Source organism: Bacillus safensis FO-36b, from assembly GCF_000691165.1.
Lineage (GTDB): Bacteria > Bacillota > Bacilli > Bacillales > Bacillaceae > Bacillus > Bacillus safensis.
The window spans coordinates 115,344-173,014 of sequence record NZ_ASJD01000004.1 but is presented as its reverse complement, the minus strand read 5'-3'; the positions used below and the strand labels follow the sequence as shown (position 1 = coordinate 173,014).

The following is a 57,671-nucleotide window of genomic DNA, read 5'->3' as shown; positions in this document are numbered from 1 at the left end:
TACATTAGAGCTGTCTTGGAACAATCAAGAGGATAAACGCGTTGAATACCGCATTTATGAAAAGAGAAATGGAAGCGAGACGCTGATCGACACAGTGACAGGCGTGGGCAGCTATACAATGCCGTATGCCAATGTATTTTCAAATGCAGAGTATAAGGTTGTTCCATATAATACTCAAACGCAAGAAGAAGGCGAAGGCAGTCCATATGTCAAGCCAGAGGCTTTTGGACGTTAATATTCGGCGATTTTTTGAACATTGAGCCGCTTTAGTATACCGTGCCTTGAAAAAACGGTATAGTAAAAGCAGGTTTGAGCCTTGTACAAAAAGAGAGTATAAGGCGAAAGGTGGAATGAAAGGTAATGGGAAAAACGAAGGTTTTTAATGACACGTTCTTAAAGGCGTGTAAAGGGGAAAAAACAGACCATGTACCAGTTTGGTATATGAGACAGGCAGGACGCTCACAGCCTGAATATCGTGCCCTTAAAGAAAAATACGGGCTATTTGAAATTACGCATCAGCCAGAGCTATGTGCTTATGTAACGAGACTTCCTGTAGAACAATATGGTGTAGATGCCGCTATTTTATATAAAGATATTATGACCCCGCTTCCGGCTATTGGAGTGGACGTAGAAATTAAAAATGGAATTGGACCTGTGATTGATGCACCGATTCGATCTAAAGCAGATATCGAACGTCTTGGGGAACTTCATCCTGAAGAAGACCTGCCATATGTGCTTGATACCATTCAGCTTTTAACGAAGGAGCAGCTGAATGTTCCGCTTATCGGTTTTGCTGGCGCACCATTTACGATGGCAAGCTATATGATTGAAGGCGGCCCATCTAAAAATTATCATAAAACAAAGGCACTGATGTACAGTGATCCTGAGGCGTGGATGCTGCTCATGAACAAGTTAGCTGATATGACGATTACGTACATACGCGCGCAGGTAAAAGCCGGGGTCAGTGCATTTCAAATTTTCGACTCATGGGTTGGTGCTTTAAATGCAGCAGATTACCGGACATTCATTAAGCCTGTCATGCAGCGAATTTTCACAGAGCTGAAGTCTGAAAACGTCCCAATGATCATGTATGGAGTTGGTGCAAGCCATTTAGCGAAAGACTGGCATGACCTGCCGCTTGATGTGGTTGGACTGGATTGGCGTATGAGTGTAGACGAAGCAAGAAAAGAAGGGCTCACAAAAACGTTACAGGGGAACCTTGATCCAACCATTTTACTTGCTCCTTGGGAAGTCATTGAAGAGAGAGCAAAAGATATTTTAGATCAAGGAATGAAATCAGATCACTTTATCTTTAACTTAGGTCATGGGGTATTTCCAGATGTTTCACCAGATACGTTAAAGAAGCTGACAGATTTTATTCACGATTATTCAGCGAAACATAAAAAATCATCCATCTAAACTATTTCAAATGATCTGAAGGAGTGTTGGTTGTGGAGAAAAAGAAAATGGGACTTCTTGTCATGGCATATGGCACCCCATATAAAGAAGAAGATATTGAGCGTTATTATACACATATCCGCAGAGGCAGAAAGCCGGAGCCAGAGATGCTGCAAGATTTGAAGGATCGCTACAAGGCAATCGGCGGTATTTCTCCTTTATCAAAAATTACCGAACAGCAGGCAAATGGTTTGTGTGATCATTTGAACGACATCCAAGACGACATTGAATTTCATGTCTACATTGGCTTAAAGCATATTGAGCCGTTCATTGAGGATGCAGTTGCAGAGATGCACAAGGACGGCATCACAGAAGCAGTGAGTATTGTTCTTGCGCCGCATTTTTCAACCTTTAGCGTGAAATCGTATAACAAGCGTGCACAAGATGAGGCAGACAAGCTTGGCAATCTGAAGATTACGTCTGTGGAAAGCTGGTACGATGAGCCGAAGTTTGTGGACTATTGGGTGAAACAAGTGAAGGATACGTATGCATCGATGAGTGAAGAGGAAAGAGAATCAGCCGTACTCATTGTGTCTGCACACAGCCTTCCTGAAAAGATTATTGCAGCAGGAGATCCATATCCTGATCAGCTCGCACAATCTGCCAAAATGATTGCAGAAGGTGCAGGAATTGAACATTATGAAATTGGCTGGCAAAGTGAAGGCAACACGCCTGATCCATGGCTTGGACCAGACGTTCAAGACTTAACACGTGACCTATTCGAACAAAAAGGCTATAAAACGTTCGTATATGTGCCTGTTGGATTTGTCGCTGACCATCTTGAAGTGTTATACGACAACGATTATGAATGTAAAGTCGTGACAGATGAAATCGGTGCAGCCTACTATCGTCCAGAAATGCCAAATGCGAAACCAGCATTTATTGATGCTCTCGCAACTGTCGTATTAAAGAAGCTTGACGAAAGCAAGTAATTATATAAAAGAAGGCGATCCTATGCATGACAATCAAAAACACCTTGTCATCATTGGCGGTGGCATCACTGGTTTAGCCGCCGCCTTCTATTTGGAAAAGGAAGTCGAAGAAAAAGGTCTTCCCATTCAAATATCTCTTATTGAAGCGAGCCCTAGGCTAGGTGGAAAAATACAAACATTATATAAAGACGGCTACATCATTGAACGTGGACCTGATTCATTTTTAGAAAGAAAGGTCAGTGGACCGCAGCTGGCGAAGGATGTGGGTCTCGCAGATCAGCTCGTCAATAATGAAACAGGGCAGGCATATGTACTAGTCAATGAAACTCTTCACCCGATGCCAAAAGGCGCTGTCATGGGTATTCCAACTCAAATCAGCCCATTCATCACAACCGGTCTTTTTTCAGTTGCAGGAAAAGCGAGAGCCACAATGGATTTCGTCTTGCCAAAAAGCAAGCAAACAGAAGATCAGTCGCTCGGTGAATTTTTTAGAAGACGTGTCGGTGATGAAGTAGTTGAGAATTTAATCGAACCTCTTCTATCAGGCATTTATGCAGGTGACATTGACCGTCTCAGCTTAATGTCTACCTTCCCGCAGTTTTATCAAACAGAACAAAAGCATCGCAGTTTGATTCTTGGGATGAAAAAATCACAGCAGCATGCGAAAGCGCAGCAAGTGACAGCGAAAAGACAAGGGCAGTTCCAAACGATCAATCAAGGACTGCAAGCGCTTGTTGAAGCAGTAGAAAGCAAGCTCAAGCTGACAACGATTTATAAAGGGACAAAAGTGCAGCAGATTGAAAAAACAGATGGGGGCTACGGTGTGCAGTTAGACAGCGGTCAAACGCTTTTTGCTGATTCAGCCATTGTGACAACTCCGCATCAATCGATCTATTCCATGTTTCCAAAAGAAGCAGGGCTTGAGTACTTGCATGATATGACATCAACTTCTGTTGCAACGGTGGCACTCGGTTTTAAAGAAGAGGATGTTCATAATGAATATGACGGTACTGGTTTTGTCATCTCAAGAAACAGTGATTTCTCTATTACAGCCTGTACGTGGACGAACAAAAAATGGCCGCATACAGCTCCTAAAGGAAAAACGCTATTGCGTGCCTATGTAGGGAAAGCTGGCGACGAATCAATTGTCGAGCAGTCAGACCATCAAATCGTCAGCATCGTGCTGGAGGATTTGAAAAAAATCATGGATATTAAAGCAGATCCAGAACTGACGACAGTGACTCGCTGGAAGACGAGCATGCCGCAATATCACGTCGGTCATCAAAAAGCTATTTCGAACATGCGAGAAACGTTTAAGCAATCATATCCTGGTGTTTATATCACAGGTGCTGCTTTTGAAGGTGTCGGAATCCCTGATTGTATTGATCAAGGAAAAGCTGCTATTTCAGAAGCTTTATCTTACCTATTTTCATAAAAAAACAACTCCCTTTTCTGTCATGGAAAGGGAGTTTTTCATGTTCGAATCAATCGAAAAGAGTTGGGAATCATAAATGTGAACAAAGTTGTTGCATCCGGGGAAAAGGGTGTGGTATATTACTTTTTGTACTTAATGACCAAAACGTTCAAATAGTCATTTTGGGAGTGAGATCATGAGTGTTGATAGGAGACAAATGATTTTAGACGGGGCTACGAAGGCATTTACTCAATTCGGGTATAAAGCCACCACAATGGACCTTGTGGCGAAGCTTGCCAACGTCGGAAAAGGAACCATTTATACCTTTTTCAAAAACAAAGAAGAGCTGTTCGATGAAATTTTCACATCCCTTTTAATGGAGATGAGGAAAATTGCGGATGAAGCAATGGATGAGGAAAAAAGTTTCTCTGAAAACCTTCACTTAGCACTCTTTGCAATATTGGAATTTCGAAAAAACCACCAGCTCACAATCAAAATCTTTCAGGAAAGTGCGGAGCTTGGCACGTCAGCGGTCAAGGAAATGATTGAGAAGATGGAGCAAATGATCATTCGCTATATCAAAACGAAAGTAAAAGAAGCGATTGATAAAGGCGACATTAAGCCATGTGATCCTGAATTGACTGCATTTGTGATGGTGAAACTATATATTGCACTTATTTTTGATTGGGAAAAGCGATACGAGCCTTTAACAAAAGAAGAGGTGGCCGAGTCGCTAGAACTTTATGTACTCAAAGGACTTTTAGCAGCAACATAATTTTTTTTAAGTTCAAATGACCAAATTCTAAATTTAGTCATCATCTATGGGAGGAAAACAGCAATGAATTTAATTCGGAATCAATGGAAAGACATTGTGACGAGCAAAAAACTACTGATCCCGATTTTAGCTGTCTTATTTATTCCGCTGATTTACAGCGGTGTATTTTTAAAAGCGTACTGGGATCCATATGGTACAGTCGATCAGTTGCCTGTAGCGGTTGTCAACTTGGATGAAGGCAGTCATTATGACGGGAAGACACTGCATGTCGGCGATGATTTAGTGAAGGAATTAAAGAAAAACGATAATTTCAAATGGAACTTTGTCGATAGTGAAGAAAAGGCAGTGAAGGGATTAAATAATGAGGATTATTATCTCGTCGTGGAAATACCAAAGGATTTCTCGAAAAATGCAAGTACAGTCCTTGATAAACATCCAAAAAAATCGAATCTGAAATATTATACGAATCCAGGTGCCAACTATGCGGCGTCACAAATTGCGAATAATGCCATTATCAAATTAAAAGATTCGGTTTCAAAGGAAGTCACAAAAAATTATGCAGAGGTCATTTTTGATAACTTCAAAACGATTGCAAAAGGCTTAGATCAAGCAAGCGATGGTGCGAAGAAAATTGATGACGGAACAAAAAATGCAAAAGATGGCAGTAACAAGTTAAAGGACAATTTAGCAAAATTGGCTGAAGGAACGTTAACCTATAGCGAAGGTGTTCATCAATTTGCTGGTAAAATGGGTGAATTGAACACAGGGATACAATCTCTTGACAGCGGACTTGGCCAGCTCTTAACAGGCTATCAAACCATCGATCAGAAATTTGGAGAGCTTGGTACAGGAATTGATACATTGACTGAAGGGTTAAACACAAGCCGTGAAGGTCATCAGCAGCTCGCTTCTAAAATGCCGCAATTCACAGCGGGTATTGAGCAGCTAAACAACAAAGCACAATCTTTTTCAGAAAAAATTGAAGCAGTAGAAAAAGTCTTGTCGGCACCAGAATTAGCGAATCTTGAAAAGATGGCGCCTAAACTCGATCAGGTGAAAAAAGACGCAAAAACGTTTAGTACAAAACTTGCTTCATTAAAAGAAGCGCTATCGAATCGAGATGCTAAAGTAAAAAGCATCATCCAAAACAGCTCAATGACAGATGAAGAGAAAAAGGCGGCAATGGATCAGCTTGACAGTCTGCCTAAAATCGAACTGCCAGATCTGTCTGGACTTGAACAAAGCTTAGCGGCCTTGCAGGAACTGCCTGATGCAAGTGAGGTTCAATCTGCGGTTGCTTCTGCAAAAGCTCAGCTGCAGCAAGTCAAACAGCTGCCAAAGAAAACGGAACAGCTGTACACATCTACAGTCGCGATACAAAATGCGATTGATCAAATGACATCTGGAACGAATAAATTGTATCAAGGTGCACTTAAGCTCCAAACAGGTCAAGGCCAATTACAAGATGGTCTGCAAACAGCAAATGGAAAGCTGGATACAGCGAAAAGCGGTGCAGATAAGATTGCGAATGGTTCAAGCCAGCTGAGTGCAGCGTTAAATAAGCTGGAAAGTGGTTCAACGAATATCCAAAGCAACACATCTAAGCTTGCTGAAGGCTCAAAATCACTCGATAAAGGATTGGGAGATTTAAAGAGCGGTACAGGTAAGCTGTCCGATAAATTAAAAAGTGCCGCTGATGAAACAGGAGAAATTGATGCGGGTCAAGACAATTACAATATGATTGCGAGTCCCGTGAAAACAGAAAATGATACAGCGAAAAAGATCGATAATTATGGTACAGGGCTCACACCTTATATTTTATCGATGGGACTCTTTGTAGGGGCTCTCATGCTCACCGTTGTATTCCCAATGAAAGACCCTGCTGGACGCCCTAGAAACGCGTTTGAATGGTTTTTCAGCAAATATAGCGTACTCCTCTTTGTCGGTATCCTGCAAGCAGTCATTGCAAGCTCCATGCTCATCTTTGGGCTTGGTCTTGAGGTGGAAAGCCTCTGGCGCTTCTATCTCTTTGCGATTATCGTCAGTCTGACATTCTTAGCGATCATTCAGCTGCTGGCGACAACTATGGGGAACCCAGGACGCTTCATTGCCGTTATTATCTTGGTTCTTCAGCTCGCAGCAAGTGCTGGTACATTCCCGCTTGAACTTGTGCCGAAATTCTTCCAAGTCATTCATAGTCTGCTTCCAATGACGTATACAATCAACGGATTTAGAACGATCATTGCAAGCGGTGATGACAGCTATTTATGGCACCAAGCAGCGATCCTTGGAACAGTTGCGATCATCATGATGGCGGCAACAACAGCATACTTTGCTTGGAACGTAAGAAAAATGAAACAGGACGAAGCTTAATTCATGAATCCTTTCTCTTTATAGAGGAAGGATTTTTCATTTGAAATTAGACATCTCGAACCTGAAGCGATATATTTTAAGAAGAGATGCTGAAAAAGGCATACATGGAAGGAATTGCTTTCAGACAAAGGAGGAAATGCCGAATGACAACTGAAGTAAACGAAACCGTTCAGCTGATTCAAAAGCTCGTATCAATCCCAAGTCCATCAGGAAATACGGAAAAAGTGATCGGCTTTGTTGAACGTTTTTTACAAGATTTGAATATTGAGACAAAACGAAATCGAAAAGGCGGATTAATTGCCACAATCAAAGGAACAGATGACAAGGAACACCGCATGCTGACAGCGCATGTCGATACGCTCGGTGCGATGGTTAAGGAAATTAAATCAAATGGACGGCTTCGTCTTGCACTTATTGGAGGCTTTCAATATAACTCAATTGAAGGCGAATATTGTGAAATTGAAACAGCATCAGGCCATACATACACAGGGACCATTCTTATGCATCAAACATCCGTTCATGTTTATGCGGATGCTGGAAAAGCGAAACGAAACCAAGAAAATATGGAGATTCGTCTCGATGAAAAGGTGAAAAATGCAGACGATGTCAAAGCACTTGGCATTCAAGTAGGGGACTTTATTTCATTTGATCCGAGAGTGGAAGTGACGTCTTCAGGGTTTATTAAATCAAGACATCTTGATGATAAGGCAAGTGTTGCGCTGCTTTTGCGGCTCATCCACCGGATTCAAAAGGAAAACATCACATTGCCGCATACGACGCATTTTTTAATTTCCAATAATGAAGAGATTGGCTACGGCGGCAACTCGAATATTCCAGAAGAAACAGTGGAATATCTCGCTGTAGATATGGGTGCGATCGGTGACGGTCAATCGACAGATGAATACAGTGTATCGATTTGTGTAAAGGATTCGAGCGGCCCTTATCACTATGGATTTCGCAAGCATTTAGCTGCATTAGCAGAAGAGAACAACATTGATTACCGCCTTGATATCTACCCTTATTATGGCTCTGATGCATCAGCAGCCATTAGAGCAGGGCATGATATCATTCATGGACTGATTGGTCCTGGTATAGATTCCTCGCATGCTTTTGAAAGAACACATGAAGATTCACTTGTCCATACAGCGGATCTCCTTTACTACTATGTTCAATCACCATTAATCACAGCATAAAAAAAGAACCCCTGATAGATGGGGTTCTTTTTGGTTAGCTTGAAAGCTGTGTTGGCTCAGGTGCCTCTTGTCCAGTCATCACACGATGTCCTTTTTCAGGGTCATACTGCCCTTCCCATTTAGACATGACAACAGCTGCAAGTGCATTTCCTGTTAAGTTGACAACAGTCCGTGCCATATCCATGATACGGTCCACACCTGCAATAAATGCAAGACCTTCAGCAGGTACACCGATCGTTCCTAATGTCGCGAGTAATACAACAAATGAAGTACCAGGAACGGCAGCCATTCCTTTAGATGTTACCATCAGCACAAGAACTAGTGTAAGCTGCTGGACGATCGTGAGGTCAATGCCATATACCTGTGCAAGGAAAAGCGCAGCAATGGCTTGATACAAGACGGAGCCGTCCAGATTAAACGTATAACCGATTGGGATAACGAACGAAACAATTCCTTTTGGACATCCGATGCGCTCCATTTTATCCATGACTCTTGGTAAAACTGTTTCAGAGCTGGATGTACTAAAGGCAAGAAGCATTTCGTCTTTCATGTAAGCAAGAAATCTGAAAATATTGACGCCAATCATCTTTCCGATAATTCCGAATACAACGATAAGGAAGAGAGCGAGCGCAAAATAAACAAGACCTACAAGCTTACCTAATGAAATGAGAGATTCAAGACCAAATTTTGATACGGTCACACCAATGAGTGCAAATACACCAAATGGTGCAGCTTTCATCACAACATTGACGACATGGAACATGGCATGTGATACACCCTCGAAGAAGGCGAGCACTGGTTTACCGCGTTCGCCAATTGCTGAAACGCCAAGTGCAAATAGCACAGTGAAGAAAATAATCGCAAGCAAATCACCTTCCGCCAATGATTGGAAGAAGTTCGTTGGAACGATATGAAGGAACGTATCAGCAACTGATTTGCTGCTTTGCTCTTTTTCCGTTTCAACATACTGGCTAATATCTTGCTTTTCCGTATTTCCAAAGTCAACGCCTGCACCAGGCTGTACAAAGTTTGCAAGCACAAGACCAAGGACAATCGCAAATGTTGTGATAATTTCAAAATAAAGAATGGTTCTAAAACCTAGTTTCCCTACTTTTTTACCATCACCCGCACCTGCAACACCTAAAATTAAGCTGGATACGACAATTGGTATGACAATCATCTTTATGAGCCTTAAGAAGAAGTCTCCAATTGGTTTTAAGTATGTCTCGACACCTGGGTTACCGAAAAAGATTGCCCCAACAACAACACCGAGAATAAGACCGATTAGGATTTGAGTAGCCAATCCAAATTTTAATTTTTTCATAGATTTCCTCCCTAACATATTCATTAAAGGAATATTCCCACCATATTAAGTTTTAATATATGAATTAAAGTATAACTAAATTTAAAGAGGTTCGTCCACGATTAAATTATATTAAGAAAATACAAAATTATTAGAAAAAATAGACATTTAGAACCCCCTCCATTGTTTCGAGTCAATAAAAAGTGCCTTCAGAACTAAAAGTCATCATATGAAAATACTAAAAAACCCTTTTGTGACGAGGGTTTTACCTTTTTACCTATTTTTCAGAAAAAATAAAAAGCACCTTTGACTCCAACTGATGACGGAGGAAAAAAGTGCTTTTTTATTCAATTTATTCCCTTATTTAAGATAACTTACTTGTGAGCATTCCTCACATTCATTACCGTAACACTCGTGCTGTTCCATTAAATCATTTCCACATTTTGTGCATTTCTTTGAGGGCAAATTTCTAAAAAACTCTGTGATTTTTCCTAGCATTTGTCATCCTCCAATACGATTTGTTGCTATTATTGTATTATAACAGATTAATAATTGTCAATCTGTTTTGTAACAATAGGCAGGAAGAATGCTTTTTCCTTGAAAAATGGGTATATTGTAAGAAGGGGATTTTTAGAAAAGGAGGGAAAAATGACGTTGAACTTAACCGTGATTGGATGCTATGGAGGGTTTCCGGCAGCTGGTGAAGCGACATCAGGCTACCTTTTTGAATCAAATGGCTTTCGTCTTCTTGTAGACTGCGGAAGCGGTGTTCTTTCAAAGCTGCAGCAATACATTGATATAGAAGAACTAGATGCTGTTCTCCTTTCTCATTATCACCACGATCATATTGCTGATATCGGACCACTCCAATATGCAAAGCTAGTGGGATATCATTTAGGAAAAAGCAGCGGCCCGCTTCCGATCTATGGACATACTGGTGATCAAGAAGCATTTGGGCGGCTTTCTGATGATGTACATACAAAGGCAAAGCCTTACCAGCCAGAAGAAAGGATTGAACTCGGACCCTTTCAAATTGATTTTTTGAAAACGGTTCATCCGGCAGAATGCTATGCGATGAGAATTCAGGCAGAAGATGCTGTGGTCGTGTATACTGCAGACTCAAGCTATCAGGAGGCATTTATTCCATTTAGCAAGGGGGCAGATCTGCTCATTGCCGAAAGCAATTTTTACGTTGGACAAGATGGATCAGGTGCCGGACATATGAACAGTACGGAAGTAGGGAAAATTGCAAAGGAAGCAAATGTTGGGGAACTTATCATCACCCATCTGCCCCATTTTGGACGTCATAAAGACCTAGTCAATGAAGCACAGGCGTTATATACTGGCAGTATACAGCTTGCCCATTCAGGGCTTAGATGGAACAAGGAAGGAAGATAGAGATGCTGTTTATCGATAACGAACAACATTATGATCCAATGATTAATTTGGCAATTGAAGAATATTGCTTAAAATATTTAGATCCAGAAGAAACATATTTGCTGTTTTACATCAATCAGCCGTCGATCATTATTGGAAAGAACCAAAATACAATAGAAGAAATCAACACAAAGTATGTGGAAGACAATGGAATCAAAGTCGTGCGCCGCTTATCCGGCGGTGGTGCAGTTTACCATGACAAAGGGAACTTAAACTTCAGCTTTATCACAAAAGATGATGGAGACAGCTTTCATAACTTTAAAAAGTTCACAGAGCCAGTTATCAAAGCGCTTGAAAAGCTAGGCGTTAAAGCTGAATTGAGCGGCAGAAATGACATCATGGCAGATGGACGTAAAATTTCTGGAAATGCCCAGTTCGCAACAAGAGGACGTATTTTCAGCCACGGCACACTGCTATTTGATTCAGAAATTGAACATGTCGTTTCGGCTTTAAATGTGAAAAAAGAAAAGATTGAATCAAAAGGCATCAAATCAATTAGAAGCAGGGTTGCCAATATTAGTGAACTGATGGATCAAAAAATGACAACAGAAGAGTTTAGAAAAATTCTTTTAAGCTACATTTTTGATACAAATGGGGACGTGCCTCAATATCGTCTGACTGAAAAGGATTGGGAAAAGATTCACGAGATTTCCCGAGATCGCTATCAAAAATGGGAATGGAACTATGGCCGTTCACCGAAATTTAATTTGCAGCATTCTAAGAGATTCCCTGCAGGCTCCATTGATTTGCGATTAGAAGTGAAAAAAGGGATGATCCAGGATTGCAAAATCTTTGGTGATTTCTTTGGCGTAGGAGATATTGCCGATATTGAGAAGCGGCTCATTGGCCAGCAATATGATCGTAAAACGATCAGTGACGTCTTAGAAGATATGGACATGCGTCACTATTTCGGCAACGTATCAAAAGAGGATTTTCTTGATTTGATTTATTAATCGCGGGAAAGCACTGCTAGGCATAGCAGTGCTTTTTTGATTGAAGGAAATGAAAGCGATTTACATTTGATCTTGTGGATTTTTTCGATTGTCGATTATAATAGAAAGGAGGAATGTTCGGCCATAAAATGAATGGCCATTCATTCATTGATGACATGTAAGGGGTGGGAGAATGGATTTGATCAAAAATCTTCAGCAGACGGCGATGACGAAGGGAGAAAATATCGCATTGATCTTTGAAGGAAAGAAGTGGACCTATCGAGAGCTGATGACAAGTATCGAGCGTTTTGCAGATGGATTAGTGAGCGAAGGGTTTCAAGCCGGGGATCATATCGCGCTTATTTTAGGAAATTCACCGCATTTCGTCATTTCTTTTTTTGGCGCATTAAAGGCAGGGCTTGTCGTTGTGCCTATTAACCCAACATACACACCTAGTGAAATTGGATATATGCTCATCACAGGTGATGTTAAAGGTATTGTTGCGCCTGAACAGCTTCTGCCAGTGTACGAGCAGGTGTATGAGCAGCTTCCTTCCATTGAAAGAGTCATTATTTGTGCAGAAAATGAAGCGGCGTGCAGATCAAGCTTCAAGGAAGTATCTGATCGGCTTGTTTTCTTTGGAAAGCTTGTGACAGGTGCTGCGAATGAAAACGTACACCCTTCCATTCAGCCAGATGATACCGCTGTTATTTTATTTACATCTGGCACGACAGGAAAACCAAAAGGTGCCATGCTGACTCATTTCAACCTTTATTCAAATGCCAGAGATGTCGCTGAGTATTTATCGATTGATAAAAAGGACAAGGTCATTGCCGCTTTGCCAATGTTCCATGTATTTTGTTTAACAGTCTGTATGAATGCGCCGTTGATTCATGGTGCGACGATTTATGTCTTGCCGCATTTCAGCCCGTCAGAGCTTTTGCGCATGATGGAAAAAGAGAAGCCAACGCTATTTGTTGGTGTGCCCACCATGTATAACTATTTGTACCGACAGGAGGGGCATAATGAAGCGATGTCATCTGTGAGGATCTGTATATCAGGCGGTGCCTCAATGCCTGTTGCCTTACTGCATGGCTTTGAGAAAAAGTTCGGAGTTACGGTCCTTGAGGGCTATGGGTTATCAGAGGCATCTCCAGTGACTGCATTCAATCCTCTTGACGGAAAAAGAAAACCGGGTTCTGTCGGAACTGACATTATGAATGTGAAGAATAAAATTGTGAATGAACTTGGAGAAGAAGTCGGTCCTAATGAAGTCGGAGAGCTGATAGCAAAAGGGCCAAACATCATGAAAGGCTATTATCAAATGCCAGAAGATACGGAAGCTGCACTAAGAGACGGCTGGCTGTATACTGGCGATTTGGCGAGAAGAGATGAAGACGGATATATTTACATTGTCGATCGGAAAAAGGATATGATTCTTGTTGGCGGTTATAATGTTTATCCAAGAGAAGTAGAAGAAGTACTCTATCAACATGAAGGTGTAGCAGAAGCCGTTGTCATCGGTGTGCCAGACCCAAACACAGGAGAGGCAGTCGTCTGTTACATTTCCCCTAAGAAACATGCTCACATCAATCAAGAAGACATCATCACACATTGTTCACGCTATTTAGCAAAATATAAGCAGCCCCAAACGATCCATTTCATAGATGATATTCCTAAAAACACAACAGGTAAAATTTTAAGAAGAGCGCTAAGAGAAAAGTATCAAGCAGAAGAAAGTAAATAAAAAAAGGGAGTCTCTGATGAGGAGGCTCCCTTACAAATCCCCGCACTTCAAGGTTTTCTCTCAAAGACATTTTAGCTCTTTTGAATGGCTTCTTTTAACTGTCTCTGAAAAGAATTCGACTGTTTTTGATTCAGTTCATAAAACGTTCCATCAACTAAAAAAACGACCTGTGATCGGTTGGTCCAAAGCTGGAAGGTGGTGCCGTTTGTTCGTCCGAACATCACCTTGGCGATATAATCAGGCTTTTTTAAATTTTTCTTGAGATGATTGCTTGTTTGTTTGCCTTTATTTAATTCTTCAATTAAATCTTCTGCTGTGTCCTTATCATCTATTTCATAAGAGATTGATTCATTCGCAGGTGAGAGCAGCAATTTTTCTGCTCGATTCTCATCAAAGATTTCGCTCGTCCGGCTGAACACATAAAAGAAAGTGATTAATAAAAGTCCAAAAATCACAACTCCTGCAAGGATTTTCTTCATTTTGATCCTCCAACTTACTGTTTTACATGTAGCTTCTCCGATTTTTGAGCCGCATAATCATTTTTTTCGCGAAAGCTTTTTCAGATGGGGCATGCTATGATGGAGCCACATGAGACAGGTTCTAAACGAAAAAATGCGCGACTAGAATAGAGAGAGGGATGGAAAGGAGGCTGACCTGTGCGAGTACGTAAATGGATAGCTCTTGTAACGGTAGCATACATATTGTACGGTCTTTTTATTTATTCGTATTTGTTTCTAATGGGGGATTCATCGGTACCTGAAAGTATAAAAGAGACAAGTGCAGATCCGCATACTTTTATGACAAGCCATGAGCTTGTGATCAGTGAGAATTTCTCGAACATACGGAACCTGCTGTATTTCATAACCATCCCATTAGATTGGTATGTCTTTTTTCTTTTGCTCATTTCAGGGTTTTCACGGAAAATAGCAGACTGGAGCTTGGCAGCAGCCCGTTTCAAGTTTTTAAGCAAACTTGTGTATGTGTTTGTGCTGTCACTTTTAACAATGATCATTTCATTCCCAATTAAATGGATTGGCTATCAGCTGTCTTTACACTACGGAGTATCTTCACAAAGTACGGCAAGCTGGTTGAAAGATCAAACACTGGATTTTTGGATTCAATATCCGCTCCTTGCCCTTTGTGCTATTGTGTTCTTTTGGCTGATTCAAAAGAGAAGAAAGCGCTGGTGGCTGTATGCGTGGTGTTTGACAGTCCCAGTTACGCTGTTTCTCTTCTTTATACAGCCGGTCGTCATTGATCCGTTATATAACAATTTTTATCCACTAAAGGATCAAGCCCTAGAGAAGAAGATATTAACGCTGGCAGACAAAGCGCATATTCCGGCAGATCATGTATACGAGGTCAATATGTCTGAAAAAACGAATACGATGAACGCTTATGTCACAGGAATAGGTGAAAATAAGCGTATTGTTTTATGGGATACAACACTGCAAAAGCTGAAAGACCGCGAAATTTTATTTATCATGGCGCATGAAATGGGACATTACGTCATGAAACATGTCTATATTGGGTTAGCAGGATATTTAGTGCTGTCACTGGCCGGATTTTTTGTAATCGACCGTCTTTATTTTTATCTTTATCAAAAAGGAGCAGCCTCATTTCGACTCAAGGTGTCTAACGACATCGCCGCTCTTCCGCTTCTTTTAATCATCGTTTCCATGCTGTCATTTGCAGCTTCACCTTTTACAAATGCAGTGTCAAGGCATCAAGAACGGGCAGCCGACGAATATGCGGTGAACATGACAAAAGACGGGAATGCAGGCGTAACGTCTTTTCAAAAGCTTGCAAAATCAGGGCTCTCCCAGGTGAATCCACCATTTCTAGTGAAGATTTTCCGCTATGGACACCCGACCATGATGGAAAGAATTATGGATATGGAAAAAGCAGCGGAAAAAGAGAAAACGCCGAAAAAGCAGGAATAAATAAAATCCGGCTGGATCAGCCGGATTTTTATTATCACATTTGGATTAGTTAGAAGCCGCTTGAACGTTGATTAACCCTTTTCCGTAATAGAATGAGTCACCAAGCGGTGTTGCCGTGTTTTCTAAGCGCTGGCGAACCTGAGAAGTTGATAGATTCGGATACTTAGAAAGGATAAGCGCTGCTGCTCCTGCTACATGAGGAGACGCCATAGATGTTCCAGTATAAGAAGTGTATCCACTGCTTGGCACCGTACTTAAAATAGAAGTACCAGGTGCAGAAACATCTAATTCAGGACCTGCGCTAGAAGATGAGTTTCTGACATTGTTACTGTTTACATTGGCAACAGCAATTGTAGAATCGTATTTTGCTGGATAGCCAACGGTGCTAGTAGAGCCAAATGAACCTGAATTTCCTGCTGCGGCAACGACAACTACTCCGCGGTTATTCGCTGTGTCAACAGCATTTTTAAGCGCTGTGGAGCCGTTTGGTCCGCCTAAGCTCATATTGATGACATCCATGTTATTCGCTACAGCCCATTCAATACCGCTAATAATCCAGCTGTATTGTCCGTCGCCATTACGGTCTAATACTTTCACAGCATATAGGGAAGCGCTTGGAGCGACCCCAAGAACACCAATTGTGTTATCAAGGGCAGCAATGGTTCCTGCTACGTGAGTTCCATGTGATTGAAAGTCTTGGGTGGCATTTGGCTCTGAAGGGACGAAGCTCGCACCGCCTGCAACATTTAAGTCAGGGTGTGCAGCGTGGATTCCAGTATCAAGGACAGCTACTTTGACATTAGCACCTTTATAACCTTGAGCGTGTACAGCTGGAGCTTTGATTTGAGGGATTCCATAAGGGACGGTTTGTGCATATGCTTCTGCTTTATGGTCTTCTTCTACGTAAGCAATGCTAGGGTCATGTTCAAGTTTCTTGGCGGCTTGTTCGGACATTTTCACTTGTGCAGCATTAATGAGGCGGTATTGTTTTTCTAGTTTTCCACCATTTTGAATGACAGCTTGTTTCTTAGAGCTGTTTGTGGTGGCAGAGGCTTTAAAACCAACAATATAGCTTTTTTCACTATCTGTTTTGGAGACCGTTTCGGCATTTGCCATGGATCCTCCAAACCCTGCTGAAAACAGAAGAGGGACAGCCAATAAAACACTTGTCATCACATTTTTCTTTTTCACGCACATTCCACATCCCTTTTTTCTTATTTCAGAATAATCATCCGTAGTCTATAAGAATGAACCGTTTGATTATTCTGTATATTCAGTTTAAGGGAAGTAGGCAAATAAGAGTAGACCCGAATTTTTGTGAAAGTCCTAGCGAAAATTGGGGAATTAAGTCACTTGGAACTGGTGGTAAAATATGTTTATTCTATCATTTCAGCGATGTTCTATTAAAAAGGGAGTGTGCTTTTTTTCTCATGATCCATTTCCGGTTAAATATTCGATACCCGAAAAGCCATAAAATAGGTAGAATCGTCTAGCATCTATTTCGAATTTCGATATAAAAAAATATTATTTTATCATTGTTTTTGCCATAAAAAAGAACCTGCTAAGATAACAGGCTCTTTAAGAAGGGGCGGATTGAGTTAAATGGCTGACCACGTTGTAATCACGGACCTTCCATTTACCATCTGACCATTCCACATAATTTAAGCAAGCATTAACAAGTCTCGTGTTCTGTAGACCCATATGTTCATCTGCCAAAGTGGTGAGTAAAGCATGGATAGCAGCTCCGTGAGCCACGATCAGGACATGTTGATCTGGATAGGCGGCTCTGACTTTCTCAATACCTTCTAGCATTCGGTTTTGAATCGTCTCAATTGGTTCCATATTTGGATACTGTTTATCTGGAAACAGCTTCTGACGCTCCTCAAACGACATGCCTTCAGCGTCACCATAATCTCGTTCTATAAAATCATCCATGATGACAAGTGGAGCATGGACATGATTTAAAATCAAGTGTGCCGTTTCTTTTGCCCTTGTTAGTGGACTGGAAATGACAACATCCCAATGGACATCCTTTAAGTAAAGTCCAGTTTGTTCAGCCTGCCATTTACCTGTGTCGTTTAAAGGGATATCTGTTCGTCCTTGAATTCGTTTCGCTGCATTCCAATCTGTTTCCCCGTGTCTGACTAGGCAAATTGTTGTCAATCAAATCCCGCCTTTTCTATCTTTTCTTCTATTATACTAAAGCAGAAGAAAAAAGACTGTATTAGCGATTTGTCAGGCTTGTTAAGGATTCGACGGAGCTTGCGACTTGAGACACCGTTTGTTTGACTTCCTTCAATTCGTTAAGGAAAGTCTGAAGGTCAATTTCAATTTTTCCGTTTTGGTTTTTGCTTAAGTTCATGCTGCTGACGATATCATCGAAGAGTGAATTGATTTGTGTCATTTTTTCTTTACTGTCTGTCACAAGTAAATTCACGTCCGCAATGTGCTGAGAGACAATGGCGATTTGTGAATTGGTATTGTTGACAAGTTCAGATACAGTTGAAACCGTTTTCTTTGTGTCCTCTGATAATTTGCGCACCTCGTTTGCAACGACAGCAAAGCCTTTTCCATGTTCTCCTGCTCGTGCAGATTCGATTGAAGCATTTAAAGATAACAAGTTCGTCTGCTCTGCAATGCCTGTGACAATCCCAAAGATTTGTTCAATTTGTTTGGCGATTTCCTCAAGACGCTTAATTTCTGTTTCAATCTTCGTCATGCTGCCATCAATCTGATTCATTTGTGTTTGCTGAATTTCTAATTCTTTTTTACCGCCGATTGATTTTTCTTCGACCTGTGCTGAAATTTGTGTTCCAGCTTGTGACATGTCCGCCATCTCATCCGATTTTGAGACAAGCTTGTCGACCGCACTTGTTGTGTTTGAGAAGAGCGAAGCAAGCGAATTTGAAGTCTCTGTGATTTTTGTATGAAGCTCTTGCTGCTGCTCTTCTGCTTCATCACGAATTTTAGAATATTCATTTTGGAATGTATCTAGGACAAGCTGCTGCTCTAAATTTAAAATTTTCGTCGTCGCTTTGACCGCTGTCTGATATTCTTTGAAATCTTGGATATGGTTAGCGAATAAATCCATAATTGATAGCAGAAGGTCTTGGAATGCTGCCATGTACCATTTAGGCTGGAGTCCAATCCGTAAATGAACTTGCGCAATTTTAATGCGTTTTGCCACATAGGCTTCGTCAATCACGCCTGCAAACATTTCGCTAATATGAATGCGGAGTGTTTTTTTCAAACGATCGACAGAACTATTGTCTTGAATGATATGCATCAAGGAAGACTCGACTTCTAAATTTTTATAAAACTTATCAACAATATGTGCAATATCATCCTGAACAATTGGATTGAGCTGCTTTAATATCAATAGGTCATGCTGCGTCAGGTCAATCATTTTGATTTGTTTCGCGATGTCCGTATTGTTCGAGAAGTTGATTCGTTTTATCCCATCATCCTGCTGTGTGAAAAAAGCAGTGTTTTTTCTTTTCGGTTCTTTTTTAAATAACAATGTGTTTGTCCCCCCATAATCATCAAAAATATCAGACTTTATGTTTTTTATCGGATAATATTGGATTTTTTAAAGGGGGGACGAGTGAAATTTTACTGTTCTTTATATGACCTTTTTAGTGGTTTTTTAGCAGGGCCTTCTACTACTTCTCCAGTAATGGAAAAACGTGAACCGTGACACGGGCAATCCCAAGTGCGGTCACTATTATTCCAAGCCACTTCACAGCCTAGGTGAGTACATGTTGTATCGACTAGAAAGACATTCCCATCCTCTGATTTATAGGCGCCGCACTTTTTATGTTCATACGAGATAATGCCGCCCTCGCCTGGTTTTAAATCATCGATTGTTTGATCAGTTCGTTTGAATTTACCACTGATCAGCTTGGCAGCGACATTGGCATTTTCTTTAACGAAATCTTTGACGAAAGAGTCAGTAACAGGTCTTGATGGCGTAAAGATTAATTCGTATGGATTCGATTTTCCTTCAATTAAATCACCGATAAGAGTGGCTGCGACGTGGCTTGTGGTCATGCCCCATTTTCTAAAGCCGGTTGCTACAAAGATATTCTGGTGGTGTTTGGTCAGGCGGCCAATGTAAGGGATTTGATCCATTGTGACCATATCGTGGGTTGACCAGCGATACAGCACTTCTTCTATTCCAAGGGTGGCGTCTCCAAACGTTTCTAGTCCTTCATAGTGAGCGGATTCATCTCCGCCTTGTCCTGTTTTATGGCCTTCTCCTCCGATGAGGACTACTTCTTCTCCGTCCCATTCTGCCGTTCTTAAAGAGTGAGCAGGCTGGTCAATTCCTAGGTACATTCCGTCTGTGAGTGGTTTGGTTGTTTTAGCTGCTACGACATAGGATTGCTCTGGATGAATACGGGTGAAATAAAGTCCTTTTCCATCATAAAAAGGAAAGTGTGAGCATGAAATGACATAGCGCCCTGTCAGATGATATCCGCTTTTTGTGACGACAGCAGGGCGGTTCCCTTCTTTTACATCAACAGCGGTTGTTTGTTCAAAGATACGTACACCTCGCTCTAGGAGCTTGTCGATTAGCGCATTGAGATAATGAAGGGGATGAAACTGTGCCTGATTGGTCATCGCAAGGGCTGCTTTAATGTCAGCGTCAAAAGGAAGCTTTGTTTTCCATTCCCGGTCAATACCAAGCTGTTTGTAGGCATCTAATTCCTTCTTTAACTTTTTTACACCGCTTTCTTCCTTTGTATAAAGGTAAGCATCTTTTATCTCTAGCTGACAATCGATGTCGTGCTCTTTGATACGAGCTTGAATGAGGTCTTTTGCTTTCTCATTTGCTTCTACATACAAACGTGCTTTTGGCATCCCAATTTGTTGAATCAGCTCATAATAGTACACATCATGCTGTGAGGTGATTTTAGCCGTTGTGTGTCCGGTCGTGCCTTGCAGCAATTGTTCGGCATCAATGATGATCACATCTAGTCCTCGCTCTGTCATTTCAAACGCCGCAGCGATACCGGTAATACCGCCGCCGACAATGATCACATCTGCTGTGAGATCTTCACTGACAGCAGGAAAAGAATGCTTCTGACTATCCGCCAGCCATAACGATTTTGCCTGTTCCATTCCTTTATGTTCTTGTTCCATGTTGTCGCCTCCAATGATTTGTTGTGTATAATTTTTCCACAATGCTGAAAATCATACATCTGAAAGGAAACAGGGGCGTCATACATAAAAAAGCAGCCAGCACATAAAAATAAACAAGATAAAAGGAAGGAGTGGACTAACGTGTCAACAAAGCAGCCGAAGAAAACATTACCGCCTCAGCACCAAAATGAACGTCCGGGTCTTGAATATAAAATGAACCCTAGACCTGTCTTTGATCGTGAGGTGCAGAATAAAAAGTTAGCAGGAAAAACAGCCATTGTGACAGGTGGAGACAGCGGGATTGGAAGAGCAGTCTCTGTTTTATTTGCGAAGGAAGGTGCCAATGTCGCCATTGTTTACTTAAGTGAACATCGTGATGCCGAGGAGACGAAGGACTATATTGAGAAAGCGGGAGGCCGTGTCATCTTAATTGCAGGTGATTTAGGGGATGAGGCTTTTTCTAATGAGGTCGTCAAAAAAACAAAAGATGCCTTCGGTTCCATTGATATTTTGGTGAATAACGCCGGGGAACAGCATCCACAAAAAAGCATTGAGCAAATTACCTCGCATCAGCTTCTTCGGACGTTTCAAACGAATATTTTTGCCATGTTTTATTTAACAAAGGCTGTTCTTCCTCATTTAAAAAAAGGAAGCAGTATCATTAATACAGCCTCTGTCACCGCCTATAAAGGGCATGAAACATTGATCGATTATTCATCCACAAAAGGGGCGGTCGTCACCTTTACGAGATCATTATCTTTATCGCTCATTAAACAAGGGATTAGAGTGAATGGAGTAGCTCCCGGTCCTATTTGGACACCGCTGATTCCCTCAACCTTTACGGAAAAAGAAGTCTCTGAATTTGGCGGAGATGTCCCAATGGAACGTCCTGGTGAGCCAGTAGAGCTTGCGCCAAGTTATTTATTTTTAGCGAGCGAAGACTCATCTTATATGAATGGACAAATGCTGCATGTGAATGGCGGGACCATTTTAAATGGATAAACAAAAAACTTGCGGTAAAGAGACGAGTTACTGTCTCTCTGCCGCAAGTAAAATCATCATGATTGATGTAAGCAGTGTTCTGCATATTGAGCTGACAAGTCATTGAATCGCTTTTCATCACGCTGATCCAGTGCCTTATCAATCTCTTCTCTTAGGAAGGTTAAGCGCTGTTTATAAAGCGCCTCATCTAAAACCATTTGAATATAGATGTCTAAAATGGTGACGCCGTTTTCTTCGGTTTTTTGGGTGTTGCGGGACTTCATGAGCTCAGCATACGTTTTTTTCTCTTTCATAAAGAATCCCCCCGATGCCTTTTTTATAGTATATGGATTGGCGGAGAAAAAATCAACAAGAATTTATAATTTTTAGACAATTTATTTTTGAGCAGAATCGACACCTCTTGTCCAATCGACAGGATGTGATATATCTTTAAAAATGGCTTTTCGATAGATCGAATGGACTAAAAAATATGATAAAAAGATGATTTTTAATAAATTTTGAAAAAATCCTGTCGTTTCTTATATGTTGGTGATAGATTAATAGTATCTAAAATAACCAAATATTAACACAGGAGGAAATGAAGTGTCAGGAATTAGTGAAACACCTTTAGATTCATACGTCATTAATCAAACAACAATGGCGGTCCTTCCAGTTGAAGAAGGAAAAAGAGTATATTCAAAAGTTATAGAAAGAGAGACAAGCTTTTACGTTGAATTAAAGCCCCTGCAAATTATTGAACGCAGCTGCAGATTCTTCGGCTCAAGCTATGCAGGCAGAAAGGCGGGAACATACGAAGTAACAGGAATTTCTCACAAACCCCCAATTGTGATTGACTCATCCAATCATCTGTATTTTTTCCCAACCTATTCATCCAACCGTCCTCAGTGCGGCTGGATCTCCCACAAATACATTCATACCTTCCAAGAATCATCCCTCGGAGACACGGTGGTCACCTTTACAAACGAGCAAACCGTCAAACTTGATGTCTCATATAAATCATTTGAGAGTCAGGTGCACCGGACAGCATATCTCCGAACGAAATTTCAAGATCGTCTCGATGGAGGTCTTCCGAAGAAACAAGAATTTATGCTGTATCCAAAAGAACAGCAGCTCAATCTCGTATACGATTTTATATTAAGGGAGCTTCGAAACAAATATTAGTCAAAAGCCAGCGGCAGAGCAGCCGCTGGACCTCTTATCCAGCATGAATGAAATGCAAAAAGGCGCCGCTACATCATAAAGAAGAATTCATTGAAACCAAATACGTATGTCTCGTCGTCTATTGGTTGTTTGGGAAATGACAGGGAAATGTGAATCCTTAGACATATTTTCATTCATTTATCCATAAATCACAGAAGAGACACGAGCTTGTCTGTTACAATAAAAGAAATCTTATGTGGTAAAGGATGCTTATATTTGACCGATATGAACGAATGGGATGAAGAAATGGAGGCTCTGTATGAAAAAACAATCACATTTGGTGCTGCTATTTATCCTAACTTTGACATTACTAGCAGCCTGTCAGCAAGCAGGTCAGCCGCCTTCAAAGCAAGACACAAAAGAAGCTGCTTATGAACAATGGGTGCAGTCTTATATGGATGAGTTAAATAAAGCATATGAAAATATGACCGGTCAGTTTATCTCAGATGGACATGGAAAGATCCAAACAAATAAAAAATTGACAGAAGCGACGAAAGCATTTGATCGTGTGATTCAAAAAGGGCTTGATCATCAAGAAGTTCCAGCTGCTTACCAAAAGGCCGATCAACAATTAAAGACAGGCCTTGCTTCATTTGAAAAAGGGATCAGTAAGGTGGAAAAGCTCTTGAAGCATCCCGATCAAGAAAAGCTGTTTATTTCCGCTACCCATCATTTTCAGGATGGCTTGCAGCAGACAGCCGCATTTATGGAAGAAGTAGGTCAGATTCAGCAATCATCCTAAAAAAGCCTGGAAGTAAACCTTCCAGACTTTTTTAGATGTGAAGGATTTTCTTTAAACGGCGAACGCCCTCTTGAATCATGCTTTCGTCCGTACAGGCGAATCCTAGCAGTAATCCCTTTCGATTGCTTTCAAAACAATAAGGACTTAATGGATAAATGCCAACGCCAGCTGCTTTTGCTGCCTCAATGCTTCCTTTTTCATCAAAGTCTTGCGCTCCTTCTAAAAAGACATGAAGGCCCGTATCGGTTCCGTAGATACGGAAGTGTTTGTCAAAGTGATGTGTCAAAAGGGCTTCCATCATGGCTGCCTGTCTTTTTTTATACAACTGTCTCATTCGCCTGACATACCGCGTGAATTCTCCTTCTTTGAAAAAAGAAGCGAGTGTGATTTGTTCCATAATGGGCAGCTGCCTTTGAATGAGTGATTGCAGTGCGGCAATTTCTTTCATGACTGCTTTGGAGCCGACAATGGCAGCCAGGCGGATGCCAGGTGCCAGCACTTTTGAGAAGCTTAAGATGTAAATCACATGCTCGGGTGCTTCTGAAAATAGGGAAGGGAGCGGCCCGCCATGGTAACGATAATCCCCATCAAAATCATCCTCTAATATATAAGACTGATGGCTGACAGCAAACTTCAGCAGCAGCTGCCTTCTGTTTACACTCATACATACTCCAGTTGGACGCTGATGGGAGGGCGTCACAGCAATCAGTTTTGTTCGCCGGGGCAATGTGTTCACCACCATTCCTTCTTCATCAACTGGTGCGGGGTGAATGTTCATTTCGCGATGCATAAACGACAGCCTTGCCCCAGGGAAACCTGGATCTTCAACAGCCACTGTATCACCTTTTTTAAGCAATACCTGTGAAATCAAATCAATGGCTTGCTGCGTACCACCTGTTAACACCATTTGATCTTCTTCTACATCAATCCCGCGTTCAACAGATAAATATTGGCGTATTTCTGAACGCACCTCCCATAATCCATGCGGTGAGGAATAGCCCCAATCCTTCATATCTAATCGCTGTAATGCTTTCATGAGCGAGCGCTTCCATATGTTTTGAAAGTGTGCATCGATGGCTGGCTCCTGATGACGAAAATCAATATCAAGCTTCTCATGAAATTGATTGGCTGACAGCCAATGATCCATTTGTTTTTCGGCTTCTTCAAAGTGAGGTCTTGTCGGAGGTGAAAAAGGCGGTTCACTTTGATAGGGAGGGGAAGCTGTATATTGATCGCTTGAAATGACCTTGGTACCGCCTCTTCTAGATGTGCTCACGTAACCTCTTGCCAGCAGCTCATCATAGGCAAGCTGTACGGTTGATCTTGATACATTAAGCTCCTGTGCTAACACTCTTGTCGGTGTTAACTGATCGTCAGGATGCAGTTTTTGTGTATGAATTTTTTGAATGATCTCAGTCACGATTTGCTGCCAGAGCGGAGTAGCGCTTGAACGGTCTAAATGAATATACATCGTGCACCTTCTCTCGTTTTCACATCATAAGTTGATGATGACACTGAATTATGGACTGGTCAATAGTGTCATTTTTGGATGTAGGAAGTAAGCCAAATGGTGTGTACACTGTTCTCATATGCAATGACATAGAGGAGAGAGTCAAATGATCCCAGCATCCAAAGAGGAAACGGCACACTTATCCATCATCCCGTTTATTTTCGTTTTACTTGGTCTTTTTATGATTACGATTGCTGTGAATCTGCAAGTGCCCCTTTATACGGCGTATGCAGAACACGCAGGGTACGGAAAGGCGGCAACAGCACTTGTATTTGCCGCGTATGTCTTCGGACTTATTCCAGTTTTGCTTTTTCTTGGCGGCATTTCTGACCGGGTTGGACGCAAACCGATTTTATTGGTTGCGCTTAGCTTTTCGTTATGTGCCACCTTGTTGATGATTATCCACCCTTCCATACAGATGCTCTTTGCTGCCCGGCTCTTGCAAGGTGTCGGACTTGGTCTTAGTGTTGGAACATGCACCGCATATTTGATTGCTTTATATCCAGAGAAGTCAGGCTGGATTCCAACTTTTATTGCACTATGCAGTTCGGTTGGATTTGGGGGCGGTGCTCTTTTTACGGCACTTCTTTCTTTTCAGCGTGTGTCCCTCACGCCGCTTAGCTATTGGATTGTGCTGGCTTTTTTGATCTTAACCATTGTGGGTGTCTTCTTTTTCGTGCCGCCTGTCCAAGGAGATTCAGGTAAACCGATGATGAACATGCCAAGATTTCCAAAAGGAACAATGCCGGCGAATGCAGCCATTGCTATCGCATGGTCGGTGTGCGGCCTTGTCATTTCAATTTTGCCAGCACAGCTTAAACTAAATGGTTATGAATTGTGGGTAGGGCCAGCGCTCTTTTTAATTAATATGGCAGGTGTCCTGATGCAGCCCTTTGTGCGCAAGATGAATAGCAGCACAGCGCTCCTTTTGGGGTTTATCTGTCTTCCGTGCGGATATGGCCTCTTACTATACGGTGCAAGCAGCGGGTCTATTTTCCTTGTACTTGCCGGAACGATGCTGGCGGGTACTGCCTGCTATGGATTTACTTATTTAGGTGGCCTTCAGCTCATTGTTGAGCGAGGGAAAAAGGAGGCGGCTAGAGCCGTTGCAGGGTATTACTTGTTTGCCTATTTAGGACTTGGTATTCCGAGTGTTTTTGTTGGACTCTTTGCTGATATATACGGTACTCAGATCGTGTTAACCCTCTTTCTCTTGATCGTTTTGGCTGCCTGCCTCATTCTCTTGATCTCAGGGGTCAGGCAGAAACAAAAGTAAGATGTCCATCTTTCTCTTTCTCTTCCAATTCGTTTAAAATATAGGCAAGAGAGGGGAAGATGAACATGAAAAAAGTGCAGCTTGACGGCGCAGCGTGCAGGTCGCAAGAAGAGCTTCATGACCAGCTAAAAACAGTTTTACACCTTCCTGACTATTATGGGAAAAACCTTGATGCCCTTTGGGACTGTTTGACAGGAGAGGTGACTCTTCCAGTTGAACTGACATGGGTGAATTTTCAAACGAGCAAAGACGCTCTTGGTGATTATGCTGAGAGCTTGCGTCAGTTATTTCAAGAAGCAGAAGAAGAACTGAATGGACAATTTCAATTGAATATTCAATAAGAGAAAAAGCAGCCGCTGCCGCAGGCTGTTTTTTGAGTTTTCGTCTTTTTTATACCGCTATTGAATATTTCACTAGATGTGATAATATATGAACTGTCGCTTAATTGATAATGATAATCATTTATGGCGGATAGAGCTTGATAGAAAGTGAGAAACCTGTATGAAGTTGTATCAATTAAGTTTGTTATTTGTATGTTTGGCATGTATATCTCTGTTTGTCGGCGTACAGGATCTGTCCATTTTAGAACTGTTTAATTTAACAGATGAACAAGTGCACACGTTAGTTTCAAGCCGCCTCCCGCGTCTCGTGAGTATTGTGCTTGCTGGTATGAGCCTTAGTTTATGCGGCTTTATTATGCAAAGCATGACGAGGAATAAATTTGTTTCACCAACCACTGCAGGAACGATGGATTGGGCGAAGCTTGGTATTTTAGCAGCAATACTTGTTTTTACACATGCGAATCCGCTTATGAAAATGGGGATTGCGTTTCTATTTACTTTAGCTGGGAATCTTCTTTTCTTAAAAATCCTGCGGCATATCAAGGTGAATGATACGATTTATGTACCATTAGTCGGCTTAATGTTTGGGGGGATTGTCAGTTCAATATCTACGTTTATAGCCTATAAATATGATTTGATCCAAAACGTATCCGCATGGCTTCAAGGGGATTTTTCTCTTATTGTCCAAGGGCGTTATGAACTGCTCTATGTGAGCGTTCCACTATTGATCATTGCGTATTTATATGCTGACCGCTTTACAGTGGCAGGCATGGGCGAGAGCTTTGCTGTCAACTTAGGTTTAACGTATAAACGTGTGATGGCAGTTGGTTTGGTGATCGTTTCAATGATTACGTCTGTCACCATTTTAACTGTCGGGATGCTGCCATTCCTTGGATTAATCATTCCGAATATTGTTTCGATCTACCGCGGCGATCACTTGAAAAAAAGCCTCCCGCATACAGCTTTACTAGGAGCTATTTTTGTTCTGATTTGTGATGTGCTCGGAAGGGTGATCATTTATCCATATGAAATATCGGTTGGGCTCATGGTAGGCATCATCGGGAGTGCGATCTTCCTGTACATGTTATTAAGGAGGAAACGCTATGCATAAGAAACGTATATTATGTCTGATTGCAGCCATTGCAGCCGTGTTGATCGTAATTTTTATTACCTTTCAAATGGGGTACTGGCCGTACACAGTCCCAAGCCGTTTAAAGAAAGTGCTTGCGATGACATTAACGGGAGGCGCGATTGCCTTTTCATCTGTTGTCTTTCAAACTTTGACCAACAATCGAATCTTAACGCCGAGCATATTGGGTTTAGACGCACTGTACTTGTTTTTGCAAACAGCGATTATTTATGTGTTTGGGTCGACTCATTTAATGATCGTCAATAAGAATCTTAATTTTTTCCTTTGCGTTGGGCTGATGATTCTATTTTCTGTACTGCTGTATACAGTCATGTTCAAACGCAAAAATAAACACATTTTCTTACTTCTGCTTGTTGGAATTGTGTTTGGGACATTGTTCAAAAGTCTTTCTTCGTTTATGGAAATGCTGATCGATCCGAATGAATATCAGGTCGTACAGGATAAATCCTTTGCAAGCTTTAATCACATGAACACGGACATCTTACTGATCGCTTCTGTTTTATTTGCGGCGCTGTGTGTTTACATTTGGACATTCCGCTCCAAATTAGATGTCATGTCTCTTGGCAAGGAACATGCGGTGAATCTAGGCATTGACTACGACAGCATCACAAAAAAGATGCTGATCGTGATAGCTGTCCTTGTGTCTATCGCAACGGCACTTGTCGGACCAATTACGTTCCTCGGCTTACTTGCCGTAAACGTCGCACGAGAGCTTTTTCGGACATACCGGCATACATACTTGCTATTAGGCTCTTTATTTATCAGCGTGATTGCTCTTGTAGGCGGGGAATTTCTTGTAGAAAAGGTATTTACTTTTCAAACGCCGCTTAGTGTGTTGATTGATTTAGTCGGCGGACTGTATTTTATTTATTTACTGTTAAAGGAGAGTCGTTCATGGTCTTGATGAAGGGCGTCAGTAAGGCGTATAACGGAAAAACAGTGCTTCACGACACAACGATCAGTGTGAAAAAGGGACAGCTGACGTCTCTCATTGGTCCGAATGGTGCGGGGAAAAGCACGCTTTTATCCATCATGAGCCGGCTGATTCAGCCAGACTCAGGTGCAGCTTATTTAGAAGACAAGCCATATAGTGCATACCCTCCGCAGGAACTTGCAAAGAAAATGAGTATTTTAAAGCAGGCCAATCATATGAATGTGCGGCTGACCGTTCGGGAGCTTGTCAGCTTTGGCCGTTTCCCTTACTCGCAGGGTCATCTGACAAAAGAGGATGAGAAGATGATTGATGTGTCCCTCCAATACATGAAGCTTGCCGATATCCAGCATCAATATGTAGAAGAACTGAGCGGTGGGCAAAGACAAAGAGCTTTTATTGCAATGGTGCTGGCGCAGGATACAGATTATATTTTCTTAGATGAGCCTTTAAACAATTTGGATATGAATCATTCTGTCGAGATGATGAAGCTCTTTCAGCAGCTCGTCAAAGATCTTGGGAAAACAATTGTTGTGGTTCTTCATGATATTAACTTTGCCTCTGTGTATTCCGATCATATCGTCGCCTTAAAAGATGGACAGGTCATTAAAGAAGGTGGAGTGGACGACGTGATTCAAACAGAAGCACTTGAACAAATTTATGACATGCGCATACCGATTGAAGTTATTCGTGGTGAGCGTATTTGCTTATATTTTTCTTAAAAAATGAAGAGGTGATTACGTATGAAAAAATGGATATGGATAATGACTGTATTAACAGCGATCGTGGTACTCGCTGGCTGCGGAAATCAAGGACAAACAGAAGGAATTAAAGAAGAAACTGTGACGGTAAAAGACATGCTGAATAAAGATGGTGTAAAGATCAAGAAAAACCCGAAAAAAGTGGTCGTGTTTGATATGGGAAGTCTTGATACTTTAGACAAAATAGGTGTGAATGTAACAGCTTTACCGAAACAAGCGGTGCCTAAATATTTATCAAAATATGAAGGAGACAAATATGAAAATGTCGGCGGATTAAAAGAGCCGAACTTTGAAAAAATTGCAGAAATTAAGCCGGATTTAATCATTATCCAGCACCGTCAAGCAGATGCATTCGATGAATTTTCTAATATTGCCCCTACGATTTATATGGATGTAGACAATGCCAATTATATGGAATCATTTAAAAAGAATGCCAAAACTTTAGGCAAGGTTTTTGATAAAGAAGACAAAGTTAAAGAAGAACTTGCAGCCATTGATCAAAAAGTGGATGCTTTAAAGAAAGAAGCAAAAGAGTTAAAGAAAAAAGGGCTGGTGATCATGGCGAACGACAGCAAAATGACAGCGTTCGGACCTAAGTCAAGATACGGTCTCATCCACGATGTGTTTGGTATCACACCGGCAGATCAAAAGCTTGAGCCATCTGATAAACACGGTCAAAGCATTTCGTATGAATACATGGTCAAAACGAACCCAGACTATCTATTTGTCGTTGATCGAGGCGCAGCGATCGGAGAAGAAACGTCTGCGAAACAGCTTGTTGAGAATGATTACGTGAAATCAGTCAAAGCGATCAAAAACAACCATGTGGTGTATTTGAACTCTGACATGTGGTATCTATCCGGCGGCGGGCTTGAATCATTATCTGCCATGATTGGTGAAGTAAAACAAGGTATTAGCCAAAAATAATGAACGAAAGCTGCTCATCTTGAGCGGCTTTTTTATTGTGGATTCATAAAAATATGTTGCGTGCAGGAAACTTTCATCAAAATATGTTATAGTGGAACCTACATTGATAGACTAAGATAGAGTGAGGGTTCGGAAAGGATGAAGGAAAAAAGATCAAAAAGAAGACTAAGGCCTTGGGTAAAAGCCGTGCTGTTTATCATGGCATTTGTCATGGTGATGGCAGTGTCCGTGACTGGATACGCATACTATAAAATTTCAAAAGCGTCGAATAAGGCGCAAGTATCATTAGAAAGAGGAGACACCTCGCAAAAGCGTGTGAAAGCTTTTGATCCAGGAAAGGACAGCTTTTCGGTGCTGCTGCTTGGAATTGACAGCCGTCCAGGTGAAACGGTAGATGAAGCAAGAAGTGATGCGGTCTTACTGGCGGCGGTGAACCGAACAGACAAAACCATTAAGCTTCTCAGTATTCCTCGTGATTCTTATGTAGATATACCGGGAAGAGGATATGATAAAATTGCTCACGCCCATGCGTTTGGGAGTGCAGATTTGTCAGTCAAAACGGTCGAAAACTTGTTGAACATTCCTGTAGACTATGTGATTTCAGGGAACTTTAAGGCGTTTCAAGACATTGTGGATGAGCTAAATGGAATTGACGTAACGATTGAAGATGAAAGCATCGCAAAACAGATGGAAAAGGATTCAAAGGGAAAAGTTCAAGTGCAAACAGGCACTCATAGACTGAATGGCGAAGAAGCTTTAGCCTTTGTGAGAACGAGAAAGGCTGATAGTGATCTCATGCGCGGAAAGCGCCAAATGGAAGCACTTCAAGCCATCTTTGAAAAATCTAAATCGATTTCTTCGATCCCGTCATACGACAACATCATTGATACGCTTGGTGATAATGTCTCAACCAACCTTTCCATGAAACAGTTCATCGGTCTTTTTCCATTACTGAGCTCATTGAAATCAGTGGATACGATTCAGCTAAAGGGCCATGATTATCAGCCTGGGAATGTGTATTACTTTGAGTTAGATGGACCAGGATTAGAAGAAGTTAGAACAGAGCTGAGAAAACAGCTTGAATTATCATAAATAAGAAGGAGCCTGCCGCCGCGGCAGGCTTTTTTTGCATGGGTACCGCGCCGCATTTCAGCAAGAAGTTAATTTGCTTGATGCAGAAAATATGCAGTCAGCAGTTCCTCTACCCGGTGACGTATACGCGGATTAAAGTATTTATGCTTTTCTTCATAGCCATTTATGATAAATAGATACGTTGTAAATCCTTCATCGTGTTCAATTTGCTGTACTTTCATATTTTCTTTACGTAAATGCTGCTTCAGTTCGTAAAGTGCTTTCTGTGCTTCCTTTAACACAGAGGTCACAAGCTGAATGTATGGTTCATTTAGTTTAAATGTTTGATGTTGTTTTAAGTGTGTCAGGTCACGATTGAGGATGGAGATGACCATTGGAAGAAAGATGGCCTGTTCCATCATCTGAAGCTGTATTCTTGATAGTCTTGTCATGTCCAAGCCTGCTTTCTTTATGAATAGAACAAATGTTCTTGTTTATTATATCGAATGAGTCAAACAATCTCAAGGGGGCGAGTGGGATTCATTTGTATATTTTTATGTTTTCCATGTAAAATGAAATGTAGACAAACCTTGAAGGAGTCAAACAAGTTGACATCATTTCTTTCTCTATTTACTCATGAAAATATCACATCATTTTTTGAAAGCTACAAGGCTTTTGGACCAATTGTCGCTATATTGCTTCCTCTGATTGAAGCATTTCTTCCGTTTTTACCACTTGTGGCGTTTGCGGTGGCCAATGCAAATGCATTCGGCCTTTGGGAAGGCTTTTTATTAACCTGGATCGGTGCAAGTGCAGGGTCTATTCTTGTCTTTTTACTGATCAGAAAATTTGGACAGATGAGAATGCTGAACTTTATCAGCAGACACCCTTCCATTAAGAAATTGATGCTTTGGGTAGAGAAGCGGGGATTTGGTCCGTTATTTATTTTACTCTGCTTTCCTTTTACACCTTCTGCGGCTGTCAATGTTGTCGCAGGCTTATCAAGAATTAGCATGTGGCAATTTTCATTAGCTGCTTTAGCTGGTAAGTGTGTCATGCTCTTTATCATTAGTTTTATCGGTTATGATCTTTCTGCTTTAGTAAAGAATCCGTTAAGAAGTGTTTTTGCGGTTCTAGTTATCGTTTTATTATGGTATGTTGGAAAGAGAGTAGAAAATAGGTTGAATATTCGAATGAGCAAGCGTGAGGACAAAGGAGGCTCTTAATGAAAAAGAAGCCATTGCTATGGTTGATGATTATTACATGCATCGTCTTATTGTTCCAGGTAAAGAATTTCATGTTTGTGAAGTATAAAGTAGAAGGGGTTAGTATGGACCCTACATTTACAGATGGAACAGAATTATTAATCAACAAGTTCTCGCCAAAACTCACGAAAATTAGCCGGTTTGATTATGTATTATTTCACGGACCCAAAAATCAAATTTTGATCAAACGGGTCATTGGGCTCCCAGGAGAATCGATCAAGTATGTAGATGATCAGTTATTTGTCGATGGGGAAAAATGGAAAGAACCCTATTTAAAAGAGCAGAAAAAACATAAAATGGGGAATGTCCTGACAGGAGATTTTCAGCTGAAAGCTATCACAGGACAAGATAAAATCAAAAAAAACCATTACTTCGTGATCGGAGATAACCGAATACATAGCTTCGACAGCCGGCATTTTGGAACGATTTCAAAGGATCAAGTAGTTGGTGTCAAAAGAAATCAGAATGAATAAAAGAAGAGGCGCTCTGCACATGCAAAGCGCCTCTTTTTTTATTTTGCGGCTTTATATTCAGGATGTCTTTTTGCCCAGACATGATGTAAGAATCGAAAAAACGGTGGCAGCATCGCAATGACAAGAATGATTCTAACGACTTGTACAGCTACTACAAAGGTTGAGTCCTCATGGAGTGTGACTGCTGTTGTTGCCATTTCTGCAATACCGCCAGGCGAAAAGGCAAGAATGGCTGTAATGACAGAAATGCCTGTGACCTCTGCAATGGCAATTGAACTGAGAACCGTTGCAGCAATCAGTCCAGCTGAGCTGACGACGGCCACAATTAACGTGTTTTTTAGCCCTACAAACATCTGTTTATTCATTTTTGAACCGATGGTTGCACCTAGAAATACCTGTGACGCGATATTCGCTTGTGCTGGCCAGTAAGGAATCAAATCATGACCTATGAGCGCACCTGCACCTACTTGAAGAGCTGCAACTCCTAACATACTGCCAATCAGCCAAGGGGCAGGGAAATGAAGACGAACCGCGAGGCGTGACATAAGCCAGGCACCTAAAATAAGTGCGATACTCCACGAGATATTTGACAGGGTGAAAACGCCGGATGAAAAGGCGCTCCCTTGCACGGTTGCAGCTGCATCCGCTGGATTTTTTGTATTTAAATAGAACACCGTAAATGGGATGGTGAGTACCACCATTAATACACGTGTTGTTTGTACGAGACTGACAACGGCTGTATTTGCTCCAACCTCTTGGGCAATCCCTGGCATAGCAGATAAACCGCCTGGTGCTGTTCCGACAAAGCTGGTCAGCATATCTGTTTTACTCAGCTTCCATAAGGCAAAGCCAGAGAGCATCGCCAGTAGAATAGAAAAAACGAGCATGAAACTCACAGGGAGCCAATGTTCAGTGAAAATATGAAGAACTTTCATGTTCATTTTCTGTCCGAGTTCGATTCCGAGAATAAATTGACCAAGGAGTAGCCATCTGCTGTGGATACGCAAGGTGTTGTTTCCTTTACGCTGAAACAGGGCGGGACGTCGCATGGCAATAAATGCAGCCGTGATTAATGTTCCGATCATCCAGCCAATAGACATTCCTGTTAAAGACAAAAGAAATCCACCTAAACCGCTTATCGCGATCAAAATGAGATCGGTTCGAAGGCTGTTTCCTTGTTTCATCACATGTAAACCTTCTTCCTATAAATTTGTTCAGTAAGTGAAATGTTGTTATCTTCACTATAATACAAAAGTCTCTATAAATAAAATACGAATTTTTTTACCAATTTCATAAGATTATCTTATCGAGAATCAGATTGCTTATTGATATAAATAGGTTCGTAATTTTTACCAAGAAGCAAGGTAATATGCAACGATTTTCCCCTATTTTGGTTATCTGTTGACTATCATTTTCAATTACACTACAATCCTTAGTGTGAGGTGATGACATGAAAATTCCTTCTTTTAAATATAATGAAAAGGGTTTGAATCGCTTTTTCGGTCCTTTAGAGGGAAGGATTATGGAGATCCTTTATCAAGGTGAGGGTATGCCGATTAAAGAAGTGCAGCAGAAGCTGTCAGATGAGAAGCCGATTAATTTCAACACGGTGATGACTGTGCTGAACCGCTTAACCGAAAAGGGAATTGTCGAGAAGAAAACAAAAGGGCGTTCATCTATTTATAATCCCATTTTAACAAAAGAAGAATTTCTAAATGAGCAGACAAAATGGATTACCCAAGGGCTGATGGACGATTTTGGTCCACTGGCAGTGAATCATATGGTGGATGCAATTGAAAGTGCTGACCCTGAATTACTCAAAGTGCTTGAAGCAAGGCTGGCATCCAAAAAAGAGGAGCAGCAAAATGAATAAAATGAAATCGAGCCTGCTGTTTTTAGGCGGTATATTGATTGGTTTAACGATTTTTTATCAGATGGGTTATTACGTGCTTTCAAGCTTTTTTGGCTGGAATCAAGCATATAATCTTATTCATGTATGCCAGTCTGTTCTCGAATTCTATGGATTCACTCCTTTGAAATATTTTCTAGATGCTTTAGTCCTCTACACACTGGGATTTGCGATTTTCTATATGACGAAGCAAATCAAAACGTACATTCAATTCAAGCAAAATCTGATGCTTGCAGTCGATTACCACTCGACCGAATCTTTATCTGAGAAATATGCAAATGACATCATTGTGTTTCATTGTCATGAACCGCTTGCTTTTGCCATGGGGATGCTTCACCCAAAGGTTTACTTATCAACGTCTCTCATGGACATGCTGGATGAAGAGGAGATTGACGCTGTTGTTTATCATGAATTACACCACAAATACAGCTATGATCCTTTAAAGGCTTTCACATTCTCAATGCTCACAAAAGTCATTTGGTACATTCCAGTGTTAAAGCATATGAGACAAAGCTATTCCGTTTTTCGTGAAGTGATCGCAGATGACTATGCGATTCGGCAGACAGGCACTGAGCTTGGAGTAGGGCAAGCCCTTTTGAAGCTGATTAAAAAGAGAACGCAGTTTCAAAAACAAACGAAGTTTGCGGTATCCTTTGGAGATCGGGCATTGAATTTAAGAATACAGAAGATCTTAAATCCAACATACAATATTCCTTTCAATGTACCCATCATTCCCATTGTCACATCAACCATTCTCATGGTGGCCTTAATGATTATGCTTAACCTAAATTACTAATTTTTTTTACTTATTAACATTACATTATGTAGTGTAAAAACAGGAGGAAATCACTATATGAAAACGAATCAAGAAATAGGAACACTTTTTGTACGTGTTATTTTAGGTATTATCTTCTTTCTACACGGACTTCAGGCATATCAAGGAGGTCTGGGGGGAACAGCGGCATTCTTTGGACAAATCGGTGTACCGGAATTTATGGCCTATATTGTAAAGACAATTGAGCTGGTCGGTGGTATCGCCTTGATTTTAGGTCTAGGAACACGTATTTTCGCAGCATTATTTGTACCAATTATGGCTGTGGCGATTATTACGGTTGGTTTTTCTAAAGGATTTGTTGGCGGTTATGAATTTGAACTATCGCTGCTTGTCATGGCCCTTTATTTAACACTCAGCGGCAGTAAGATGCTGTCCATTGATGGGTTGCTAAAACATCAGCAGCAAAGCAATGAAGCAAAATTTCATTAAACGATCATGAAAAAACTCCTTCTGCTATTTGTGGCAGAGGAGTTTTTTTATTTATCAAATTGTCGTTTTCACGTTTGAAAAAGTGAAAGAGATGAGGGATTTATTGAGAATAGTATTTTATTTGATAGATTGAATGAACAAAAAGCCGATTTCATTTTTTGACGGAACATACGATCTCCTATTAAAATAGGACTATCTAAGACACATGGTGCGTTAAAAGATATAAAAACCATACAGCATGCTGCTGTTCATCTTGAGCGATACGTTTCATCAGCTCTTTTGTTCCTTGATCCCGGACATAATCTGATATCGTTAAGTAAAAATCGACTGTTCTTTGTTCATCTTTAAATGCGAAAAGAAGCCCTTCTCTAAATTGATCTGGACAAGGTTCTGTTACGCTTGGTTTGTGATTTTTACCTGTTAAAGAATAATACAGCTTTGAAAATAGTTGATAGTGTCTGACTTCATCCTGACGTATTTCTTGAATGATTTTTTTTGCCTCAGGAGTTTTTGCTCTTTGAGCAAGTTTTTCGTAGCATTGGATCGCAGAATATTCACCATTGATTGCTTTTTCAAGGTCTGAAATGATTCTTGTGTTTTGGCGCATGTCATATGGCGGGTAGTCGTAATAACCGTAATACATGATATTGCCAGCCTCCTTTGAGTTCATGATGGTTTATGATATGAGAAGAGTAAGGAAAGGTGCCTATATCTTTTTAGGAAAGAGAAGGGGAAAATAGCTATTTACTTTTATTTTCGCTAGAATATGAGTACATAAGAAAGGTGTTGTGGAGCGTGGAGATTCAGTTTTTAGCAGGCAGATCGGGGAGTGGAAAAACGACTGCAATCTTAGAGGAAATCAAAGAACAGCTTCGGCTTGATCCGTTGGGTCCGCCAATCATTTTTTTAGTCCCGGATCAAATGACATTCTTAATGGAATACGAGCTTGCAAAAACGTCTGAAGCTGGCGGGATGATCAGGGCCAAAGTATTTAGTTTCACGCGTCTTGCTTGGTCTATTTTACAGCAGACTGGTGGAGCGAACCGGCAATTTGTGACAAGCACAGGAATTCAAATGCTTTTAAGAAAAGTGATTGAAGAGGAGAAAGAAAAGTTTAAGGTATTCAAAAAAGCGAGTGATAAGCCGGGGTTTGTCGAGCAAATCGAAAAGACGATGGCTGAGTTCAAGAGATACTGCATGCTGCCTGAGGATATTGAAAAAATTTCATTACAGAGCATGCATTCAGAGTATACAGAAGAAAGACGGGCAGCCGAGAAATTGCATGATCTGCATGTTCTTTATCAGCAGATGGAGCAGCATTTACAAGATGAATATGTGCACTCAGAAGACTATTTGACGCTTCTCACGGAGCAAATTCCTTTATCTGAAGAAATAAAAGGAGCACACATTTATATAGATGGTTTTTATCAATTTACACCGCAGCAGCTTCTCGTCATTGAACAGCTTTTGCTGCATGCTGAGAAAATAACGGCTGCTTTCACAGTGGATCGTTCCTATCATGATAAACAGCCAAATGAACTTGATTTATTTCGTATGACAGGTAAAACGTATTTCCAGCTCTATCAGCTTGCTAAAGAGTGCGGCGCGTCCATTTCTGAGCACATTTTGGAGAAAAATAACCGTCATCTTCATACGTCGGATCTTGCTTATTTAGAACGGCAATATGAGCAGAGACCGGTGAAGCCATATCAGGAAATAACCCCTCATCTCACAGTGTCTAAAAGTGCGAGTAAACGAGCTGAAATTGAGGGAGTAGCGAGAGAAATTCTTCATTTAGTGAGAGAAGAAGGACTTAGACTGCGAGATATTTCGATTGTAGCGCGGCATGTAGACGACTATAAAGATACGTTAAAAGAGGTTTTTCGAGATTACGATATTCCATTTTTTATTGATGGAAATGAATCGATGCAGTATCATCCGCTCATTGAATTAATTCGTTCAAGCTTGGATGTCATAAAAGGAAACTGGCGTTATGAGGCCGTGTTTCGCTGCGTGAAGACAGAGTTCTTATTTCCGCTCGAACTTGCCAAAAACAAAGCGAGAGAACAGGCAGACCAGCTTGAAAACTACTGTATTGCTTATGGTGTAAAAGGAGAACGCTGGACAAACGGTTCCCGTTTCCATTACAGACGATTCCAATCCTTAGATGAGGATTTTGGACAAACAGATCAAGAAATTGAAATGGAACAGATGCTGAATGATGTAAAGGAATGGATCGCACCGCCGCTTTTCCAATTGCAAAAAAGGCTGAAAAAAGCGCAAAAGGTAAAAGACATGGTAGAGGCAGTCTATGTCTTTTTAGAGGAAATACAAGTGCCTGATAAACTTGAAAAGGCTAGGCTGGAAGCTGAAGAAGCAGGTAGATTAGCTGAAGCCATGCAGCATGGACAAGTATGGGATGCTGTTATTCAATTAATGGATGAATTTGTTGAAATGCTCGGTGAGGAGGAGCTCTCATTTCCTTTATTCCAACAGATGATGGATACAGGATTGGCCTCTTTAAAATTCGCTTTAATTCCGCCTTCACTCGACCAAGTATTTATCGGAAGTATGGATTTATCGAGAATGTATCAAGTGAAGTGTATGTTTATCATTGGGGTAAATGATGGCGTTATTCCCGCACGTCCTTCTGACGAAAGTGTTTTGTCTGAGGATGACCGGGAGTGGTTAAAACGAGCAGGAGCAGAACTCGCAGAGACAGGAAAAGAACGGCTGCTAGATGAGCAATTTTTAATTTACCAGGCGCTGTCGAGTCCATCTCATCATTTGTATCTGTCTTATTCAGTGTCAGATGAAGAGGGGCGCTCTCTATTGCCTTCGCCTCTTATCAAGTATTGTCAGGAGCTTATGCCAAATCATGAGCATACTTTGTATGTGTTAGACCCGGAACAGCTGGATGACAAGGAGCAATTAAAATTTGTAGCGAATGAGCATGTCTCGTTATCGTATACTGTCTCGCAGTTGCAGCAATGGCTCAACCAATACCCCATCAGTGGTGTATGGTGGAGTGTCTATAATTATTTGATGGCGTCATCTCATCGGGAAGTATCAAAAAACATCTTGTCGAGTTTGTTTTTTACAAATCGAGCGAAGCGCTTAAAACCAAACGTCACAAAAGAACTTTATGGTGATCACATTCAAGGCAGTGTTTCAAGAATGGAGAAATTCAATGCGTGTGCATTTTCTCACTTTGCTTCCCACGGGTTAAAACTAAAGGACCGGCAATTTTATAAATTGGAAGCACCCGATATCGGCCAGCTGTTTCACTCGGCCTTAAAGCATATTTCAGATACGCTTGTTGAACAAAAAAAGGATTGGAAAAACCTAACGAAGGATGACTGTGTCAACTATTCAAGACATGCAATCGAACAGCTTGCACCGCGTCTTCAAAAGGAAATCCTATTAAGCTCTAACCGGCATGCTTATATTAAAGAAAAGCTCCAGAAAATCTTGATTCGAGTCTCTTCTATATTAAGTGAGCATGCAAGAGTGAGTGGATTTTCTCCCGTTGGGCTTGAGTTAGGCTTTGGCGGCCAAGGGCCACTTCCGCCGTTTACTTTTCAATTGAAAAATGGCTGCACGATGGAGCTTGTCGGAAGAATTGACCGGGTGGATAAAGCAGAAGGTTCAAAAGGGCTGCTGTTGAGAATCGTCGACTACAAATCGAGTGAGAAAGGTCTTGATCTAGCAGAAGTATACTATGGGCTGGCCTTGCAAATGCTCACATACTTAGACCTGACGATTACGTATTCAAAGGAGTGGCTCGGTGTAGAAGCAACGCCAGCTGGCATTTTATATTTCCATATTCATGATCCGCTCATTCAAGCACCGATTCCGCTTGCAGAGGATGAAATTGAGCAGGAAATATTCAAGAAATTTAAAATGAAAGGTCTTTTGCTTGAAGATGTAGAAGTGGTAAAGCTAATGGATCAAACGCTTGAATCAGGAAGATCACAAGTCATTCAAGCTGGCTTGAAAAAGGATGGGTCTTTCCGTTCTGACTCTGCTGTTTTAAGTGAAGATCATTTCCATATACTCACACAGCATGTTCGGCGCACGTTTGAAGAGGCAGGCGAAAGAATTACAAATGGCGAGGTAGCGATTAATCCATATAAATTGAAGGATCAAACACCATGCCGCTTTTGTTCATTTAAGTCTATTTGCCAATTTGATGAATCGATAGAGGATAATGAATTTAGAGTGCTTTCATCTGAAAAGGATGATGTTGTGATAGACCGGATCAAAAAAGAAGGGGATCAGTATGCAAATACCAAAACCGAATAACAGTACTTGGACGGATGACCAGTGGGAAGCCATCGTTTCAGAAGGACAAGATATCCTTGTTGCGGCGGCGGCAGGGTCAGGTAAAACAGCTGTTTTGGTTGAACGGCTGATTCGAAAAATGACCCGTCCAGAAGATCCAGTTGATGTGGATCGTCTGCTCGTTGTGACTTTCACAAATGCATCTGCGGCAGAGATGAAGCATCGGATCACAGAAGCACTTGAAAAGGAATTAGCTAAGAACCCCGGGTCCCTTCATATGAGAAGACAGCTGTCGCTCATGAATCGTGCCAATATTTCCACCCTGCACTCCTTTTGTTTGCAGGTTTTGCGCACCTTTTACTATGAGATTGACCTTGATCCAGGCTTTCGTTTGGCTGATCAAACAGAAGGAGAATTATTAGGAGATGAAGTGTTAGATGAACTGTTTGAGGATGAATATAAGGCTGGAAAGCCAGCGTTCTTTGAACTGGTTGATCGTTACACTTCTGACCGTCATGATTTAGATTTGCAATGGCTTGTGAAGAGAATTTATGAGTTTTCCAGATCTCATCCTTCACCTGAACAATGGATGAGGGCATTCCTTTCTCTTTATGATGTAGATGCTCAAACAAAAGTAGAACAATTACCGTTTTACCCATATATCAAAGAGGACCTTTCTCTCGTTTTTCGAAGCTGTCTTGAACTGCTCGAACGAGCTCTCGCCCTATCAAAAGAACCGGGTGGCCCCGCGCCGAGAGCAGAAAATTTTATAGATGATTTAGAGCAGATCAATGAATTAATCAGGCACCAAGATGATTTTGAGAAGCTTTACGAGCTTTTGCCAAACATCAATTTTAAAAGGCTCAAAACATGTAAAGGGGACGAATATGACCCTGTGCTGTTAGAAAAAGCCACAGATGCACGCAATCAAGCAAAAAAACAATTAGAAAAGCTCAAAGATGAATACTTTATGCGCAGTCCCGCCCAGCATTTGAAAAGTTTAGCTGAAATGAAGCCGGTGATCGAAACACTTGTGGAGCTTGTCATCCAATTTGGACAGCGTTTCGAAAGAGCGAAGCAAGAAAAATCAATCGTGGATTTTTCGGATTTAGAGCATTATTGCTTACGCATTTTAGCAGAGCAGGACGCGGAAGGAAATTTGATTGAAACAGAAGCGGCCAAGTACTATCAACAGCAGTTTGAAGAAGTGCTCGTTGATGAATACCAGGATACAAACCTTGTACAGGAAACGATTTTAAGGCTTGTATCTAAAGGGGAACATGCTGCAGAGGGCAACCTGTTTATGGTTGGTGATGTAAAGCAGTCCATTTATCGTTTTAGACTGGCTGAGCCTATGCTCTTTTTAAACAAATATAAACAATTTACACCAGACGGCAAAGAAACAGGGAAGAGAATTGATTTAAATAAAAACTTCCGCAGCCGTTCAGATGTGTTAGACAGTACGAACTTTTTGTTCAAACAGCTGATGGGGGAAACAGTTGGAGAAATTGATTACGATGAACAAGCTGAATTAAAGCTTGGAGCTAGTTATCCAGAAAGCGAAGATACAACGACAGAAATGCTTCTTGTACATTTAGATCAACAGGAAGCAGAAACTGACGAAGAGCGAGAAGAACTAGAGACCGTACAACTAGAAGCGAGAGTCATTGCTAAAAAAATAAGAGAATTGGTGGAGCAGCCATTTCAAGTGTACGATGCAAAACAGCAAATGACCCGTAACTTGCAGTATCGGGACATTGTGATTTTACTTCGCTCCATGCCTTGGGCTCCGCAAATGATGGAGGAATTGAAGAAGCAGGGAATCCCTGTGTATGCGAATCTTTCCTCCGGTTATTTTGAAGCAACAGAGGTGTCTGTGATTCTTTCTCTGTTAAAAGTCATCGATAATCCATATCAGGATATCCCGCTTGCAGCTGTATTAAGATCACCAATTGTTCATTTAGACGAAAATGAAATGGCACTGATTCGCACGAGTGATAAAAAAGGCACTTATTATGATGCTGTGAAGGCATTTATGAGTGTGACTCATTCAGATCACCCTACATGCAAAAAACTAGAACGGTTTTTCAGGTTGCTGCGTAAGTGGCGTGATTTCTCCATGAATCATTCAGTAGCGGAATTGATTTGGGAAGTATACCGCGATACGCAGTATCTAGATTACGTTGGCGGGATGCCTGGAGGCAAGCAGAGACAGGCGAACCTCCGTGCTCTTTATGATCGAGCGAAGCAGTATGAAAAAGCTGCCTTTAGAGGGCTGTTCCGTTTTCTTCGTTTTATCGAAAGAATGCAGGAGCGTGGAGATGATCTTGGTGCGGCAAAAACGTTCAGTGAAACAGAGGACGTTGTTCGCATGATGACGATCCACAGCAGTAAAGGATTAGAATTTCCAGTCGTCTTTACCGCAGGACTCGGCAGAAACTTTAATATGATGGACTTAAACCAGTCCTACTTGCTTGATAAAGAATTAGGCTTTGGAAGCAAATATATTCATCCAGAGCTGAGAATTAGCTATGCAACATTACCGCTTGTGGCGATGAAAAAAAAGATGAGGAAAGAGCTATTATCTGAAGAGCTGAGAGTTCTATATGTAGCGCTCACAAGGGCTAAGGAGAAATTATTTCTGGTCGGCTCTGTCAAAAATCAGGTGAAGGCATTAAGCAAATGGCAAAATGCTGCAACCGGAGAGGACTGGCTCCTCCCTGATTTTGAACGTTATCAATCGAAAACATACTTAGATTTTATTGGTCCTGCTCTCATCCGCCACCAAGCAATGTCATCTATTTTAGAAGAAACAGGTGATGTTGTTCTGTCACACCCATCAGCATTCACGATCTCATTTACTCAAGCTTCCGATCTTCTAAAAGAAGATATGTCACTTGAAAAGAAGCAGCAGGACGAGGTGGTACAAGCTTTGATGGAAGGTCTGCCTGTTGAAAAATATGGTGATGCTGATGAGAAAGTAGCAGAGAGACTTTCATGGAGATACCCATACCTAGCGGCCTCACAAGTCGGCACAAAGCAGTCAGTTTCCGAGATAAAAAGAATGAAAGAAATACAGGATGAGTACAGTGTTCCTTCTTCTCTTCGAAAAGACCGTGCCACGATGTATGACCGGCCGGCTTTCATGAAGAAAAAAACACTCACTGCCGCAGAGCAAGGCACCGCAATGCATACAGTCATGCAGCATATTGCGCTTCCTTCTGACGAGCCCTTCGATGAAATCCGTATACATCAGCTGCTCGATTCCTTACAGCAGCGAGACTTGCTAACAGATGAACAAGTCCAGTCAATTGATCAAGAAGGAATTGCAGCTTTCTTCTCTACTTCTATTGGTCAAAAGCTGCGGAAAGCGGACTGGGTGAAACGAGAAGTGTCATTTAGTATGGTGTTACCTGTTAAAGAGGTATACAGCCATATTGATGCAGAGGGGGAGCCTGTCCTTATTCAAGGGATGATTGACTGTTTGTTTGAAACGGATGGAAAACTATATTTACTAGATTATAAAACAGATAGAGTGCAAGGCAGATATACAGACGGTCTTGAAGCAGCTGTACCTATATTGAAAAAGCGCTATGAAACTCAAATAGCGTTATATGCAAAAGCAGTAGAACGTTTAACAAACAGAAAATTAGAGGAGAAAATTCTTTATTTCTTTGATGGTAATTTAGAAATTTCATTATAAATGTATCGGAATGAGAGGTGAATCACATGAGGATTCTGCATACGGCAGATTGGCATTTAGGAAAAACCCTTGAAGGCCGGAGCCGGCTTGATGAGCAAGCACAGTTTTTAGATGAGCTGTATCAAATCGTAAAAGACGAACACATTGATGTCATTGTCATGGCTGGAGACGCCTTTGATACAGTGAATCCGCCTGCTAGAGCAGAACAGCTTTTTTATGAAAGTCTATCCGCCTTATCTGATAAAGGAAAACGTCAGGTCGTGGTCATCTCAGGCAACCATGATAATCCGGATCGACTATCTGCCGCATCTCCTTTAACTAATGATCAGGGGATTCATTTAATTGGTTATCCGACAAATGACATCATCCGCGTCGATGTTCCTTCTTCAAGTGAACGTTTATCCATTGCAGCACTCGCTTATCCGTCTGAAGCGAGACTAAACGAGGTGCTGGCTGAAACATTTGAAGAGAAATTGCTTCGCGATCATTACAATTTAAAAATACAGCAAGCGTTCCAACATTTAAGCACTCAATTTCAAGCCGATACGGTCAATATCGCAACGAGCCATATTTATGTGGCAGGAGGAAGTCAAACAGATTCAGAAAGACCGATTGAAGTAGGCGGTGCATATACTGTTTCGGCAGAAAGCCTGCCAGAAGCAGCCTGCTATGTGGCCCTTGGTCATTTGCACCGCCCGCAAACCATCAAGCGTGCCAAAACGATTGCCCGCTATTCCGGGTCACCTCTTGCTTACAGCTTTTCTGAATCAGGGTATGCCAAATCAGTCACGATTGTAGAGGCAAAACCTAATGAAAAAGCAAGCTGGAAAGAAGTGTTGTTATCAAGCGGCAAACCACTTGTGAAATGGAAGGCAACTGAGGGACTGAGTCAAGTGCACGAGTGGCTGGATGAAAAACGGGATCTTCAGGCATGGATTGATTTAGAAATTCATTTAACAGATCAGCTCTCCATAGAAGAGATCCATCAGCTCCGAAAGCAGCATAGCGGGTTTGTCCATATTAGACCGAAATTTAAAGAACTTCAGCAAGTGGAAGAACAAAAGCAAGCCGAAAAGCTCTCAATCGAGGAGCGGTTCGTGAAATTTTATGAGCGCCAGACAGGCGGCGGTCTTCCTGATGAAAAAACAGTCAAGCTGTTTTTGGAGCTCGCCAATGAAATGCAAGAGGAGGAAGCGACTTGAAGCCGATTACGCTAACCATTAAAGGACTTCATAGCTTCAGAGAAGAACAAACAATTGACTTTAGCTCATTATGTGATGCAGGTGTGTTTGGCATTTTTGGACCGACAGGCAGCGGAAAGTCGTCCATATTAGACGCCATGACCCTGGCACTTTATGGCAAAGTGGAACGTGCGTTAAATAATACACATGGTATTTTGAACCAAGCGGAAGAGAAGCTGTCAGTTTCCTTTACGTTCGCTTTACAAAAGGAACACCACATTTCTTATAAAGTCGAACGTGCTTTCAAGCGGGCAGATGAAATGAAAGTCAGAACGACACTATGCCGTCTGATTGAAATTGGGGATACACAGACAGTTCTTGCAGATAAAGCGAGTGAGGTCAATCGTAAAATAGAAGAATTACTCGGGTTAACCATTGATGATTTTACGCGAGCGGTTGTCCTGCCTCAAGGGAAGTTTGCAGAATTCCTTTCCCTAAAAGGAGCCGATAGACGACAAATGCTACAGCGTTTGTTTAACCTGGAAAAGTATGGGGATCAGCTCGTTAAACGTTTGCGCGCAAAAGCGCAGAATCAGTATGGACAAAAAAATGAACTGCTTGCTGAGCTGAATGGCTTAGGAGAAGCTGGCCCAGAGGCGCTCGCAAAGGCAAAGGAAGCGGCTGAGCAGGCAAAGGCTATTTTTCATGAGAAAAAACAAGCACGGGATGAAGCGTTCACTGCTTTTACAAAGGCGCAAACAATTTGGCAGTATCAAAAGGAACGAGAAGCCTATGAGACGGAACTAAACCATCTGAATCAACTGGCACCATCAATGGAAGAAAAAAAGGCCAAGCTTCATATTGCTGAGCAGGCAGAGGCATTAAAGCCTTATGCGGATGCATTAACAAAGGCTGAAAATCAGCTTTCTCAAGCATTAAAAGAGAAGCAGGAAGCAGAAAATCAGCTACTGCATCAACGAACGATCTATGATCAAATGACGCAGAACTATGAGCAAGCAAGGCAAAAGAAAATAGAAACTGAGCCAGAACTTCTTCAAAAGAAAGAGCAGCTGCTTCAGCTAAAGGAAATTGAACGGAAAAAAGAGGCGGCTCTTCAGGAAAAGACGGCAATCGAACAGCGAAAAAACGATACAGCGCAGCAATTATTACAAAAAAAAGAAGAAGCAGACAATCTCCAATCTTTGTTAGAACGTGCACTGGCAAAACAAACACAGCTGAAGCGTGAGCTGGAGCAATTACAAGTCTCTGTAAAAGAACGGAAAAGTGTACAGGATGCTTTGCGTTTAAGCGAAAATGTTCAAAGAATACACCAAAGCATACACAAGGAAGAACAAAAGATGGAGGAGCTCAAAAAGCGATCAACACAGACCGCAGCAGCATATGAAAAGCTTCAAAAACAGCAAAAAGACCATCATGAAAAAATAGACCAATCGTTTCAAGCGATTGAACAGCTCTATTTCTATGTATGTGAATTCGAACGGGCTTTTACAGAATGGAGTAAAAGAGAACAAAGTCAGAAGCTCGCAAAATTAAAACAGCGTGATGCTGTTAGGGCGGCAGAATTAAGAAAAGAATTAGCGGCAGAGCTCGTAGATGGTGAGCCATGTCCTGTTTGTGGATCGATTCATCATGATCCAAAGGCATTGGAAAACAATGACCATGAAGAAACAGTGGCACAAATCGATGAAGTGATTCAACGGATGGACACAGAGCTCAAGCAGGCAGAGGAATATACAAGAGACATGTATGCCGCCAAGCAGTTATTGGAAACGCACGCCAATCAATTAGTAAAGCAGTTTGCCTTTTTATCTCAGAAAGCTCCAGGTGCGGAAGTTGCAGCAGCAGTAGAAGCAGTGCAAAAGCCGGAGTCCTTGCAGTATCTCATGCAAGAATGGAAAGGCTTGAAACAAGATATTCAAGAAGTTGAACGTAAACGAGCTCGTTTAATGGATGAAACATACGATCAAGCAGCAGAGATAAGCAAGACGAAAGATCAAATGACATTTGATCAGCAGCGTATCGAAGAATTAGACGGGCTGATCAAGGAGCTTCAATCTGAGCTTTCAGAGCAAACGTCTCAATTTGAACAGGCCTTCCCGCACTTTACATTGCACCAAGTACAAGAGATGCAAAAGCAGATCGACGAAAAGGACCAGCAAGCGGAAGGCTATAAAGAGCGTATTGAGAAAAGTATTTCATTTTTGGAAGAAAAACAGCAGGCAAAAGAACAGCTGCAAACAGCCATATATGATGTAGAGAAGGAACTTGATAAACTAGCGCATCAGCTAGAAAGCCAGCAGCAGCTCATTTATCAATATGAAACAGATTTAGGGAGATATCCATTGAAAGCTGTCTCTATTTCTGAAGAGCTGATCGAGGTTGAACACACGCTTGCTCGTCTCAATGAAATGGAACAGCAATCGTACAAGCAATTACAGCATGCGCAGGAGCTCTTTAGTGAAGCACAAAGTCATTTTTCAAGCTGTGAGCGTCAGCTTCAAGAGGCTGACCGGAGAAAACAAGAAGCAAGTGCAGCATGGGCTAAAGAATCGGAGTCTTCTCCTTTTGATAAGCCTCAAGAGATTGAATCTGCTTTTATGAATCAGGCAGTACGTCACTCGGTTAAACAAGAAATTGACGAATTTGAGGATAAAAGAAAGCAATGTGCCGCAAACTTAAAGCGAATTTCTGAACTGCTGAAAGATGAGTCACTAGATGAAAAGCAGTGGACTGATATTCAACTGAGGAAAGAAGCGGCAGAGAAGGCATTGGAAGAAGCAACAGTGATGAGCGGCTCTGCATATGAACATCTGCGTGTAATGGAAGAGAATCACCAGCGATTTGCAAGTATTCATGAACGCTTGGCGGAGCTGCAGCAAGAAATTGATCGGCTCGATAAGCTGCAAACCGTGTTTAAAGGAAATACATTTGTTGAGTTCTTAGCAGAAGAACAGCTGGAAAGTGTCAGTCGTGATGCATCTGCCCGTCTTGGTATTTTGACAAGACAAAGGTATGCGATTGAAGTTGATTCAGAAGGCGGCTTTGTCATGCGTGATGATGCGAATGGCGGTGTCAGACGTCCAGTGTCCAGCTTGTCCGGCGGGGAAACCTTCCTGACGTCGCTTGCGCTTGCACTAGCTCTTTCAGCGCAGATTCAGCTGAGAGGTGAGTTCCCGCTGCAATTCTTTTTCCTTGATGAAGGCTTTGGTACCCTTGATCAAGACTTGCTCGATACAGTGATTACCGCATTAGAGAAATTACAGTCTCAAAACTTAGCTGTCGGTGTCATCAGCCATGTGGAAGAATTGAAAATGCGGCTGCCGAAAAAACTGATTGTCCATCCAGCAGATCCAAGCGGGAAAGGGACAACAGTCTCAATGGAATTAATGTAAATATTGAGGTGATGACACGGTGGCAAAGCAAACAATTGGATTATGTGAGATGTGCGGAAGACAAGATGTCCTGCTCACAGAACATCACTTAACGCCAAGAGAAGAGGGCGGGGCTTTTTTACCGACTGCCTTCCTATGCATCCCTTGTCATAAACAAGTACATGCCCTCTTTACAAACCAGGAGCTTGCCGCACGTTTGAATACAATTGATGCACTGAGGCAGGATGAAAAGCTTGCTTCGTACATCAAATGGATTCGGAAACAGCCGGCAAGCAAGCTGGTCAAAACGAAAAAATCGAGACAGCGCAGAAAAAAATAAGCATAAAAAAGCGCTCCTCTATTTGAAATGGGTGTAGAGGAGCTGCTTTATGCATTGCCTACCATATTCTGATCATTTAAGTCAGGATCCACATAGTTGGTGGCGCTAATGCCATTATTTAATATCAAGAAATCTCCGGTATTCCCCGCTCCAGAGCCTAAAGCAGATTTTGACGAACTTTTAGGCGACAGGTAGAATGAGTCACCGACGTTTACGACGCCTCCAGAAATAGAGTTAATGTAAATGGGTCCGACAATTGCTGGCATAATCGACATCCTTTATTCGAAGTCATATCACCATCATATGCGCAGGTAGGTCCATTTGTGAGTTTTGCGGACTTTCATCATTGCTAAACAGCTCTCTAATATGCTTCACTCGCGCAACGCCATTCATTCTACAAGTAGAGCCGATTTGATAGACAGAGGACGATGATACCCCTTCTACATGGATTGAAGACACTTTAATCACAGGCTTTTCATGGTAAAATGCCGTTCTCACTGATCGTTCTGGCAGCATCAATGGAATGGGCTCATAATACACTTCAAATTCTTTCGCATCTAAATTTTCCGCTTCATAGCCATAAAACAAACTAATGGTTCGTTGAACAGCTAAAACCTTGACTTTCGGGCACAGCTCTTGTGTATCACCAATTTGAACCACACTCGAAATCCCGACAGAATTCACCTTTGAGAACTTCACTTTAGATGTGCGCTTGATCATTATCGAGGTGCCAGAGGAACAAACGGGCCAATAATCAGTGATTCTGGCGGTGTATCGAAAATCGAGGATAATTGTACATGGTCTGTGTCCCCGATGATAAACAGGGAAGAGGACGAAACCCCGACTACTTTAATGCTTCCGGTCTCGATGTTGCGGTTGACAACTGTGAAATTCATCCGTTTTCCTCTCCTTTCGTTTCACTTGGAATATGGGCTAAAAAGTGCTCAATCGCCCGCTTTACATCATGCTTCACATATTCAGCAATTTGCTCTGAACGCTGCAGCGGTGTCATTTCTTCCCGGTGTGGCAGCTGTCCCGCATAGTATTTGATCCTGCTGTCAATTTGCTTGCGAATATCCTCAATGATATGGTGTTTGTTGCTTTCATCGAGGGACCCTTCATATCGCTGTTCTAGTTCTTCAAGAAGTTCTGGGGCTTCTTCATTTAAAAATGCATCGACAAGCTGCCGTGTTTGATTGAAAAATTGATCAGCCATTTCTTGCTGCATCATTCCAATTCCCGGGGTTGTTGTTTGGCCCACTTCAAAGTTTTGAACACTGTTTGGATCAGATGGATTGAGGCCGATATTCAGCGTTCCTTCCAGCCGTTCGATTTTCAGTTGATCAAATTGATAATCAATCCGTTCAATATTCGTTGTCGGTTTATCTTTGATCATTTGTATTTCATGCTGAAGCTCGTTAAGCCTTTTTTCAAGCATCATGATTTGTTGCGAGTGTTTTTGAATGATGCCATATACTTGTGAAGCGTTGCTCTGATAATCATACATTTACATACACCTCCGGGGATTGCAGATGACTTAAGTTGTTGGTGACTGAAGCGGTACAAAAGGTGCTGTGCTTGCGCCTTGAGATTCTTCAATTCCTTGTGTACCTGCTGCGGCAGGCGCTGCTTCTACGTAGCTTCCCGTGTTATACAGGTTGGAAAGGGCCTTGATGGATCCAGCACTCCCAATTTGCAGAACAGAGGAGTTACTTACAGACTCTACACGTAAATAATTAATTTGTATCGCTTGATTAATATAGAAGTTCAACGGATCCTCACTCCTTACAAGTTACCAACAAGCGGTTGATCAATGACATCACTGTCGTACGTATTTGTCACACTTTTGTAGTTGCTAATTCGCAATTGATCACCAGTATTAAAACTGCCTGCGCCAGCAAACGTTTTAACCTGACTATTTGGAGAAATAGTGATGCAGTCTCCAACATGAACGACTCCGCTCGTTCCGACGGCATTTACTTTAAAGGCTCCCACAATAGCCGGCATAGCGGTGCACATCCTTTATAAAATTAGGGCACTTGTTTTGGGCGTTTCACCATAGCTTATGATGGGTCTTTTAATGTGTGATTGTCTTTTTGAAAGCTTTTGATGAGAGGAATTAGATGTATGGTTTACCCTTTTTTTGAGCAATCTTTAGAGGTGGATTTGATGCCTTTATTTAAGAGTGTGTCAAGCTCTTGACTGCACCTGATCGTTTCTTCGGCATTCATCCCGAATTTTTTTGCAGTCTCAATTAAATGTAATCTTTTTTGTTCAATTTCATAATTGATCATAACGGACGCCAACTCTCACATTTTTTATCAAATAGAAGGATATGGTTAGTATACCCTATTTTTCTATAAAAAAAGCTGTTTCGTCAATATGAGTAATAAAGTGACAAAATTCGAAAGTGTTCTTACGTACCAAAAATCTCTTTTTTGATCTCAGTCTGTAAATAACGTCGTCTTTTGTTGATATATTGCCGGATTAAGTCTCTTTCAGACTGCAAGATGTCTTTTCGGCCTTTCGTATATGGATCATCTCCAATTCGATCCTCAATCGATTCATGCCATTTCTCTATGATTGGGCAGAGCCGGTCTTCTACAAAATGTGTATCGAGTACATGCTGGAAAAGTGTGTAATAGGCTCTTTTAAACGAAGGGATATCTAGTAATCTAGCAGTTAATGTATTAAACCCGTTTACTGGGATATAATCAAACGGCATTTCTTCTCCATGAATGTCACGACCCCATGTTGCATCATAATCCCAAGGAAGTACTTGAAACCTCCCTTGTTCATTTACATAAAGGGCGTAGTTATGAACAAAACCATCAAAGTTTTGTGTGCATACCACACCGATGAGCCAGCGGAAATATTGTGTCACATCTAGGTATTGTTCAATTTTTTCTGCAAAAGTGTCATCTTTCGCTGTGTTGAGAAAGTAAATAAATTCGCTCAGCTGCTGATCATGTTGAGAAGTCCCCGTTTTTTTCTCATATCCGAGAAGAAGGTGCTTTTTTGGTTTTTTATCAAAAGAACTCAAAAGGGAGAAGTTCGCGTCATCATCAACCGCATAATAAATGCCGCCTCCTGAAAGCTGCCGTTTTTGAAGAAAGAACTCATCGACAGATTCTATTTTCAAATAAATCCCTTCCTTTCTTCCATTTATGGTGAGAAACACATGAGAAGCGGCTGGGCTATGCACCCCCATCTGCTCAAAGAAATAAAAGGACAGCCTGTTTCGGATAAACGACGGATCATTGTACTCTGCATTTAAATGAAAGATGGATTCGCCTTGTCTTTGTTTTGGCTTTCGGTATTCAATTTGATAGGACTTTTTCTTAAGCTTTCTAATGTGCGATCCGCGGTATGAAGCATAAATATGTGATTTGGTTTGGCCGGTTTTTAGAATAGCTTCAACAGGTTCATCGTTCCAAATGTCTTTTTTTAATTCAATCAGGTCCTTTGGATGAATCCACATATCAATTTGTTTTAAAGGTTCTGTGTTCATATGTTCATCAGCCTCCTATATGCTCTTCTTTACGATATGAAAGTGAAGGAATGTCCTGTACCGGCTGGTAGGTATTCATGGAGTTTTCAAGGAAAGAGGCATTCGTCACGAACACTTGTCTACCGAGTCTCGTAACATAAAGCAGAGAAGATAAACAGCTTTGTCTGTTTGTTTTGTCGAAGATAGACTGGGAGGGGAATTGTTCGTGAGTACATTTGATCATTCACACATTGAACATGCAGTAGCTTCACTTCGAAGTGAGGGACGTGATCATCACTTAGATCGTGAACCAGAATCGAGACGTTCGCATAAGTCAGCTCGTTCTCGTCATTCAAGTCGCGGTCATTGGTTCTTTGGCGGTGGTGGACGCCGTAAATCACGCCGCAGTAAAAAAAGCTACAGAAGCTATCGTTCAAAGAAAAGTTATCGCTCTAAGAAAAGCTATCGTTCGAAGAAAAGCATGAAGAGTAAAAAGTCATATAAAAGCAAAAAATCTTACAGAAGCAAAAAGAGCGAACCGAAAAAGTCACATAAGCTACAGAAGCTATCGTTCAAAGAAAAGTTATCGCTCTAAGAAAAGCTATCGTTCGAAGAAAAGCATGAAGAGTAAAAAGTCATATAAAAGCAAAAAATCTTACAGAAGCAAAAAGAAGAGCTGCCGCAAGTCACATCGCAGCAAATGCAGATCGCACCATAAGAAGAGCTGCCGCAAGTCACACCGCAGCAAATGCAGATCTCATCATAAGAAGAGCAGCCGCAAGTCACATCGCAGCAAATGCAGATCGCACCAGAAGAAGAGCTGCCGCAAGTCACATCGCAGCAAGCACAGATCCCACAATAAGAAGAGCCGAAAGTCGCGCCGCAGCCATCGATCTAAACGTTCTCATCACCATAAACGCAGCCGCTCTTGCCGAAGATGTGGAAAGAAATCGCATCGTTCCAGAAATAGAGGAAATGTTGAGCGTAAATGGGATCAAGGGAACATGTGGGAGTACCGCCGTTTCCGCTAAGCATTCAATCATCATTTTTGAAACCCTTTTTAAAAGAGAGTATGATAAAAAAGGGTTTTTTTTATTTCGTAGAGAAATAAAATGAGACATCATAACTTAGCGAAATGAAGATTGTGAGGGGAAGACATGAAGTTTTTTACAGGTGAGATACATAGCAGCATGTTTATTGGGGTAGTCATTGATGATGAATGGGTGATGGACGTCAAAAAGGCAGAAGCCAAATTATTTGAGCTTGAGACACTGCCAAACTCTTTATCTGAGTGTATCAAAATGGGGGACAAGTTTGTTGAACATGTAGGACAGCTTCTTGATTGGGCTGAGAAAAAAGAAGAAGACCGCGGTTCTTATGTATATCCGCTTTCGGACGTGAAACTCCATGCGCCGATTCCAAAGCCGTCTAAAAACATCATGTGTGTCGGAAAGAATTATCAAGACCATGTCATGGAGATGGGAAGTGCGGCGGATATTCCTAAAGACGTGATGATTTTTACAAAGGCACCTACTTCTGTCATTGGACACGAAGCGGACATTCTTCTTCATGAAGGTGTGACAAGTGAATTGGATTATGAAGGAGAGCTTGCCATTGTGATGGGCAAATCAGGGAAAAACATTGCTCCTGAAGAGGTCCAAGATTATATATTCGGTTACACCATTTTAAATGATGTGACGGCAAGAGATTTGCAGAAAAAACATAAACAATTTTTCATTGGCAAAAGCTTAGATACAACCTGCCCGATAGGACCTTATATCGTTCATAAGTCAATGATCGAGGATCATGGTGCGCTCCATGTGGAAACAAAGGTAAACGGAGAGGTTCGTCAGTCTGCCAGTACGGAATTAATGATCTTCACAATTGAAGACATTGTCTCCACTCTTTCAAAAGGGATGACATTAGAAGCGGGTGACATCATTGCAACAGGTACACCTTCTGGGGTAGGGAAGGGCTTTGAACCGCCTAAGTTTTTAGCTTCTGGAGATCGAATTGACATCACAATTGAACCGATTGGAACGCTGACAAATCACGTCAAATAAAGCGCGTGATGACACAGGATTGTCGCTTTGTGTTCGACTTATTTCGTGGTACGATGAGAAGGTACTTGTTCTGATAAAGGGGGAAATCACAAATGGGAACACATTTACATATCACAGCATGGGTGCTGGGGATTATTTTATTCTTCGTAGCCTTTGCTCTTGCAGGTAAAAACGACAAAGGCGCTAAAATTGTGCACATGATCGTTCGCTTATTCTACTTGATCATTATCGCAACAGGCGTAGAATTGTATGTTCGCACAGGAATGAAAATTCCAGGTTTCGGGGGCGAGTATATTGGAAAAATGATTCTCGGTATCCTCGTGATCGGTTTCATGGAAATGGTCCTAGTGCGCAAGAAAAAAGGAAAATCGGTGACTGGTGTGTTGATTGGGTTTATCGTATTTGCGATTGTGACCATTCTTCTCGGTTTACGTCTGCCGATCGGTTTCCATATCTTTTAATATAAAAAGGGCATTGCTTATACGAAGCAGTGTCCTTTTTATGTGGCATCAAATTGTGAAACGATCCGTTGTCCGTCTGAAGTGGTCCATTCAAAACGAATGTGGCTGGCTGCAGGCTCATAGTGACATTGAAGTGCAAGTGATTGCGTATCTGTCGAAAACTGAAAGAAAGAGACGCGCTGCATTGAATGAAAGGAAGAGAAAACACAATCATAGACGGAAAAACCAAGCTGCTCTATCTGGTCAAGGATGTGATCAAAAACGTTTTCCGGTACGAACATGAGAAGATCAAGCCATCCTTTGGCAAGGGACGCCGTATATTGAATGTTTTCTCCTCCCTGTACTTCTATTAACTGCCCGTTTTCATGAAGAATCATAGAACCGAGCAATTCCCCTTTTGTCCATTGGTCATTTTCCTTCAAACAGATCATTGTGCTTTGAAGACTTTCTGGCAGCATGATCTCTCCTTCTTCATCTTCAATCAGACAATGCCCGTTTTCAATGAGCAAATACCCATTACACCATCTTTGGCTGCAGCGTTCAAGCTGCTTCATTCGATTTTCCATTTGCAAAAGCTCCTTTCTTCTTTCTTTTCTTACCAAATTAAGCTTGTCCTATACGCCGGGAAAAAAGGACAAATCAACTATCAAGGAAACGATGCATAAACTAAGAAAGGCTGAATGAGAACACTTGAGGAAAAACGGATGGGAGCTGATGATGATGTGTGGAATTACAGGCTGGGCAGACTTTAAAAAGCAGCTCATCCAACAGGATCATGTAATCAATCAAATGACAGATACATTATCTAAAAGAGGGCCAGATGATACAAATACGTGGAAAAGTGAGCACGTTCTTTTCGGGCATAAAAGGTTAGCGGTGGTAGATGTAGAAGGCGGAAAGCAGCCGATGACATATACACATCAAAACCATGCTTATACGATTGTATACAATGGAGAGCTCTATAACACGGAGGATATAAGAAAAGAATTATTAAAAAGGGGGCACCGCTTTCTTGGGCATTCTGATACAGAAGTTCTTCTTCATGCCTATACAGAATGGAAGGAAGAGTGTGTCTCCCATTTTAATGGCATTTTTGCATTTGTGATCTGGGATAGTGAGCGTGAATTGTTATTTGCAGGGAGAGACCGGCTAGGCGTCAAGCCATTTTTCTATACAGAACGTCATCATTCCTTCTTATTTGGTTCAGAGATCAAAGCACTTCTTGCTCACCCTGATATCAAAGCAAAAGTCGATTATGAAGGGCTGTCGGAGATCTTTGGCTTAGGACCGTCAAGAACACCAGGTCAAGGAGTGTTTAAAGGGATAAAAGAGCTGAGACCTGCACATGCCTTGACCTTTTCAAAAGACGGACTGCGCGTGTGGAGATATTGGAATGTCAAAAGCAAGGAGCATACCGACTCACTTGATGACACCGCACAGCACATTAAGCATCTCTTTACAGATGCCGTGACAAGACAGCTCGTCTCTGATGTGCCTGTATGTACATTTTTATCTGGTGGCGTCGATTCTAGTGCCATTACTGCCATTGCCGCTAAGCACTTTGAGAAAATAGGGGAAGCACCGCTTCATACGTATTCCATTGACTACGAAGGAAACGATCAATTCTTTGAGGCAAATCAATTCCAGCCGAATGCTGACGGCCCATGGATTGATCAAATGACAAAAGCGTTTCAAACGCATCATCACAGCTGTATCATTGGACAAAAAGAGCTCGCTTCCTATTTGAAGGAAGCCGTTGAGGTTCGAGACTTACCGGGTATGGCAGATATTGATTCTTCCTTGCTTTGGTTTTGCCGAGAAATTAAAAAGGACTTCGTTGTTGGCTTGTCAGGTGAATGTGCTGATGAAATCTTTGGCGGCTACCCTTGGTTCCATATGGAAAATGAAACGAATGGTTTTCCTTGGATGAGATCGACTGAAGCGAGAACTCAGCTCCTGCAAGACTCGTGGCAAAAAAAGCTGTCACTTAAGGAATACGTGCAAAGCAAATATGAAGAAACGGTGGCAGAAACGCCTCTTTTAGATGGAGAAACTGGCGTTGATAAAGCCCGTAGAGAACTTTTTTACTTAAATATGATCTGGTTTATGACAACACTGCTTGATCGAAAAGATCGAATGAGTATGGGGGCTAGTCTTGAGGTACGTGTGCCATTTGCAGATCATCGTCTTGTCGAATATGTGTGGAATATTCCTTGGGAAATGAAAATGCATGGAAATCGTGAAAAAGGGGTTTTACGAAAAGCATTAGAGGGAATTTTACCG

56 protein-coding genes and 1 pseudogene (2 of these 57 cut by a window edge) are annotated in these 57,671 nt (G+C 41.5%); 35 read left to right on the top strand and 22 right to left on the bottom strand.

The window, feature by feature from the left end:
* From BA81_RS11295 to BA81_RS11265, 7 genes are all read left to right on the top strand, one after another.
* Nucleotides 1-235, top strand: partial view of a transglycosylase domain-containing protein gene (locus BA81_RS11295; protein WP_034282196.1) — the final stretch only. 1,901 nt of this gene lie to the left of the window's left edge; 235 of the gene's 2,136 nt are visible here — the last part of the coding sequence; its start codon lies beyond the left edge, outside the window; its stop codon occupies nucleotides 233-235.
* Nucleotides 236-360: 125 nt separating this feature from the next.
* A complete protein-coding gene (gene hemE / locus BA81_RS11290) occupies nucleotides 361-1,419 on the top strand; it encodes a uroporphyrinogen decarboxylase (protein WP_024425464.1) in 1,059 nt (352 codons plus the stop codon).
* 32 nt (nucleotides 1,420-1,451) lie between these two features.
* Nucleotides 1,452-2,390 (top strand): ferrochelatase, encoded by a 939-nt coding sequence (hemH, locus tag BA81_RS11285; RefSeq protein WP_024426557.1) that lies wholly within the window; start codon nucleotides 1,452-1,454, stop codon nucleotides 2,388-2,390.
* Nucleotides 2,391-2,412: 22 nt separating this feature from the next.
* Nucleotides 2,413-3,825 carry a protoporphyrinogen oxidase gene (gene hemY, locus BA81_RS11280; protein ID WP_034282194.1) on the top strand — a complete coding sequence of 471 codons (1,413 nt, stop codon included), beginning with the start codon at nucleotides 2,413-2,415 and terminating at the stop codon, nucleotides 3,823-3,825.
* A gap of 175 nt (nucleotides 3,826-4,000) precedes the next feature.
* The gene (locus BA81_RS11275) at nucleotides 4,001-4,579 is read left to right on the top strand and encodes a TetR/AcrR family transcriptional regulator (RefSeq protein ID WP_034282193.1); all 579 of its coding nucleotides are present in this window, start codon (nucleotides 4,001-4,003) and stop codon (nucleotides 4,577-4,579) included.
* Between the two features lie 63 nt (nucleotides 4,580-4,642).
* Complete coding sequence (locus tag BA81_RS11270) at nucleotides 4,643-6,952, top strand: YhgE/Pip domain-containing protein (protein ID WP_034282192.1); 2,310 nt, start codon at nucleotides 4,643-4,645, stop codon at nucleotides 6,950-6,952.
* A gap of 143 nt (nucleotides 6,953-7,095) precedes the next feature.
* Nucleotides 7,096-8,145 (top strand): M42 family metallopeptidase, encoded by a 1,050-nt coding sequence (locus tag BA81_RS11265; RefSeq protein WP_034282191.1) that lies wholly within the window; start codon nucleotides 7,096-7,098, stop codon nucleotides 8,143-8,145.
* 34 nt (nucleotides 8,146-8,179) lie between these two features.
* Here BA81_RS11265 and gltT read toward each other — a convergent pair whose 3' ends face one another.
* Complete coding sequence (gene gltT / locus BA81_RS11260; protein WP_034282190.1) at nucleotides 8,180-9,469, bottom strand: glutamate/proton symporter GltT; 1,290 nt, start codon at nucleotides 9,467-9,469, stop codon at nucleotides 8,180-8,182.
* Nucleotides 9,470-9,808: 339 nt separating this feature from the next.
* Entirely contained in the window at nucleotides 9,809-9,946 is a 138-nt protein-coding gene (gene yhfH / locus BA81_RS19265; RefSeq protein WP_008359029.1) for a protein YhfH, read from the bottom strand.
* 156 nt (nucleotides 9,947-10,102) lie between these two features.
* Here yhfH and BA81_RS11255 point away from each other — a divergent pair, with 156 nt between their 5' ends.
* From BA81_RS11255 to BA81_RS11245, 3 genes are all read left to right on the top strand, one after another.
* Entirely contained in the window at nucleotides 10,103-10,846 is a 744-nt protein-coding gene (locus BA81_RS11255; RefSeq protein ID WP_034282324.1) for an MBL fold metallo-hydrolase, read from the top strand.
* Nucleotides 10,847-10,848: 2 nt separating this feature from the next.
* Nucleotides 10,849-11,838, top strand: a complete 990-nt coding sequence (lplA, locus tag BA81_RS11250; protein WP_024425472.1) for a lipoate--protein ligase — start codon at nucleotides 10,849-10,851, stop codon at nucleotides 11,836-11,838.
* A gap of 172 nt (nucleotides 11,839-12,010) precedes the next feature.
* On the top strand, nucleotides 12,011-13,564 hold the full coding sequence (locus tag BA81_RS11245; RefSeq protein ID WP_034282189.1) for a fatty acid--CoA ligase family protein: 1,554 nt from the start codon (nucleotides 12,011-12,013) through the stop codon (nucleotides 13,562-13,564).
* Nucleotides 13,565-13,635: 71 nt separating this feature from the next.
* Here BA81_RS11245 and BA81_RS11240 read toward each other — a convergent pair whose 3' ends face one another.
* A complete protein-coding gene (locus BA81_RS11240; protein WP_034282188.1) occupies nucleotides 13,636-14,043 on the bottom strand; it encodes a YhfM domain-containing protein in 408 nt (135 codons plus the stop codon).
* 177 nt (nucleotides 14,044-14,220) lie between these two features.
* Between BA81_RS11240 and BA81_RS11235 the strand changes: the two genes are divergently transcribed.
* Entirely contained in the window at nucleotides 14,221-15,507 is a 1,287-nt protein-coding gene (locus tag BA81_RS11235) for a M48 family metallopeptidase (protein WP_034282187.1), read from the top strand.
* 45 nt (nucleotides 15,508-15,552) lie between these two features.
* Here the strand turns inward: BA81_RS11235 and BA81_RS11230 are convergent, their stop codons facing one another.
* The 4 genes and pseudogenes from BA81_RS11230 to BA81_RS11215 form a co-directional block, all read right to left on the bottom strand.
* Nucleotides 15,553-16,698: a serine alkaline protease SapB gene (locus BA81_RS11230; protein ID WP_034282323.1), complete on the bottom strand. Its 1,146-nt coding sequence runs from the start codon at nucleotides 16,696-16,698 to the stop codon at nucleotides 15,553-15,555.
* Nucleotides 16,699-17,085: 387 nt separating this feature from the next.
* Complete coding sequence (locus tag BA81_RS11225; RefSeq protein ID WP_024426547.1) at nucleotides 17,086-17,670, bottom strand: histidine phosphatase family protein; 585 nt, start codon at nucleotides 17,668-17,670, stop codon at nucleotides 17,086-17,088.
* 61 nt (nucleotides 17,671-17,731) lie between these two features.
* A pseudogene (locus BA81_RS11220) lies at nucleotides 17,732-19,039 on the bottom strand (globin-coupled sensor protein); the annotation flags it as partial.
* An 80-nt stretch (nucleotides 19,040-19,119) separates the two neighbouring features.
* The gene (locus BA81_RS11215; protein WP_034282186.1) at nucleotides 19,120-20,652 is read right to left on the bottom strand and encodes an FAD-dependent oxidoreductase; all 1,533 of its coding nucleotides are present in this window, start codon (nucleotides 20,650-20,652) and stop codon (nucleotides 19,120-19,122) included.
* A 141-nt stretch (nucleotides 20,653-20,793) separates the two neighbouring features.
* On the opposite strand from BA81_RS11215, the gene BA81_RS11210 reads away from it, so the two are divergent.
* On the top strand, nucleotides 20,794-21,654 hold the full coding sequence (locus BA81_RS11210; RefSeq protein ID WP_034282185.1) for an SDR family oxidoreductase: 861 nt from the start codon (nucleotides 20,794-20,796) through the stop codon (nucleotides 21,652-21,654).
* Nucleotides 21,655-21,710: 56 nt separating this feature from the next.
* On the opposite strand, the gene BA81_RS11205 is transcribed toward BA81_RS11210, so the two are convergent.
* Nucleotides 21,711-21,947: an IDEAL domain-containing protein gene (locus BA81_RS11205; protein WP_008348804.1), complete on the bottom strand. Its 237-nt coding sequence runs from the start codon at nucleotides 21,945-21,947 to the stop codon at nucleotides 21,711-21,713.
* A 289-nt stretch (nucleotides 21,948-22,236) separates the two neighbouring features.
* Here BA81_RS11205 and BA81_RS11200 point away from each other — a divergent pair, with 289 nt between their 5' ends.
* Nucleotides 22,237-22,815 (top strand): competence protein ComK, encoded by a 579-nt coding sequence (locus BA81_RS11200; RefSeq protein WP_034282183.1) that lies wholly within the window; start codon nucleotides 22,237-22,239, stop codon nucleotides 22,813-22,815.
* 298 nt (nucleotides 22,816-23,113) lie between these two features.
* Nucleotides 23,114-23,596 carry a hypothetical protein gene (locus BA81_RS11195; protein WP_034282182.1) on the top strand — a complete coding sequence of 161 codons (483 nt, stop codon included), beginning with the start codon at nucleotides 23,114-23,116 and terminating at the stop codon, nucleotides 23,594-23,596.
* Nucleotides 23,597-23,627: 31 nt separating this feature from the next.
* Here BA81_RS11195 and pdxR read toward each other — a convergent pair whose 3' ends face one another.
* Nucleotides 23,628-25,067: a MocR-like pyridoxine biosynthesis transcription factor PdxR gene (gene pdxR, locus BA81_RS11190; protein ID WP_034282181.1), complete on the bottom strand. Its 1,440-nt coding sequence runs from the start codon at nucleotides 25,065-25,067 to the stop codon at nucleotides 23,628-23,630.
* Nucleotides 25,068-25,212: 145 nt separating this feature from the next.
* On the opposite strand from pdxR, the gene BA81_RS11185 reads away from it, so the two are divergent.
* The 7 genes from BA81_RS11185 (at nucleotide 25,213) to BA81_RS11155 (ending at nucleotide 31,584) form a co-directional block, all read left to right on the top strand.
* Entirely contained in the window at nucleotides 25,213-26,382 is a 1,170-nt protein-coding gene (locus BA81_RS11185; protein WP_034282180.1) for an MFS transporter, read from the top strand.
* Between the two features lie 65 nt (nucleotides 26,383-26,447).
* On the top strand, nucleotides 26,448-26,723 hold the full coding sequence (locus tag BA81_RS11180) for a barstar family protein (RefSeq protein ID WP_034282178.1): 276 nt from the start codon (nucleotides 26,448-26,450) through the stop codon (nucleotides 26,721-26,723).
* 160 nt (nucleotides 26,724-26,883) lie between these two features.
* Entirely contained in the window at nucleotides 26,884-27,834 is a 951-nt protein-coding gene (locus BA81_RS11175; RefSeq protein WP_034282176.1) for an ABC transporter permease, read from the top strand.
* Nucleotides 27,827-28,777 carry an iron chelate uptake ABC transporter family permease subunit gene (locus BA81_RS11170; RefSeq protein WP_034282174.1) on the top strand — a complete coding sequence of 317 codons (951 nt, stop codon included), beginning with the start codon at nucleotides 27,827-27,829 and terminating at the stop codon, nucleotides 28,775-28,777. The genes BA81_RS11175 and BA81_RS11170 overlap by 8 nt, the downstream gene beginning before the upstream one ends.
* Nucleotides 28,768-29,526: an iron ABC transporter ATP-binding protein gene (locus BA81_RS11165; RefSeq protein ID WP_034282171.1), complete on the top strand. Its 759-nt coding sequence runs from the start codon at nucleotides 28,768-28,770 to the stop codon at nucleotides 29,524-29,526. The genes BA81_RS11170 and BA81_RS11165 overlap by 10 nt, the downstream gene beginning before the upstream one ends.
* 21 nt (nucleotides 29,527-29,547) lie before the next feature.
* Nucleotides 29,548-30,492, top strand: coding sequence for a siderophore ABC transporter substrate-binding protein (locus BA81_RS11160; RefSeq protein ID WP_034282169.1), 945 nt, complete (start codon nucleotides 29,548-29,550; stop codon nucleotides 30,490-30,492).
* A gap of 138 nt (nucleotides 30,493-30,630) precedes the next feature.
* Nucleotides 30,631-31,584, top strand: coding sequence for an LCP family protein (locus tag BA81_RS11155; RefSeq protein WP_034282168.1), 954 nt, complete (start codon nucleotides 30,631-30,633; stop codon nucleotides 31,582-31,584).
* A gap of 68 nt (nucleotides 31,585-31,652) precedes the next feature.
* Here BA81_RS11155 and BA81_RS11150 read toward each other — a convergent pair whose 3' ends face one another.
* On the bottom strand, nucleotides 31,653-32,015 hold the full coding sequence (locus BA81_RS11150; RefSeq protein WP_034282166.1) for a YhjD family protein: 363 nt from the start codon (nucleotides 32,013-32,015) through the stop codon (nucleotides 31,653-31,655).
* 156 nt (nucleotides 32,016-32,171) lie between these two features.
* Between BA81_RS11150 and BA81_RS11145 the strand changes: the two genes are divergently transcribed.
* Entirely contained in the window at nucleotides 32,172-32,789 is a 618-nt protein-coding gene (locus BA81_RS11145; protein WP_024425492.1) for a TVP38/TMEM64 family protein, read from the top strand.
* Entirely contained in the window at nucleotides 32,789-33,301 is a 513-nt protein-coding gene (gene lepB, locus BA81_RS11140) for a signal peptidase I (protein WP_034282162.1), read from the top strand. Before BA81_RS11145 ends, lepB begins: the two co-directional genes overlap by 1 nt.
* Before the next feature lie 38 nt (nucleotides 33,302-33,339).
* Here lepB and BA81_RS11135 read toward each other — a convergent pair whose 3' ends face one another.
* Nucleotides 33,340-34,485 carry an AbrB family transcriptional regulator gene (locus BA81_RS11135; RefSeq protein WP_034282161.1) on the bottom strand — a complete coding sequence of 382 codons (1,146 nt, stop codon included), beginning with the start codon at nucleotides 34,483-34,485 and terminating at the stop codon, nucleotides 33,340-33,342.
* Nucleotides 34,486-34,751: 266 nt separating this feature from the next.
* On the opposite strand from BA81_RS11135, the gene BA81_RS11130 reads away from it, so the two are divergent.
* Genes BA81_RS11130 through BA81_RS11120 form a run of 3 tightly spaced genes read left to right on the top strand, consistent with a single transcriptional unit; the run spans nucleotide 34,752 to nucleotide 36,474 of the window.
* Nucleotides 34,752-35,174, top strand: a complete 423-nt coding sequence (locus BA81_RS11130) for a BlaI/MecI/CopY family transcriptional regulator (protein WP_034282159.1) — start codon at nucleotides 34,752-34,754, stop codon at nucleotides 35,172-35,174.
* Nucleotides 35,167-36,006, top strand: a complete 840-nt coding sequence (locus BA81_RS11125) for a M56 family metallopeptidase (protein ID WP_034282157.1) — start codon at nucleotides 35,167-35,169, stop codon at nucleotides 36,004-36,006. Before BA81_RS11130 ends, BA81_RS11125 begins: the two co-directional genes overlap by 8 nt.
* Nucleotides 36,007-36,063: 57 nt before the next feature.
* The gene (locus tag BA81_RS11120) at nucleotides 36,064-36,474 is read left to right on the top strand and encodes a DoxX family protein (protein ID WP_034282155.1); all 411 of its coding nucleotides are present in this window, start codon (nucleotides 36,064-36,066) and stop codon (nucleotides 36,472-36,474) included.
* Nucleotides 36,475-36,670: 196 nt separating this feature from the next.
* Here BA81_RS11120 and BA81_RS11115 read toward each other — a convergent pair whose 3' ends face one another.
* Nucleotides 36,671-37,117 carry a ferritin-like domain-containing protein gene (locus BA81_RS11115; protein ID WP_034282153.1) on the bottom strand — a complete coding sequence of 149 codons (447 nt, stop codon included), beginning with the start codon at nucleotides 37,115-37,117 and terminating at the stop codon, nucleotides 36,671-36,673.
* A gap of 152 nt (nucleotides 37,118-37,269) precedes the next feature.
* Between BA81_RS11115 and addB the strand changes: the two genes are divergently transcribed.
* Genes addB through BA81_RS11090 form a run of 5 tightly spaced genes read left to right on the top strand, consistent with a single transcriptional unit; the run spans nucleotide 37,270 to nucleotide 49,374 of the window.
* Nucleotides 37,270-40,779, top strand: a complete 3,510-nt coding sequence (addB, locus tag BA81_RS11110) for a helicase-exonuclease AddAB subunit AddB (protein ID WP_034282151.1) — start codon at nucleotides 37,270-37,272, stop codon at nucleotides 40,777-40,779.
* Entirely contained in the window at nucleotides 40,757-44,461 is a 3,705-nt protein-coding gene (gene addA, locus BA81_RS11105; RefSeq protein WP_034282149.1) for a helicase-exonuclease AddAB subunit AddA, read from the top strand. Before addB ends, addA begins: the two co-directional genes overlap by 23 nt.
* Nucleotides 44,462-44,487: 26 nt before the next feature.
* Nucleotides 44,488-45,663: an exonuclease subunit SbcD gene (sbcD, locus tag BA81_RS11100; RefSeq protein ID WP_034282147.1), complete on the top strand. Its 1,176-nt coding sequence runs from the start codon at nucleotides 44,488-44,490 to the stop codon at nucleotides 45,661-45,663.
* Nucleotides 45,660-49,055, top strand: a complete 3,396-nt coding sequence (locus BA81_RS11095) for an AAA family ATPase (RefSeq protein ID WP_034282146.1) — start codon at nucleotides 45,660-45,662, stop codon at nucleotides 49,053-49,055. The genes sbcD and BA81_RS11095 overlap by 4 nt, the downstream gene beginning before the upstream one ends.
* A gap of 19 nt (nucleotides 49,056-49,074) precedes the next feature.
* Entirely contained in the window at nucleotides 49,075-49,374 is a 300-nt protein-coding gene (locus BA81_RS11090) for an HNH endonuclease family protein (protein WP_034282144.1), read from the top strand.
* 47 nt (nucleotides 49,375-49,421) lie between these two features.
* On the opposite strand, the gene BA81_RS11085 is transcribed toward BA81_RS11090, so the two are convergent.
* The 8 genes from BA81_RS11085 to BA81_RS11050 form a co-directional block, all read right to left on the bottom strand.
* Nucleotides 49,422-49,640, bottom strand: coding sequence for a spore germination protein (locus BA81_RS11085; protein WP_003211468.1), 219 nt, complete (start codon nucleotides 49,638-49,640; stop codon nucleotides 49,422-49,424).
* A 22-nt stretch (nucleotides 49,641-49,662) separates the two neighbouring features.
* The gene (locus BA81_RS11080) at nucleotides 49,663-50,094 is read right to left on the bottom strand and encodes a spore germination protein GerPE (protein WP_034282143.1); all 432 of its coding nucleotides are present in this window, start codon (nucleotides 50,092-50,094) and stop codon (nucleotides 49,663-49,665) included.
* Complete coding sequence (locus tag BA81_RS11075) at nucleotides 50,094-50,270, bottom strand: germination protein GerPD (RefSeq protein WP_003210893.1); 177 nt, start codon at nucleotides 50,268-50,270, stop codon at nucleotides 50,094-50,096. Before BA81_RS11075 ends, BA81_RS11080 begins: the two co-directional genes overlap by 1 nt.
* Nucleotides 50,267-50,881 (bottom strand): spore germination protein GerPC, encoded by a 615-nt coding sequence (locus tag BA81_RS11070; RefSeq protein WP_034282141.1) that lies wholly within the window; start codon nucleotides 50,879-50,881, stop codon nucleotides 50,267-50,269. Before BA81_RS11070 ends, BA81_RS11075 begins: the two co-directional genes overlap by 4 nt.
* A 30-nt stretch (nucleotides 50,882-50,911) precedes the next feature.
* Nucleotides 50,912-51,145, bottom strand: coding sequence for a spore germination protein GerPB (locus BA81_RS11065; RefSeq protein WP_003210877.1), 234 nt, complete (start codon nucleotides 51,143-51,145; stop codon nucleotides 50,912-50,914).
* A 14-nt stretch (nucleotides 51,146-51,159) separates the two neighbouring features.
* On the bottom strand, nucleotides 51,160-51,381 hold the full coding sequence (locus BA81_RS11060) for a spore germination protein (RefSeq protein WP_003211745.1): 222 nt from the start codon (nucleotides 51,379-51,381) through the stop codon (nucleotides 51,160-51,162).
* 125 nt (nucleotides 51,382-51,506) lie between these two features.
* Nucleotides 51,507-51,668, bottom strand: a complete 162-nt coding sequence (locus BA81_RS11055) for an aspartyl-phosphate phosphatase Spo0E family protein (RefSeq protein ID WP_029707539.1) — start codon at nucleotides 51,666-51,668, stop codon at nucleotides 51,507-51,509.
* Between the two features lie 122 nt (nucleotides 51,669-51,790).
* Nucleotides 51,791-52,885 carry a CotH kinase family protein gene (locus BA81_RS11050; protein WP_034282139.1) on the bottom strand — a complete coding sequence of 365 codons (1,095 nt, stop codon included), beginning with the start codon at nucleotides 52,883-52,885 and terminating at the stop codon, nucleotides 51,791-51,793.
* A 205-nt stretch (nucleotides 52,886-53,090) separates the two neighbouring features.
* On the opposite strand from BA81_RS11050, the gene BA81_RS19550 reads away from it, so the two are divergent.
* Nucleotides 53,091-53,459 carry a CotG/ExsB N-terminal domain-containing protein gene (locus BA81_RS19550; RefSeq protein WP_051627349.1) on the top strand — a complete coding sequence of 123 codons (369 nt, stop codon included), beginning with the start codon at nucleotides 53,091-53,093 and terminating at the stop codon, nucleotides 53,457-53,459.
* Between the two features lie 235 nt (nucleotides 53,460-53,694).
* Here the strand turns inward: BA81_RS19550 and BA81_RS19545 are convergent, their stop codons facing one another.
* On the bottom strand, nucleotides 53,695-53,910 hold the full coding sequence (locus tag BA81_RS19545) for a hypothetical protein (protein WP_034282138.1): 216 nt from the start codon (nucleotides 53,908-53,910) through the stop codon (nucleotides 53,695-53,697).
* A gap of 111 nt (nucleotides 53,911-54,021) precedes the next feature.
* On the opposite strand from BA81_RS19545, the gene BA81_RS11035 reads away from it, so the two are divergent.
* Nucleotides 54,022-54,927 carry a fumarylacetoacetate hydrolase family protein gene (locus tag BA81_RS11035; protein WP_034282137.1) on the top strand — a complete coding sequence of 302 codons (906 nt, stop codon included), beginning with the start codon at nucleotides 54,022-54,024 and terminating at the stop codon, nucleotides 54,925-54,927.
* Nucleotides 54,928-55,019: 92 nt separating this feature from the next.
* The gene (locus BA81_RS11030; protein ID WP_034282135.1) at nucleotides 55,020-55,388 is read left to right on the top strand and encodes a YisL family protein; all 369 of its coding nucleotides are present in this window, start codon (nucleotides 55,020-55,022) and stop codon (nucleotides 55,386-55,388) included.
* A gap of 38 nt (nucleotides 55,389-55,426) precedes the next feature.
* Here the strand turns inward: BA81_RS11030 and BA81_RS11025 are convergent, their stop codons facing one another.
* Complete coding sequence (locus tag BA81_RS11025) at nucleotides 55,427-55,954, bottom strand: DUF2777 family protein (protein WP_034282134.1); 528 nt, start codon at nucleotides 55,952-55,954, stop codon at nucleotides 55,427-55,429.
* Nucleotides 55,955-56,108: 154 nt separating this feature from the next.
* On the opposite strand from BA81_RS11025, the gene asnB reads away from it, so the two are divergent.
* Nucleotides 56,109-57,671: the 5' portion of an asparagine synthase (glutamine-hydrolyzing) gene (asnB, locus tag BA81_RS11020; RefSeq protein WP_034282132.1), read on the top strand. The gene runs 279 nt beyond the window's last position; the window shows 1,563 of its 1,842 coding nt (coding positions 1-1,563); its start codon is at nucleotides 56,109-56,111; its stop codon lies off the right edge, out of view.

What these genes read in the sequence shown, in the direction of transcription:
- BA81_RS11245 (WP_034282189.1), top strand. Translation starts at nt 12,011, where the DNA reads ATGGATTTGATCAAAAATCTTCAGCAGACGGCGATGACGAAGGGAGAA.
- BA81_RS11035 (WP_034282137.1), top strand. Translation starts at nt 54,022, where the DNA reads ATGAAGTTTTTTACAGGTGAGATACATAGCAGCATGTTTATTGGGGTA.
- gltT (WP_034282190.1), bottom strand. Translation starts at nt 9,469, where the DNA reads ATGAAAAAATTAAAATTTGGATTGGCTACTCAAATCCTAATCGGTCTT.
- BA81_RS11275 (WP_034282193.1), top strand. Translation starts at nt 4,001, where the DNA reads ATGAGTGTTGATAGGAGACAAATGATTTTAGACGGGGCTACGAAGGCA.
- BA81_RS11180 (WP_034282178.1), top strand. Translation starts at nt 26,448, where the DNA reads ATGAAAAAAGTGCAGCTTGACGGCGCAGCGTGCAGGTCGCAAGAAGAG.
- BA81_RS11130 (WP_034282159.1), top strand. Translation starts at nt 34,752, where the DNA reads ATGAAAATTCCTTCTTTTAAATATAATGAAAAGGGTTTGAATCGCTTT.
- addA (WP_034282149.1), top strand. Translation starts at nt 40,757, where the DNA reads ATGCAAATACCAAAACCGAATAACAGTACTTGGACGGATGACCAGTGG.
- BA81_RS11175 (WP_034282176.1), top strand. Translation starts at nt 26,884, where the DNA reads ATGAAGTTGTATCAATTAAGTTTGTTATTTGTATGTTTGGCATGTATA.
- BA81_RS11085 (WP_003211468.1), bottom strand. Translation starts at nt 49,640, where the DNA reads ATGCCAGCAATTGTCGGACCCATTTACATTAACTCTATTTCTGGAGGC.
- BA81_RS19545 (WP_034282138.1), bottom strand. Translation starts at nt 53,910, where the DNA reads ATGATGATTGAATGCTTAGCGGAAACGGCGGTACTCCCACATGTTCCC.
- BA81_RS11025 (WP_034282134.1), bottom strand. Translation starts at nt 55,954, where the DNA reads ATGGAAAATCGAATGAAGCAGCTTGAACGCTGCAGCCAAAGATGGTGT.
- BA81_RS11120 (WP_034282155.1), top strand. Translation starts at nt 36,064, where the DNA reads ATGAAAACGAATCAAGAAATAGGAACACTTTTTGTACGTGTTATTTTA.
- BA81_RS11270 (WP_034282192.1), top strand. Translation starts at nt 4,643, where the DNA reads ATGAATTTAATTCGGAATCAATGGAAAGACATTGTGACGAGCAAAAAA.
- BA81_RS11030 (WP_034282135.1), top strand. Translation starts at nt 55,020, where the DNA reads ATGGGAACACATTTACATATCACAGCATGGGTGCTGGGGATTATTTTA.
- BA81_RS11050 (WP_034282139.1), bottom strand. Translation starts at nt 52,885, where the DNA reads ATGAACACAGAACCTTTAAAACAAATTGATATGTGGATTCATCCAAAG.
- BA81_RS11240 (WP_034282188.1), bottom strand. Translation starts at nt 14,043, where the DNA reads ATGAAGAAAATCCTTGCAGGAGTTGTGATTTTTGGACTTTTATTAATC.
- lplA (WP_024425472.1), top strand. Translation starts at nt 10,849, where the DNA reads ATGCTGTTTATCGATAACGAACAACATTATGATCCAATGATTAATTTG.
- BA81_RS11150 (WP_034282166.1), bottom strand. Translation starts at nt 32,015, where the DNA reads ATGACAAGACTATCAAGAATACAGCTTCAGATGATGGAACAGGCCATC.
- BA81_RS11060 (WP_003211745.1), bottom strand. Translation starts at nt 51,381, where the DNA reads ATGCCGGCTATTGTGGGAGCCTTTAAAGTAAATGCCGTCGGAACGAGC.
- BA81_RS11055 (WP_029707539.1), bottom strand. Translation starts at nt 51,668, where the DNA reads ATGATCAATTATGAAATTGAACAAAAAAGATTACATTTAATTGAGACT.
- yhfH (WP_008359029.1), bottom strand. Translation starts at nt 9,946, where the DNA reads ATGCTAGGAAAAATCACAGAGTTTTTTAGAAATTTGCCCTCAAAGAAA.
- sbcD (WP_034282147.1), top strand. Translation starts at nt 44,488, where the DNA reads ATGAGGATTCTGCATACGGCAGATTGGCATTTAGGAAAAACCCTTGAA.
- hemE (WP_024425464.1), top strand. Translation starts at nt 361, where the DNA reads ATGGGAAAAACGAAGGTTTTTAATGACACGTTCTTAAAGGCGTGTAAA.
- BA81_RS11215 (WP_034282186.1), bottom strand. Translation starts at nt 20,652, where the DNA reads ATGGAACAAGAACATAAAGGAATGGAACAGGCAAAATCGTTATGGCTG.
- BA81_RS11205 (WP_008348804.1), bottom strand. Translation starts at nt 21,947, where the DNA reads ATGAAAGAGAAAAAAACGTATGCTGAGCTCATGAAGTCCCGCAACACC.
- BA81_RS11195 (WP_034282182.1), top strand. Translation starts at nt 23,114, where the DNA reads ATGAAAAAACAATCACATTTGGTGCTGCTATTTATCCTAACTTTGACA.
- hemY (WP_034282194.1), top strand. Translation starts at nt 2,413, where the DNA reads ATGCATGACAATCAAAAACACCTTGTCATCATTGGCGGTGGCATCACT.
- lepB (WP_034282162.1), top strand. Translation starts at nt 32,789, where the DNA reads ATGAAAAAGAAGCCATTGCTATGGTTGATGATTATTACATGCATCGTC.
- BA81_RS11125 (WP_034282157.1), top strand. Translation starts at nt 35,167, where the DNA reads ATGAATAAAATGAAATCGAGCCTGCTGTTTTTAGGCGGTATATTGATT.
- BA81_RS11135 (WP_034282161.1), bottom strand. Translation starts at nt 34,485, where the DNA reads ATGAAACAAGGAAACAGCCTTCGAACCGATCTCATTTTGATCGCGATA.
- BA81_RS11080 (WP_034282143.1), bottom strand. Translation starts at nt 50,094, where the DNA reads ATGATCAAGCGCACATCTAAAGTGAAGTTCTCAAAGGTGAATTCTGTC.
- BA81_RS11155 (WP_034282168.1), top strand. Translation starts at nt 30,631, where the DNA reads ATGAAGGAAAAAAGATCAAAAAGAAGACTAAGGCCTTGGGTAAAAGCC.
- BA81_RS11170 (WP_034282174.1), top strand. Translation starts at nt 27,827, where the DNA reads ATGCATAAGAAACGTATATTATGTCTGATTGCAGCCATTGCAGCCGTG.
- BA81_RS11265 (WP_034282191.1), top strand. Translation starts at nt 7,096, where the DNA reads ATGACAACTGAAGTAAACGAAACCGTTCAGCTGATTCAAAAGCTCGTA.
- BA81_RS11165 (WP_034282171.1), top strand. Translation starts at nt 28,768, where the DNA reads ATGGTCTTGATGAAGGGCGTCAGTAAGGCGTATAACGGAAAAACAGTG.
- BA81_RS11115 (WP_034282153.1), bottom strand. Translation starts at nt 37,117, where the DNA reads ATGTATTACGGTTATTACGACTACCCGCCATATGACATGCGCCAAAAC.
- pdxR (WP_034282181.1), bottom strand. Translation starts at nt 25,067, where the DNA reads ATGTATATTCATTTAGACCGTTCAAGCGCTACTCCGCTCTGGCAGCAA.
- BA81_RS11075 (WP_003210893.1), bottom strand. Translation starts at nt 50,270, where the DNA reads ATGAATTTCACAGTTGTCAACCGCAACATCGAGACCGGAAGCATTAAA.
- BA81_RS11070 (WP_034282141.1), bottom strand. Translation starts at nt 50,881, where the DNA reads ATGTATGATTATCAGAGCAACGCTTCACAAGTATATGGCATCATTCAA.
- BA81_RS11160 (WP_034282169.1), top strand. Translation starts at nt 29,548, where the DNA reads ATGAAAAAATGGATATGGATAATGACTGTATTAACAGCGATCGTGGTA.
- BA81_RS11185 (WP_034282180.1), top strand. Translation starts at nt 25,213, where the DNA reads ATGATCCCAGCATCCAAAGAGGAAACGGCACACTTATCCATCATCCCG.